This window comes from Pseudomonas sp. BN417, from assembly GCF_029871205.1.
GTDB lineage: Bacteria > Pseudomonadota > Gammaproteobacteria > Pseudomonadales > Pseudomonadaceae > Metapseudomonas.
The window spans coordinates 1-55,525 of record NZ_SSOJ01000026.1; the positions used below are offsets into that span (position 1 = coordinate 1).

A 55,525-nucleotide genomic window follows, 5' to 3' on the forward strand; every position below is an offset into this window, starting at 1 on the left:
AGGTCTGAAAGGCCCGTATTAGACGCTTCTATTCGGTGCTGCAACAGCTAACGCAGACATAGCCAATGAATTCGCTCCTACCGGTAGGTTGTGGCTGAGCTACGCGAAGCCCAACGGTGTCGGGTGGGTTCCCCTGTTGGGCTTCGTGCCTCAGCGCCAACCTACCGGCTGGACTGCGTCCTGCCTGGCGAATGAATTCACCCCTACAGGGTTAGTCACCCGCCAGTTCGCGCATTTTCTTGAGGACAGCGTTGAGGCCATTGCTGCGCGATGGCGACAACTGCCGTCCCAGGCCGAGCTGGTTGAACCAGTCCGCCAGGTCGACTCTGGCCAGTTCCGTGCCATCCAGGCCGTCGACCCGGGCCAGCAGCACGGCCAGCAGGCCACGGATCAGCCGGGCGTCGCTATTGGCGCGGAAGTGCCAGTGGTCGCCCTGACGTTCGCCCACCAGCCAGACCTGGCTTTCACAGCCATGCACTCGGTTGGCGTCGCTGCGCTGCGCATCATCCAGGGCTTCAAGCCTTTCGCCCCACTGCATCAGCAGGCGTGCGCGCTGCTCCCAGCTACCCGCGGCGGTGAAGGCGTCCAGCGCTTCCCGGGCCTTGTCCGGCAGGCTCATCGCAGCAGCTCCAGGGCCTTGTCCAGCGCGCCGAAGAAGCGCTCCAGGTCATCGCCGTCGTTGTAGAGGCCAAGGGAGACGCGGATGGCGCCTTGCAGTCCGAGGCTCTGCATCAGCGGCATGGCGCAGTGATGGCCGGCGCGCACGGCGATGCCCTGCTCGGTAAGCAGGTGCGCCAGGTCGGCGTTGTGCACGCCATCGACGCTGAAACTGGCCAGGGCCAGCTGGGGTTCGCCGAGCAGGCGTACGCCGTCCCGCGCGGTGAGCCCGGCCAGCAGCTTGGCGTGGAGGGCCGCTTCATGGCCGGCGATGGCGGCAGCTTCGAGGCTGGCGAGGTAGTCCAGTGCGGCGCCCAGGCCGATCACCGAGGCGATGGCCGGGGTGCCGGCCTCGAAGCCGAGCGGCGCGCCGTGGAAGTCGGCCGTCTGGTAGGTGGCGGTGTGGACCATCTCGCCGCCGAACTGCCAGTGCGTAAGAAGTGCCAGGGCCTCGCTACGGCCGTAGAGCACGCCGATGCCGTCCGGGCCGTAGAGCTTGTGGCTGGAGAACGCGTAGAAGTCGCAACCCAGGGCCTGTACATCATGGCGGCCATGCACCGCGCCCTGGGCGCCGTCGACCACGGTCAGCGCGCCCTGGGCCCTGGCCAGCGGCAGCAGCTCGGTCAGTGGCTGCCAGCGGCCGAGGACATTGGACAGCTGGCTCACGGCCAGCAGTCGGGTGCGCGGGCCGATCAACTGCCGCGCCTGTTCCAGGTCGATCTGGCCGCGATCGTCGAGCGGCAGTACCACCAGTTTCAGTTGCCTGCGCAGGGCTAGTTGCTGCCATGGCAACAGGTTGGCGTGGTGTTCCAGGGCGCTGATGACGATCTCGTCACCGGTCTGGAACAGGTGTTCCAGGCCGTAGGCCAACAGGTTGATGGCTTCGGTGGTGCCGCGGGTGAAGAGGATTTCCGCGGGGCTGGCGGCATTCAGCCAGTGCGCCGCCTGGGTGCGGCTGCCTTCGAAGGTGCGGGTGGCGCGCTCGCCAGGCAGGTGCTGGGCGCGATGCACATTGGCTGCGCCGCTGGCGTAATAGCCGAGCAGGGCATCCAGAACGGCCTGGGGTTTCTGCGAAGTGGCGGCGCTGTCGAGGTAGATCTGTCCCTCGGCCGCGAGGGCCGATAGGGCAGGGAAGTCGGAGCGCCAGGGGGAAATCAGCATAGACATAGGCCTCAAGCTGCAAGCTTCAAGCGACTCTTCTTGCAGCTTAAGGCTTGCAGCTTGCGGCTGCTCCTATCAGTTATGCGCGTGCAGGGCTTCGTTGAGCTCGATCGCGGTCTTGTTGGTCTTGCACTCGACGGCGCCGTTCTGCGAGTTGCGGCGGAACAGCAGGTCGGGCTGGCCAGCCAGGTCGCGGGCCTTGAGCACTTTCACCAGCTGGTTCTTTTCGTCCAGCAGGGCGACCTTGGTGCCGGCGGTGATGTAGAGGCCGGCTTCGACGATGTTGCGGTCGCCCAGCGGGATGCCGATGCCGGCATTGGCGCCGATCAGGCAGCCTTCGCCCACGGAGATGACGATATTGCCGCCGCCGGACAGGGTGCCCATGGTGGAGCAGCCGCCGCCCAGGTCCGAGCCCTTGCCGACGAAGACGCCCGCGGAGACGCGGCCTTCGATCATGCCCGGGCCTTCGGTGCCGCCGTTGAAGTTGATGAAGCCTTCGTGCATCACGGTGGTGCCTTCACCCACATAGGCGCCCAGGCGCACGCGGGCGGTGTCGGCGATGCGCACGCCGGCCGGTACGACGTAGTCGGTCATCTTCGGGAACTTGTCCACCGAGAAGACTTCCAGCAGCTCGCCTTTCAGGCGGGCTTCCAGCTGGCGCTCGGCCAGTTCGGCCAGGTCGACGGCGCCCTGGCTGGTCCAGGCCACGTTGGGCAGCAGCGGGAAGATGCCGGTCAGGTTCAGGCCGTGGGGCTTGGCCAGGCGGTGGGAGAGCAGGTGCAGCTTGAGGTAGGCCTCGGGGGTGGAGGTCAGGGCGGCATCTTCGGCCAGCAGGGTGGCGACCAGCGGCTTCTGGCTCTCGGCCAGGCGGGTCAGCAGGGCGGCCTGGGCGCTGTCGATGTCTTTCAGGGCGCTGGCCAGTTCGGCGGCCTGGGCCTTGCTCAGGGCGATGGCCTGGTTGCCGGCGCTGTAGCCGAGAACGGGGGCGACGGCGGCGACCAGTTGCTCGGAGGGCTTGAGCAGGGGCTGGGCGTAGAAGACTTCGAGCCAGTTGCCCTGGCGGTTCTGGGTGCCGACGCCGAAGGCGATGCTGAAGAGTGCGTTGGACATGGGGATTCCTCTTGCTGAAGGGTGTTGGTCAGGTGCCGCGCGTCGGGACCGGAAGGCGCGCACCTGGTCGTTGATCGGGATTACTTGAGCGCCAATGCGTAGGCGTCGGGCTTGAAACCGACCAGGGTGCGGCCACCCAGGTCCAGCACCGGACGCTTGATCATCAAGGGCTGGGCCAGCATCAGGGCGATGGCCTTGTCCTTGTCGAGATCAGCCTTCTGCGCATCGCCCAGCTTGCGGAAGGTGGTGCCGGCACGGTTCAGGACGGTTTCCCAGCCGTGCTCGGCGCACCATTTCTCCAGGCTGACGCGGTCGATGGCCGACGCCTTGTAGTCATGGAAGCTGTAGCTCACGCCCTGCTCCTCGAGCCAGGTGCGGGCCTTCTTCATGGTGTCGCAAGCCTTGATGCCGTAGAGGGTGATGCTCATCTTCGCTGTCCTTTGGAATTCACAGGCCTTTGACGAAGGCGCGGATACGTTCGCCAGCTTCGACGCATTCAGCCAGCGGGGCCACCAGGGCCATGCGCACGCGGCCGGCGCCGGGGTTGAAACCGTCGACGGCGCGCGACAGGTAGGAGCCGGGAACCACGGTGACGTGTTCGCGGGCGAACAGCTCGCGGGTGAAGGTTTCATCGTCCACCGGGGTCTTCGGCCAGAGGTAGAAGCCGCCATCCGGGCGCTGCACGTCCAGCACGTCGCCAAGGATATCCAGCATGGCGTCGAATTTCTCGCGATACAGCGCGCGGTTGGCGCGCACATGGACCTCGTCGTTCCAGGCGGCGACGCTGGCCAGCTGGGTCTGCACCGGCATGGCGCAGCCGTGGTAGGTACGGTACAGCAGGAAGGATTTCAGGATCGCGGCGTCGCCGGCGACGAAGCCGGAGCGCAGGCCCGGCAGGTTGGAGCGCTTGGACAGGCTGTGGAAGACCACGCAGCGGGCGAAGTCGGAGCGGCCCAGCTCAGCGCAGGCGGTCAGCAGGCCTGCGGGAGGGTTCTGTTCGTCGAAGTAGAGTTCGCTGTAGCACTCGTCGGCAGCGATCACGAAATCGTGCTCATCGGCCAGGGCGATCAGCTTCTTCAGGGTGTCCAGCGGGATCAGCGCGCCGGTGGGGTTGCCCGGCGAGCAGAGGAAGAGGACCTGGCAACGCTGCCAGACCTCGGCCGGCACGGCATCGAAATCCGGGTTGAAGCCGTTCTCCGCCAGGCAGGGCAGGTAGTGCGGCTCGGCGCCGGCCAGCAGGGCCGCACCTTCGTAGATCTGATAGAAGGGATTGGGGCTGACCACCAGGCCGTTATCGGCACGGTTGACCACGGCCTGGGTGAAGGCGAACAGCGCCTCACGGGTACCGTTCACCGGCAGTACGTTACGGGCGGCGTCGAGCCAGCCGGCCGGCACCTTGAAGCGGCGCTCGCACCAGTGGGCAATGGCTTCGCGCAGGGCCGGGATGCCGAGGGTGGTGGGGTAGACAGCCAACTGTTCGAGATTGGCCGCCAGGGCCTCGGCGACGAAGGCCGGGGAGCGGTGCTTGGGCTCGCCGATGGACAGGGCGATGGCCTTCTTCTCCGTCGGTGGCTGGGCGCCGGCCAGCAGGGCGCGGAGTTTCTCGAAGGGGTAGGGCTGCAGGTGGTTCAGGGCTTCGTTCATGGTTGTAGGGCGTCAACAGGGAGGTCGTGGGTGAAACGGTGCAATCCGGCCTGCGGCCTTATTGCACCCTACGGGTTCAGATGCTTATCCGGGTCGGGTCCAGGCCCTGTCCGTTGGCCTGGGACAGCTGGGAGACTATGGCCTCCTGCAGCCTTTGGCAGAGCTCGGGGTCGGACAGCGGCTGGTTGTTGGCGTCGGTGACGAAGAATACGTCTTCCACGCGCTCGCCCAGGGTGGCGATCTTGGCGTTCTGCAGCGACAGGTCGAACTCCAGGAAGATGCGTCCGATGCGCGCCAGCAGGCCGGGGCGGTCGGGGGCGATCAGTTCCAGGATGGTTACCGGGCGCTGGGCGTCGTTGGAGATGGTCACCTGGGGCGGGAAGGCGAAGTGCTTGAGCTGGCGCGGCACCCGGCGCTGGATGATCGCCGGGTACTCGTCCGGATTCTTCAGGGCGTCGATCAGGCCTTCGCGGATCTCGCGGATACGCGCCGGGTTCTCGCCGATCCGCCCGCCGTCGGCGTCGAGCACGATGTAGGTGTCGAGGGTGAACTGGCTGGTGGAGGTGATGATCCGCGCGTCGTGGATGTTCAGGTTGAGCTGGCTCATGGCCGCCACCGTCACGGCGAAGAAGTCGTGCTGGTCCGGGGCGTAGATGAAGATCTGGGTGGCGCCCTCGAACTCGCGCTGGGCGGTTTCCTTGATCAGCACCAGCGGGTCGTTGCCGGCCGGGTGCTGGAGGATGGCCTCGGTGTGCCAGGCCACGTCGTTGGCGGTGTGGCGCAGGAAGTAGTCGTCGCCCAGCTGCGACCAGAGCTGCTCGGCATCGTCCTGGTCGATGCCGTTGCGCACCAGGATGTCGATGGCGGCGGACTGGGTCTGGCGGATCTGCTCTTCGCGGTCCAGCGGGTTTTCCAGGCCGCGGCGCAGGGCGCGCTTGGTCTCGGTGTAGAGCTGGCGCAGCAGGCTGGCGCGCCAGGAGTTCCACAGGCTCGGGTTGGTGGCGTTGATATCGGCCACGGTGAGCACGTAGAGGTAGTCCAGGCGGGTCTGGTCGCCCACCAGGCGGGCGAAGTCGAAGATCACCTGCGGGTCGGAGAGGTCCTTGCGCTGGGCGGTGGTGGACATCACCAGGTGGTGCTGCACCAGCCAGGCTACCAGGCGCGAATCCCACACCGGCAACTGGTGGCGCGCGCAGAAGGCTTCGGCATCCACCGCACCCAGTTCCGAGTGGTCGCCGCCACGTCCCTTGCCGATGTCGTGGTAGAGACCGGCGATATAGATCAGCTCGGGTTTGGGCAGCTTGTCGATGAGCTTGCTGGCCAGGGGGAATTTCTCCGCCAACTCGGGCCACTTCAGCTTGCGCAGGTGCTTGATCAGGTTGAGGGTGTGGGCGTCCACCGTATAGATGTGGAACAGGTCGTGCTGCATCTGCCCGATGATCTGGCCGAACTCCGGCAGATACAGGCCGAGGATGCCGTAGCGGTTCATCCGCCGCAGGTTGCGGTGGATGCCCTGGCTCGACTTGAACAGCTCGATGAACAGGCTGGTGTTGCGGATGTCCTTGCGGAAGTCGTCGTCGATCAGGTGGCGGCTGTCGCTCAGCAGGCGGATGGTGTCCGCGCGCACGCCCTTGATCTCCGGGTGCTGGGCCATCAGCACGAAGATTTCCAGCAGGGCGAAGGGGGTGCGCTTGAAGACGTTGGGGTGGGTCACTTCGATGTAGCCGTCGCGCAGCTGGAAGCGGCTGTTCAGCGGTTGCGCCTGGCCGGTTTCGCCGGCGCGCAGGATGACTTCCTCGAAATGCTGGTTGATCAGGTCGCTGAGTTCGGAGACGCCCATCACCACCCGGTAGTACTTCTGCATGAAGCGCTCGATGCCGAGCTTGCCGTCACCGTCCTCGAAGCCGAGTAGGCTGGCGATCTTGCGCTGGTGGTCGAACAGCAGGCGGTCTTCGGCGCGGCCGGCGAGCATGTGCAGGGCGTAGCGCACCTTCCAGAGGAACTCCTGGCTGGAGGCCAGCATGCTGCACTCGCTTTCCACCAGGAAACCCTGCTGCACCAGGCCATGCAGGTTGAGGCTGCCGAATTGGCGGCGGGCGACCCATAGGATGGTCTGGATATCGCGCAGGCCGCCTGGCGAGCCCTTCACGTTGGGCTCCAGGTTGTATTCGGTGTCGTTGTACTTGGCGTGTCGGGCCTTCTGTTCCTGGCGCTTGGCGAGGAAGAAGTGCTTGCTCGGCCACATCTGTTCCGGGCTGGTGACCGCGAGCATGCGCTGGCGCAGGTGCTCGGGGCCGGCGATGGTCCGGCTTTCCATCAGGTTGGTGACCACCGTCAGGTCGGCGCGGGCCTCGTCGGCGCATTCGGCGACCGAGCGCACGCTCTGGCCGACTTCCAGGCCGATGTCCCAGAGCAGGGTGAGAAAGCCCTCGATGGGCTCGCGGAAGACTTCGTGGTCGGCGCTGTCCAGCAGGATCAGCAGGTCGATATCGGAGTAGGGGTGCAACTCGCCGCGGCCATAGCCGCCCACCGCCAGCAGGGCGATGTCGGCGTCGTCGCTCCAGCCGAAGCGTTCCCAGGCCGCCCGCAGGATCTGGTCGACGAACCAGGCGCGGTCTTCCACCAGGCGACGGATGTCGCGGCCGTTGGCGAAACGGTTGTCGAGCACCTCGCGGGCCTGGCGTATGGCTTTCTTGAAGGCAGCGATGGGGCTGGACTTCAAGGCCAGTTCCGCCTGGAACTGCCCGCGGTCGAACAACTCGGGATCCACCTGCGGCATGGGGCGGCCTTCCTTATATGGGTCCGTGATCAGGGCGCGGTGCGCGGCAGGGTGTCATCGCTGCGCAGGGTGAAGATTTCGTAGCCGTCGGCGGTCACCAGCACCGTGTGCTCCCACTGGGCGGAGAGCTTGCGGTCCTTGGTGATGGCGGTCCAGCCATCGCCGAGCAGGCGGGTTTCCGGGCGGCCCTGGTTGATCATCGGCTCGATGGTGAAGGTCATGCCTTCCTTGAGCTCCATGCCGGAGCCGGCACGGCCGTAGTGCAGGACCTGGGGCTCCTCGTGGAACACGGCGCCGATGCCATGGCCGCAGTATTCACGGACCACCGAGTAGCCCAGCTTCTCGGCGTGTTTCTGGATCACTTCGCCGATGTCGCCCAGGCGCGCCCCCGGCCGGACCAGCTGGATGCCCTTGTACATGCATTCCTGGGTCACGCGGCAGAGCTTGTCGGCCCATTCCGGGATCTTGCCCACGGCGAACATCTTGCTGGTGTCGCCGTGGTAGCCGTCCTTGATCACCGTCACGTCGATGTTGAGGATGTCGCCATCCTTGAGCGGCTTGTCATTGGGGATGCCATGGCAGACCACGTGGTTGATCGAGGTGCAGATCGACTTGGGGAAGCCCTTGTAATTGAGGGGCGCGGGAATGGCCTGCTGCACGTTGACGATGTAGTCGTGGCAGATGCGATCCAGTTCCTCGGTGGTCACGCCGGGTTTGACATGCTCGCCGATCATCTCCAGCACTTCGGCGGCCAGGCGGCCGGCAATGCGCATTTTCTCGATTTCGGCGGGCGTCTTGATGGTGACGGTCATATAGGGTCTCAGGCGCAAACGGAAAAGGCTTGATATTAACAGCTTCAAGCTGCAAGCCATAAGCCGCAAGCAGACGGCGGCTGATGTCCTGTTGCTTGAAGCTTGTAGCTTGGGGCTGCTTTTTATGCTATAAAACGCGCCGCTTTCAGGGCAGCTGTGCCCGGGAGCTCAAACCCACACACGTATCGACACGATATCCTGGGTGCCCGAAAGGGTTGGATATTGGGATGCGTGGAGGCATAACCCGACTTATCGAGGAATAGAAATGTCCCAAGTCAACATGCGCGATATGCTGAAGGCCGGTGTGCACTTCGGTCACCAGACCCGTTACTGGAACCCGAAAATGGGCAAGTACATTTTCGGCGCGCGCAACAAGATCCACATCATCAACCTTGAAAAAACCCTGCCGATGTTCAACGACGCCCTGAGCTTCGTTGAGAAGCTGGCTGCGGGCAAGAACAAGGTTCTGTTCGTCGGCACCAAGCGTTCCGCTGGCAAGATCGTTCGCGAAGAAGCTGCTCGTTGCGGCTCCCCGTACGTCGATCACCGCTGGCTGGGCGGCATGCTGACCAACTACAAGACCATCCGTCAGTCGATCAAGCGCCTGCGCGAGCTGGAAACCCAGTCCCAGGACGGCACCTTCGCCAAGCTGACCAAGAAAGAAGCCCTGATGCGCACCCGCGACCTCGAGAAGCTCGAGCGCAGCCTGGGCGGCATCAAGGACATGGGCGGCCTGCCGGACGCGCTGTTCGTGATCGACGTGGACCACGAGCGCATCGCCATCAGCGAAGCCAACAAGCTGGGCATCCCGGTCATCGGCGTTGTCGATACCAACAGCAGCCCTGAAGGCGTTGACTACGTCATTCCGGGTAACGACGACGCCATCCGCGCCGTTCAGCTGTACCTTGCCAGCGTTGCTGATGCTGTAATCCGCGGCCGTCAGAATGCCGTTGGCGGTCCTGACGAGTTCGTCGAAGAAGCTGCCTCCGAGGCCGCTGAAGGCTGAGTTGACAGCCGTCTAGCGTTACCCGGTGCGCAAGAAGGGGGCTAAGCCCCCTTTTTGCCACCTCCGAATTGTGAATGCCCGGACTCCGGGCTGAATGGTTGAAAACCTATTCAAGAGGATTGCGACATGGCAGAGATTACTGCAGCCCTGGTCAAAGAACTGCGCGAGCGTACCGGCCTCGGCATGATGGATTGCAAGAAGGCCCTGACCGCCGCCGACGGCGACATCGAGAAGGCCATCGACGACATGCGCGCCGCTGGTGCCATCAAGGCCGCCAAGAAGTCCGGCAACATCGCCGCTGAAGGCGCCATTGCCGTCAAGGTCGCTGCCGACAACAAGGCCGCCGTCATCATCGAAGTCAACTCCCAGACCGACTTCCTGGCTCTGCAGGACGACTTCAAAGGCTTCGTCGCCGCTTCCCTGGAGCAGGCTTTCAACGACAAGCTGACCGACGCCGCCCCGCTGGTCGAGGCTCGTGAAGAAGCCCGCCTGGCCCTGGTCTCCAAGACCGGTGAGAACGTCAACATTCGCCGCCTGACCCGCGTGGAAGGTGACGTGGTTGGCGCCTACCTGCACGGTCACCGCATCGGTGTGGTTGTCTGCCTGAACGGCGGCAACGCCGAGCTGGCCAAGGACATCGCCATGCACGTGGCTGCCAGCAACCCGCAGTTCCTGAACGCTTCCCAGGTCTCCGAAGAAGCCATCGCCAAGGAAAAGGAAATCTTCCTGGCCCTGAACGCCGACAAGATCGCCGGCAAGCCGGAAAACATCGTCGAGAACATGGTCAAGGGCCGTATCGCCAAGTTCCTCGCCGAAGCCAGCCTGGTCGAGCAGCCGTTCGTCAAGGATCCGGAAGTCAAGGTCGGTGACCTGGCCAAGAAAGCCGGCGCCGAAATCGTTTCCTTCGTTCGTTACGAAGTAGGCGAAGGCATCGAGAAGGTCGAAGTCGACTTCGCTGCCGAAGTAGCTGCACAAGTCGCCGCTACCAAGCAATAAGACGGCCTCGGCTGTCGCCCCGCAAGAGGCTGCCCGCTAACGCGTGCGGCCTCTTCGTCAAACTGGGGAACCGATTCGGGGCGGTTTCCGCGGCAGGTCTGGTCCTCGGGCACCAACTGCCGTATGCGCAGTCTCAGGACTCGCCAGTACTTCGGGCCGCTAGGCCCACGAATTCACATCGCGCCGCAGGAGAGATACGCAATGGCTCAGCAGGTGAGTGGCCGCCAACCTCGCTACAAACGCATTCTGCTCAAACTCAGCGGTGAGGCCCTGATGGGCTCCGAGGAGTTCGGCATCGATCCGAAAGTCCTCGATCGCATGGCGCTGGAAATCGGCCAGCTGGTCGGCATCGGCGTGCAGGTCGGCCTGGTGATCGGCGGCGGCAACCTGTTCCGTGGTGCGGCGCTGAGCGCTGCCGGCATGGATCGCGTGACCGGCGACCACATGGGCATGCTGGCCACCGTGATGAACGCCTTGGCCATGCGCGATGCGCTGGAGCGCTCGAACATCCCCGCACTGGTCATGTCCGCCATCTCCATGGTCGGCGTCACCGATCACTACGACCGCCGCAAGGCCGTGCGCCACCTGAGTTCCGGCGAAGTGGTGATCTTCTCCGCCGGCACCGGCAACCCCTTCTTCACCACCGACTCGGCCGCCTGCCTGCGCGCCATCGAGGTGGATGCCGACCTGGTACTGAAAGCCACCAAGGTCGATGGCGTGTACACTGCCGACCCGTTCAAGGACCCCAATGCCGAGAAGTTCGAGCGCCTTACCTATGATGAGGTGCTGGATCGCAAGCTGGGCGTCATGGACCTCACGGCCATCTGTCTGTGCCGTGACCAGAAGATGCCGCTACGGGTCTTCAATATGAATAAACCGGGTGCCCTGCTGAACATCGTGGTCGGCGGCGCCGAAGGAACCCTGATCGAGGAGGGCGAAAAATGATCAACGAGATCAAGCAAGACGCGCAGGAGCGCATGAAGAAAACCCTGGAATCGCTGGATCACGCCTTCGCCAAGATCCGCACCGGGCGCGCGCATCCGAGCATCCTGGACAGCGTGATGGTGTCCTACTACGGCGCCGACACTCCGCTGCGCCAGGTGGCCAACGTGATCGCCGAGGACTCCCGTACCCTGGCCCTGACCGTGTTCGACAAGAGCATGATCCAGGCTGTGGAAAAGGCCATCATGACCTCCGACCTGGGCCTGAACCCGGCTACCGCCGGCACCACCATCCGTGTGCCGATGCCTGCCCTGACCGAGGAAACCCGCAAGGGTTACACCAAGCAGGCGCGCGGCGAGGCCGAGAACGCCCGTGTTGCCGTGCGCAACATCCGTCGTGACGCCCTGGCCCAGCTGAAGGACCTGGTCAAGGAAAAGGAAATCAGCGAAGACGAGGAACGTCGTGCTGCCGATGACGTCCAGAAGCTGACGGACAAGTTCGTGGCCGAGGTCGACAAGGCTCTGGAAGCCAAAGAAAACGACTTGATGGCTGTCTGACGTCCGGAGTCGTCATGGACAAATCCCAGCAAGGCGTCAATCCGGCGGTGCCACGGCATGTGGCGATCATCATGGACGGTAACAACCGTTGGGCGAAGAAGCGCCTGCTGCCCGGCGTCGCTGGCCACAAGGCCGGCGTCGACGCGGTCCGAGCGGTGATCGAGGTGTGCGCCGACGCCGGTGTCGAGGTGCTCACCCTGTTCGCCTTTTCCAGTGAGAACTGGCAGCGCCCGGCCGAGGAGGTCGGCGCGCTGATGGAGCTGTTCCTCGGGGCCTTGCGCCGCGAGGCACGGCGCCTGAACGACAATGATATCCGCCTGCGCATCATCGGCGATCGCTCGCGCTTCCATCCGGAACTGCAGGCCGCCATGCGCGAGGTCGAGCAACTGACCGCCGGCCGCCAGAAGTTCATCCTCCAGGTCGCCGCCAACTATGGTGGCCAGTGGGACATCACCCAGGCCGCCCAGCGCCTGGCGCGCGAGGTCCAGGCCGGTCACCTGCAGGTCGAGGACATTTCCCCGCAGTTGCTGCAAAGCTGCCTGGTCACCGGCGACATGCCGCTGCCCGACCTGTGCATCCGCACCGGTGGCGAACATCGCATCAGCAACTTCCTGCTCTGGCAGATTGCCTATGCCGAGCTGTATTTTTCCGATCTCTTCTGGCCTGACTTCAAGCACGAAGCCATGCGCAAGGCGCTGGCTGACTATGCCAGGCGACAGCGCCGCTTCGGCAAGACCAGCGAGCAGCTAGAAGCCGAGGCCCGAGCCAAATGCTGAAGCAACGCGTCATCACCGCCCTGGTGTTGCTGCCCATCGCCCTTGCGGGCTTCTTCTTGCTGGATGGCGGTGCCTTCGCCCTGTTCATCGGGGGCGTCGTCAGCCTCGGTGGGTGGGAATGGGCGCGCCTGGCGGGCTTTTCGGCCCAGCCGCAACGCATTGCCTATGGCCTGCTGGTTGCTGCGCTGCTCTATGGGCTCTACCTCGTGCCCGTCCTGGCACCGCTGGTTCTGGTGCTGGGTGTGCTCTGGTGGGGGGCGGCGACCGTCCTCGTGCTGGGCTATCCCGAAACCAGCCGCTACTGGGGCGGTACCCCCGGCAAGCTGGTGATCGGCTTGCTGATTCTGCTGCCTGCCTGGCAGGGACTGGTGCTGTTCAAGCAATGGCCGCTGGCCAACTGGCTGATCCTCGCGGTGATGGTGCTGGTCTGGGCGGCCGACATCGGCGCCTATTTCTCCGGCAAGGCCTTCGGCAAGCGCAAGCTGGCGCCCCAGGTCAGCCCCGGCAAGAGCTGGGAAGGCCTGGTGGGTGGCCTGCTGGCCAGCCTGCTGATCACTGTCGGCGTTGGCCTCTACCGCGGCTGGATTGGTTCCGAGCTGGTTCTGGCGCTGGCCGGCGCTGCCCTGGTGGTGCTGGTCTCGGTGGTGGGTGACCTGACCGAGAGCATGTTCAAGCGCCAGTCGGGCATCAAGGACAGCAGCAACCTGCTGCCGGGCCATGGCGGCGTACTCGATCGAATCGACAGCCTGACCGCGGCCATTCCGCTGTTCGCGGCGCTGCTCTGGGCCGCCGGCTGGGGTGCTCTGTGAGTCAACCGCAACGCATTACCGTGCTGGGGGCGACCGGTTCCATCGGTCTCAGCACCCTGGACGTCATCGCCCGTCATCCCGATCGTTACCGGGTCTTTGCCCTCAGTGGTTTCAGTCGCCTGAGCGAGCTGGAGGCCTTGTGCCTGCGCCATCGGCCGGAATTCGCCGTGGTCCCCGACGCGGACGCCGCACGGCACTTGCAGGGCGGCCTCCTCGCGGCCGGCCTGCGCACCCGTGTGCTGGTCGGGGTGCCGGGGCTCTGCGAGGTCGCCGCGCATCCGGAGGTGGATGCCGTGATGGCGGCCATAGTCGGCGCCGCCGGCCTGGAGCCGACCCTGGCAGCGGTTGAGGCGGGCAAGCGCGTGCTGCTGGCCAACAAGGAAGCGCTGGTGATGTCCGGCGCCCTGTTCATGCAGGCGGTGCGGCGCAGTGGTGCCGTGCTGTTACCCATCGACAGCGAGCACAATGCGATCTTCCAGTGCCTGCCTGGCGACTATTCGCGTGGCCTGGAGTCTGTAGGAGTGCGGCGGATCCTGCTGACGGCCTCTGGCGGGCCTTTCCGTGAGATGCCTTTGCAGCAATTGCCGGACGTTTCGCCCGAGCAGGCCTGTGCTCATCCGAACTGGTCCATGGGCCGGAAAATCTCCGTGGACTCGGCGAGCATGATGAACAAGGGCCTGGAGCTGATCGAGGCCTGCTGGCTGTTCGATGCCCGGCCTGCCCAGGTCGAGGTGGTGATCCATCCGCAGAGCGTGATCCATTCCCTGGTCGACTACGTGGACGGCTCCGTGCTGGCGCAGCTCGGCAATCCGGACATGCGCACGCCCATCAGCCATGCGCTGTCCTGGCCGGAGCGCATCGATAGCGGCGTTTCGCCGCTGGATCTGTTCGCCGTGGCCCGCCTGGATTTCCAGGCGCCGGACGAACAGCGCTTCCCCTGCCTGCGCCTGGCGCGACTGGCGGCGGAGGAGGGCGGCAGCGCTCCGGCCATGCTGAATGCCGCCAACGAGGTGGCGGTCGCGGCCTTCCTGGATCGACGCATCCGCTTCACCGAGATCGCGAGTATCATCGATGAGGTGCTGAACCGCGAAGCCGCCACGGCGGTCGAAACGCTGGACACCGTACTGCAGGCCGATGCCCGTGCCCGGGCGGCGGCGCAGCAATGGCTGGTCCGTCAGGGGCGGTAGCCCCGGAGGAAACCGATGAGCGCGCTATACATGATTCTCGGGACCCTGGTTGCTCTCGGGGTGCTGGTGACCTTCCACGAGTTCGGCCATTTCTGGGTTGCGCGGCGCTGCGGGGTCAAGGTCCTGCGTTTCTCCGTGGGCTTCGGCACGCCGCTGCTGCGCTGGCATGATCGCCATGGCACGGAGTTCGTCGTGGCCGCCATTCCGCTCGGCGGCTACGTGAAAATGCTCGACGAACGCGAGGCCGAAGTGCCCGCCGAACTGCTCGGGCAATCCTTCAACCGCAAACCGGTCGGTCAACGCATCGCCATAGTGGCGGCCGGTCCGATCGCCAACTTCCTGCTCGCGCTGCTGTTCTTCTGGGTGCTGGCCATGCTCGGCAGCCAGCAGGTGCGCCCGGTCATCGGCACTGTGGCGGCGGACAGCATCGCCGCCCAGGCGGGGCTCGAGTCCGGCCAGGAAATCGTTTCGGTGGACGGAGAGGCCGTCAGTGGCTGGAACCAGGTCAACCTGCAGCTGGTTCGTCGCCTGGGTGAAAGCGGCACCTTGCTGGTGGGCGTGCGCGAAGAGGGCGCCAGCACCGAGCAACCCCGCGAACTGCAGCTCAATGATTGGCTCAAGGGCGTCGATGAGCCCGATCCCATCGGCGCTCTCGGCATCACGCCCTGGCGTCCGGCCATTGCCCCCGTACTCGCCGAGCTGGATCCGAAAGGCCCGGCCCAGGCCGCCGGTCTCAAGCCTGGCGACCGCCTGCTGGCCATCGATGGCCAGGCCCTGGACGATTGGCAGCAACTGGTCGAGCGGGTGCGCAAGCGCCCCGCCGAACGCATCACCCTCAGCGTTGAAAGCCAGGGTCAGGTGCGTGATGTCCAGCTGATCCTGGCCGCCCGTGGCGAGGGTGAGGCCCGTAGCGGTTACCTCGGCGCCGGGGTGAAAGGTGTCGAGTGGCCGGCGGAAATGCTTCGTGAAGTCCACTTCGGACCGCTCGATGCGGTGACCGAGGCAGCGGCCCGGACATGGTCCATGAGCCTGCTAACTCTGGATTCCCTAAAGAAAATGTTGCTTGGCGAGCTCTCGGTAAAAAACTTGAGCGGGCCGATAACCATTGCTAAAGTGGCGGGCGCTTCGGCCCAGTCCGGGGTGGGGGACTTCCTGAACTTCCTCGCCTATCTGAGCATAAGCCTGGGGGTTCTCAATCTGTTGCCGATCCCTGTCCTGGACGGGGGGCACCTGCTCTTCTATCTGATCGAATTGGCGCGTGGACGCCCATTGTCAGAGCGGGTGCAGGCTTGGGGGGTGCAGATCGGTATCAGTCTGGTCGTGGGGGTCATGTTGCTCGCCCTGGTAAACGATCTGAGCCGTCTGTAACGAATCACTGAATGCCGAGTCTGCCGCCTTGCGCGGCAGATTCTTTATTACCGGTTGGAATAAAAAAAGGACTTCATGAAACGCCTGCTGCTACCTGCGGTGCTTGCCGCACTCATGATCGCCGAGGTTCACGCCGAGTCCTTCACCATCTCCGACATCCGCGTCAACGGCTTGCAGCGGGTTTCCGCAGGCAGCGTCTTCGGGGCCCTGCCGCTCAATGTGGGCGAACCGGCGGACGACCGTCGCCTGGTCGAGGCGACCCGCGCGCTGTTCAAGACTGGTTTCTTCCAGGACATCCAGCTCGGCCGCGACGGCGACGTGCTGGTGATCACTGTAGTCGAACGCCCGTCGATCTCCAGCATCGAGATCGAAGGCAACAAGGCCATCAGCACCGAAGACCTGCTCAAGGGCCTGAAACAGTCCGGCCTGGCAGAGGGAGAAATCTTCCAGCGCGCCACCCTTGAAGGCGTGCGTAACGAGCTGCAGCGCCAGTACGTGGCCCAGGGCCGTTATTCCGCAGAGATCGAAGCCGAAGTGATCCCGCAGCCGCGCAACCGTGTGGCGCTGAAGATCAACATCAACGAAGGTTCGGTTGCGGCCATCCAGCACATCAACGTGGTGGGCAACACCGTCTTCCCCGACGAAGACCTGATCGAGCTGTTCGAGCTCAAGACCACCAACTGGCTGTCCTTCTTCAAGAACGACGACAAGTACGCCCGCGAGAAGCTCTCCGGTGACCTGGAGCGTCTGCGCTCCTACTACCTGGACCGCGGCTACATCAACATGGATATCTCTTCCACCCAGGTATCCATCACTCCGGACAAGAAGCACGTCTACATTACCGTCAACGTGGATGAAGGCGAGAAGTACACCGTCCGTGAAGTGAAACTCTCCGGTGACCTCAAGGTGCCCGAGGAGGACGTGAAGTCCCTGCTGCTGGTACAGCAAGGACAGGTCTTCTCGCGCAAGGTGATGACCACCACCTCCGAGCTGATCACCCGTCGCCTGGGCAACGAGGGCTACACCTTCGCCAACGTCAACGGCGTGCCGGAAGCCCATGACGAGGACAACACCGTTTCCATCACCTTCGTGGTCGACCCGGGCAAGCGCGCCTACGTCAACCGCATCAACTTCCGCGGTAACACCAAGACCGAAGACGAAGTGCTGCGCCGCGAAATGCGCCAGATGGAAGGTGGCTGGGCCTCGACCTACCTGATCGACCAGTCCAAGACCCGCCTGGAACGCCTCGGCTTCTTCAAGGAAGTCAACGTCGAAACCCCGCAGGTGCCCGGCACCGACGACCAGGTGGACGTCAACTACAGCGTCGAGGAGCAACCATCCGGCTCCATCACCGCCAGCGTCGGCTTCGCCCAGAGCGCCGGCCTGATCCTCGGCGGCTCCATCAGCCAGAACAACTTCCTCGGTACCGGTAACAAGGTCAGCATCGGCCTGACCCGTTCCGAGTACCAGACCCGTTACAACTTCGGCTTCGTCGACCCCTACTGGACGCCGGACGGCGTCAGCCTGGGCTACAACGCCTTCTACCGCAGCACCGACTACGACGACCTCGACGTCGACGTGTCCAGCTACGCGGTGGATAGCCTGGGCGCCGGCGTCAGCATCGGCTACCCGATCAGCGAGACCTCGCGCCTGACCTACGGCCTGACTCTGCAACAGGACAAGATCAACACCGGCATCTACACCGTCGACGAGATCTTCGACTTCATCGAAAACGAAGGCGACAACTACACCAACCTCAAGGCGTCCGTCGGCTGGTCCGATTCGACCCTGAACAAGGGCGTGCTGGCGACTCGCGGTCACTCCCAGAGCCTGGTGCTGGAAAGCACCTTGCCGGGCAGCGACCTGTCGTTCTTCAAGCTCGACTACCGCGGCCAGCTGTTCACTCCGCTGACGCAGAACACCGCGCTGCGCTTCCACACCGAGCTGGGCTATGGCGACAGCTACGGCTCCACCTCCGAGCTGCCGTTCTACGAGCACTACTTCGCGGGCGGCTTCAACTCCGTACGCGGCTTCGAGGACAGCAGCCTCGGCCCGCGCAGTACGCCTAGTGTCGCGCGCGCTGCCGACGGCTCCGCGTTGCCGGCCGGCACCTGCGATGAAACCGGCCGCTGCACCGACCCGGACCAGGATCCGCTACCCTTCGGTGGCAACGTGTTGATCCAGGGCGGCGTCGAGCTGTTGTTCCCGCTGCCCTTCGTCAAGGACCAGCGCCAGCTGCGTACCGTGCTGTTCTGGGATGTGGGTAACGTATTCGATACCAGCTGCGCCTCGTCGTCCCCGGACTGCAGCAGCATCAACGCCGGCGAACTGGCCAGCTCCGTGGGTGTGGGCCTGACCTGGATCACCGCACTCGGGCCGTTGAGCTTCAGCCTGGGCATGCCGGTGAAGAAGCCGGACAATGCCGATACCCAGGTGTTCCAGTTCTCCCTGGGCCAGACTTTCTAATTGTTCATCAAGACAACAGTATTTGTTGCAGGAGTTGCATCGTGCGTAAGTTGACTCAATTCGTTCTGGTTGCCGCTGCCATGCTGGCGACTCCGGCCTTCGCGGAAATGAAGATTGCGGTACTGAACTACCAGATGGCCCTGCTGGAATCCGACGCTGCCAAGAAGTACGCGGTCGACGCCGAGAAGAAGTTCGGTCCGCAGCTGAACAAGCTGAAGACCCTTGAAAGCGACGCCAAGCGCATCCAGGACCGCCTGGTCAAGGAAGGCGAGCGTATGCAGCAGGCCGAGCGTGAACGCCTGGAGCTCGAGTTCAAGCAGAAGGCCCGCGACTTCCAGTTCCAGTCCAAGGAACTCAACGAAGCCAAGGCCGTTGCCGACCGCGACATGCTCAAGCAGCTCAAGCCGAAGCTGGACAAGGCGGTCGAGGAAGTCCTGAAGAAAGGTAGCTATGACCTGGTGCTGGAGCGTGGTGCGGTGGTAGACGTTAAGCCGCAGTACGACATCACCCGCCAGGTCATCGAGCGCATGAACCAGCAGCGTTGATGATGACTGCCCCGGTCTTCACCCTCGGCCAACTGGCCGAACGCCTCGGTGCCACCCTGCGTGGCGCCGAGGACAAGGTTATCAGCGGCCTGGCCACCCTGCAGGAGGCCGGTCCCGGCCAGCTCAGCTTCCTGGCCAATCCGCAGTACCGCAAGTTCCTCGCCGACACCCAGGCCGCCGCCGTGCTGCTGACCCCGGCCGATGCCGAGGGCTATACCGGCGACGCCCTGGTGGTGGCCAATCCCTACCTGGCCTACGCCGAACTTTCCCACCTGTTCGATCGCAAGCCCAAGGCCCGGCCGGGCATTCATCAGACCGCCGTAGTCGCGGCCGACGCCAAGGTCGACCCGAGCGCCAGTGTCGGTGCCTATGTGGTGATCGAATCGGGCGCGCAGATCGGTCCCGGCGTGACCCTGGGTGCCCACTGCGTCGTCGGTGCGCGCACCTCGATCGGTGAAGGTGGCTGGCTGGCGCCCCGCGTGACCCTCTATCACGACGTGACGATCGGCAAGCGGGTGGTGATCCAGTCCGGCGCGGTAATCGGTGGCGAAGGCTTCGGCTTCGCCAACGAGAAGGGCGTCTGGCAGAAGATCGCGCAGATCGGTGGCGTGACCCTGGGTGACGATGTCGAGGTGGGAGCCAATACCACCATCGACCGTGGCGCCCTGGCCGACACCCTGATCGGCAACGGCGTGAAGCTGGACAACCAGATCATGATCGCGCACAACGTGCAGGTCGGCGACAACACCGCCATGGCCGGCTGCGTAGGCATTTCCGGCAGCACCAGGATCGGCCGCAACTGCATGATCGCAGGCGGCGTGGGCATGGTTGGCCATATCGATGTGTGCGACAACGTGTTCGTCACCGGCATGACCATGGTGACCCGAAATATCACCGAGCCGGGCGCGTATTCCTCCGGCACCGCGATGCAGCCTGCCGCGGAATGGAAGAAAAGCGCCGCCCGGATCCGCCAGTTGGACGACATGGCGCGTCGTCTGCAGCAACTTGAAAAGCGCCTGGCGGCAGTGACCCCGGGCGGGGATGCTTCATCTGATGCGTGATCCACGCAGCGCCGTGCATCCCAAATCCTCTCAATAGGCTCCAGGAACATGATGGACATCAACGAGATTCGCGAATATCTGCCGCACCGCTACCCTTTCCTCCTGGTGGATCGCGTGGTGGACCTGGATGTTGAAGGCAAGCGCATTCGCGCCTACAAGAATGTCAGCATCAACGAGCCATTCTTCAACGGCCACTTCCCGCAGCATCCGATCATGCCGGGCGTGCTGATCATCGAAGCCATGGCCCAGGCGGCCGGCATCCTCGGCTTCAAGATGCTCGACGTGAAACCTGCTGACGGCACCCTCTACTACTTCGTGGGTTCCGACAAGCTGCGCTTCCGCCAGCCGGTACTGCCGGGCGACCAGCTGATCCTCAGTGCGCAGTTCCTCAGCGTCAAACGCGGTATCTGGAAGTTCGACTGCCACGCCAGCGTCGATGGCAAGGAAGTCTGCTCGGCCGAGATCATCTGTGCGGAACGCAAACTATGAGTTTGATTGACCCTCGCGCCATTATCGATCCGTCGGCAAAGCTGGCGGATGGTGTTCAGGTCGGCCCCTGGTCGATCATCGGACCCGATGTGGAAATTGGCGAGGGGAGCGTGGTCGGACCCCATGTGGTCATCAAGGGACCGACCCGTATCGGCAAGCACAACCGCATCTACCAGTTCTCTTCGGTGGGCGAGGACACGCCCGACCTGAAGTACAAGGGTGAGCCCACCCGCCTGGTGATCGGCGACCACAATGTGATCCGCGAAGGCGTGACCATTCACCGTGGCACCGTGCAGGACCGCTCCGAGACCACCATCGGCGATCACAACCTGCTGATGGCCTACGTGCACATCGGCCATGACAGCGTGATCGCCAATCATTGCATCCTGGTGAACAACACCGCGCTGGCCGGCCATGTCCACGTCGACGATTGGGCCATCCTGTCCGGCTACACCCTGGTGCACCAGTTCTGCCGAATCGGCGCCCACAGTTTCTCCGGCATGGGCACCGCCATCGGCAAGGACGTACCGGCCTATGTCACCGTCTTCGGCAACCCGGCCGAGGCCCGCAGCATGAACTTCGAAGGCATGCGCCGTCGCGGCTTCAGCGCCGAGGCCATCTCTGCCCTGCGGCGCGCCTACAAGGTGGTCTACCGCCAGGGGCTGACCGTCGAGCAGGCCCTTGCCGATCTCGCCGAGTCCGCGGACCAGTTCCCGGAAGTGGCGGTTTTCCGCGACTCCATCCAGTCCTCGACCCGCGGCATTACTCGCTGATCCCCATGAATCGTCCTTTGCGCATCGCGCTGGTCGCCGGCGAGGCGTCCGGCGATATCCTCGGCTCCACCCTGATGCAGGCGCTCAAGGTGCGGCATCCCGACGCCGAATTCATCGGCGTCGGCGGGCCGCGCATGCAGGCCGAAGGGCTGGACCCCTACTTCCCCATGGAACGCCTGGCGGTCATGGGCCTGGTCGAAGTGCTGGGCCGTCTCCCCGAGCTGCTGGCCCGCCGCAAACGCCTGATCCAGACCCTTATCGCCGCGCGTCCGGATGTCTTCATCGGCATCGACGCGCCGGACTTCAACCTGGGCGTCGAACTCAAGCTCCGCCGTGCCGGGATCAAGACCGTGCATTACGTCAGCCCCTCGGTCTGGGCCTGGCGGCAGAAGCGCGTGCTGAAGATTCGCGAAGGTTGCGACCTGATGCTGACGCTCTTCCCGTTCGAAGCGCGCTTCTACGAAGAGCAGGGCGTGCCGGTGCGCTTCGTCGGTCATCCGCTGGCCGATGCCATCCCGCTCGAGGCGAGCCGAGCGGGCGCCCGCGCGGCGCTGGACCTGCCGCTCGATTCGCCTGTGGTGGCACTGCTGCCGGGCAGCCGCGGCGGCGAAGTGGGCAAGTTGGGTGCGCTGTTCCTCGACGCTGCCGAACGCCTGCGCTCGGTGCGCCCCGGTATTCGCTTCGTCCTGCCCTGCGCCAGCCCGGAGCGACGGGGCCAGCTGGAGGCCATGCTGGCCGGCCGCGACCTGCCGCTGAAACTGCTCGATGGCCGCTCCCACGACGCCCTGGCAGCCTGCGATGCGGTGCTGATCGCCTCCGGCACCGCCACCCTGGAGGCCTTGCTCTACAAGCGGCCGATGGTGGTGGCCTATAAGGTGGCGCCGCTTACCTATCGGATTCTCAAGCGTCTGGTGAAAAGTCCGTACGTGTCCCTGCCCAATCTGCTGGCCCAGCGCCTGCTGGTACCCGAGCTGCTGCAGGACGCCGCCACGCCCGATGCCCTGGCCCACGCCGTGGCGCCCTTGCTGGACGATGGCGAGATCCAGACCCACGGCTTCGACGTCATTCACCGCGCCTTGCGCCAGGACGCATCCGGCCAGGCGGCCGACGCCATCCTGCAACTGATCGGAGCACCCTGATGCAACTCGGCCTGGATTTCAGCCTGGTAGAAGAACTGGTGGCCGGCGTGGACGAAGTCGGCCGTGGCCCGCTTTGCGGCCCGGTGGTCACCGCCGCGGTGATTCTCGACCCGTCGCGGCCGATCCTCGGGCTGAACGACTCGAAGAAGCTCTCCGAAGCGCGCCGCGATGCGCTGTACGAGGAAATCCGCGAGAAGGCCTTGGCCTGGTGCATCGCTCGCGCCGACGTGCATGAGATCGACAGCCTCAATATCCTCCACGCCACCATGCTGGCCATGCAGCGCGCGGTGGAAGGGCTCAGCGTACAGCCCAGGCTGGCGCTGATCGACGGCAACCGCTGCCCCAAGCTCAAGGTGCCCTGCGCTCCCGTGGTCAAGGGCGACAGCCAGGTGCCGGCCATCGCCGCCGCCTCCATCCTGGCCAAGGTCTGCCGCGACCGCGAGATGGTCGAACTCGATGCCGCCTATCCCGGCTACGGCATCGCCGGGCACAAGGGCTATCCCACCCCGGTGCACCTGGAAGCCCTGCGGCGTCTGGGGCCCACTCCCATCCATCGGCGCTCCTTCGGGCCGGTTCGGGCGCTTCTCGATAATTCTCGCTGAGGCGGCCGCCGAGTAATGGGCGGCTGCAGGCGCAGTCGGTTCTCCTGCCCGTTGGCGCTGCCTTCAGCCTGTAGCTTTGCACGAGGGCCCGGTACAATCCGGGCCTTGTCGTTTTCGCGTTTTGCATAGGACTTCCATGACCGCTTCTTTCGTCCATCTGCGTCTGCACACCGAATATTCCCTGGTAGACGGCCTGGTGCGGGTCAAGCCGCTGGTCAAGGCCGTAACCGGGGCGGGTATGCCGGCAGTGGCGGTCACCGACCAGAGCAACATGTGCTCGCTGGTGAAGTTCTACAAGACCGCCATGGGTGCAGGCATCAAGCCCCTCTGCGGCGCCGATGTCTGGTTGTCCAGTCGCGATGAGGATGGCCCGCTGAGCCGCATGACCCTGCTGGCAATGAATGCCAAGGGCTACCGCAACCTCACCGAGCTGGTCTCCCGTGGCTGGTCCGAAGGTCAGAGCAACGACCTGGTGATCATCCAGCGTGACTGGGTGAAGCACGCCGCTGAAGGCCTGATCGCCCTGTCCGGCGCCAAGGAGGGCGAGATCGGCATGGCCCTGCTGAACGGCGACCAGGCCTCCGCCGAAGCGCTGCTGGCCGAGTGGCAGGCCGTGTTCCCCGACCGCTTCTACCTGGAGCTGCAGCGCACCGCCCGGGCCAACGACGAAGAGCACGTGCATGCCGCGGTCGCCCTGGCCGACCGTTGCGGCGCGCCGCTGGTGGCCACCAACGACGTGCGCTTCATCAAGCAGGGCGATTTTGAAGCCCACGAGACCCGCGTCTGCATCGGCGAGGGGCGTGTCCTCGATGACCCACGCCGGCCGCGCACCTTTTCCGACCAGCAGTACCTCAAGTCCCCCGAGGAAATGGCGGAGCTGTTCAGCGACATTCCCGAGGCGCTGGAGAACACGGTCGAGATCGCCAAGCGTTGCAACATCGACGTGCAGCTGGGCAAGTACTTCCTCCCGGACTTCCCGACGCCCAATGGCATGGGCATCGACGACTACCTGCGCCACGTTTCCCACGAGGGTCTCGAAGAGCGCCTGGCGGTGCTCTGGCCGAAGGAGTCCACGCCGGACTACGAGGAAAAGCGCCAGGTCTATCTGGACCGCTTGAAGTTCGAGCTGGATATCATCATCCAGATGGGTTTCCCCGGTTACTTCCTCATCGTGATGGACTTCATCAAGTGGGCGAAGAACAACGGCGTGCCGGTGGGCCCCGGCCGTGGATCGGGTGCCGGCTCGCTGGTCGCCTACGTGCTGAAGATCACCGACCTCGACCCGCTGGCCTATGACCTGCTGTTCGAGCGCTTCCTCAACCCCGAGCGGATCTCCATGCCCGACTTCGACGTCGACTTCTGCATGGACGGCCGCGACCGCGTCATCGACTACGTGGCCGACAAGTACGGGCGTAATGCAGTGAGCCAGATCATCACCTTCGGCTCCATGGCCGCCAAGGCGGTGGTGCGCGACGTGGCGCGGGTGCAGGGCAAGTCGTACGGCCTGGCCGATCGCCTGTCGAAGATGATCCCCTTCGAAGTGGGTATGACCCTGGAGAAGGCCTTCGAGCAGGAGGAAATGCTCCGCGACTTCCTCAAGGTCGACGAAGAGGCGGCGGAAATCTGGGACATGGCCCTCAAGCTCGAGGGCATCACCCGCGGTACCGGCAAACACGCTGGCGGCGTGGTGATCGCGCCGACCAAGCTCACCGACTTCTCGCCCATCGCGTGCGACGAGGAGGGCGGCGGCCTCGTCACCCAATTCGACAAGGACGACGTGGAAGCCGCCGGCCTGGTGAAGTTCGACTTCCTCGGCCTGCGTACGCTCACCATCATCAAGTGGGCGATGGAGACCATCAACCGTGAGCAGGCCAAGAAGGGCCTGCCCGACCTGAACATCGACTTCATCCCGCTGGACGACAAGAAGACCTACGACCTGCTGCAGAAGGCCGAGACCACTGCGGTATTCCAGCTGGAATCCCGCGGCATGAAGGAGCTGATCAAGAAGCTCAAGCCCGACTGCCTGGAAGACCTCATCGCACTGGTGGCGCTGTTCCGTCCCGGCCCGCTGCAATCGGGCATGGTGGACGACTTCATCAACCGCAAGCACGGCCGTGCCGAGCTGTCCTACCCGCACCCCGATTACCAGTACGCCGGCCTCGAGCCCGTGCTCAAGCCCACCTACGGCATCATCCTGTACCAGGAACAGGTGATGCAGATCGCCCAGGTCATGGCCGGCTACACCCTCGGCGGCGCCGACATGCTGCGTCGTGCCATGGGCAAGAAGAAGCCCGAGGAAATGGCCAAGCAGCGTGGTGGCTTCATCGAGGGCTGCGCCAACAACAATATCGATGGGAACCTCGCGGGCAACATCTTCGACCTGGTGGAAAAGTTCGCCGGCTACGGCTTCAACAAATCCCACTCGGCCGCCTATGGCCTGGTCTCCTACCAGACCGCCTGGCTCAAGACCCACTATCCGTCGCCCTTCATGGCCGCGGTGCTCTCGGCGGATATGCACAACACCGAGAAGGTCGTGACCCTGATCGAAGAGTGCCGCAGCATGAAGCTGCGCATCCTGGCCCCCGATGTGAACAACTCCGAGTTCATGTTCACCGTCGACGACGATGGCCGCATCGTCTACGGCCTGGGCGCCATCAAGGGCGTCGGCGAAGGCCCGGTCGAAGCCATCGTCGAATGCCGTGCCGAAGGCGGTCCCTTCAAGGACCTGTTCGACTTCTGCAACCGCGTCGACCTCAAGCGCATCAACAAACGCACCCTGGAGGCCCTGATCCGCGGTGGCGCCCTGGACCGCCTCGGCCCCTTCTTCAGCGACGAGGTCAAGGCCTACCAGGCTGGCGTCGATCGCAACCGAGCGGTGCTGCTGGCGGCCATGGAGGAAGCCATCCAGGCGGCCGAGCAGACCGCGCGCAGCCATGACAGCGGCCACATGGACCTCTTTGGCGGCCTGTTCGCCGAGCCCGAGGCGGACCTGTACGCGAACCATCGCAACGCCAAGGAAATGTCCCTCAAGGAACGCCTGAAGGGCGAAAAGGACACCCTGGGCCTCTACCTCACCGGTCACCCCATTGACGAGTACGAAGGCGAGGTCCGCCGCTTCGCCCGTCAGCGCATCGTCGAACTGAAGCCTGCGCGGGACACCCAGATCATCGCCGGCCTGATCGTCAACCTGCGGGTGATGAAGAACAAGAAGGGCGACAAGATGGGCTTCATCACCCTGGACGACCGCTCCGGGCGCATCGAAGCCTCGCTTTTCGCCGATGCCTTCAACGCCGCACATGGCCTGCTGCAGACCGACACCCTGGTGGTGGTGGAAGGGGAGGTCAGCCACGACGACTTTTCCGGCGGCCTGCGTCTGCGTGCCAAGCGCGTGCTGAGCCTGGAGGAAGCCCGCACCGGCCTGGCGGAAAGCCTGCGCATGAAGGTCGATCACACGGCCCTGCAGGGCGACCGGCTACGCTGGCTGGCCGAACTCTGCGGCCGCCACCGCGGCTCCTGCCCCCTGACCCTGGACTACAGCGGCAACGATGCGAAGGCCGTGCTGCAGTTCGGCGAACAGTGGCGAATCGCCCCGGCCGATGCATTGATTCAAGCATTGCGTGACCAGTTCGGGCGCGACAACGTCTTTCTGCACTACCGCTGATGCGAGCGTGATTTGGTAATTCGCATCGGCCCGACTCGTTTTGATCTCGACCCGAACGCGCCCGATCCCTTAAGGTAGGGCGCCAAATGGAACCAGCCGCCTGGCCCCAAGCGCACGACGGAAGCCTATGAACCCGAACTTTCTGGATTTCGAACAGCCCATCGCCGATCTGCAAGCCAAGATCGAGGAGCTGCGTCTGGTCGGTAACGACAACGCCCTGAACATCACCGACGAGATTTCTCGCCTGCAGGAGAAGAGCAGCGCGCTCACCGAGAGCATCTTCGGCAACCTCTCCAGCTGGCAGATCGCTCAAATGGCTCGCCATCCGCGCCGGCCCTACACCCTCGACTACATCGAGCACATCTTCACCGAGTTCGACGAGCTGCATGGCGATCGCCACTTCTCCGACGACGCGGCCATCGTCGGTGGCGTCGCCCGCCTGAACGATGCACCGGTGATGGTCATCGGCCACCAGAAGGGCCGTGAGGTGCGCGAGAAGGTACGCCGCAACTTCGGCATGCCGCGCCCCGAGGGCTATCGCAAGGCCTGCCGTTTGATGGAGATGGCCGAGCGCTTCAAGATGCCGATCCTCACCTTCATCGACACCCCCGGCGCCTACCCGGGCATCGATGCCGAGGAGCGTGGCCAGAGCGAGGCAATCGCCTGGAACCTGCGTGTCATGGCGCGGCTGAAGACCCCGATCATCGCCACCGTGATCGGCGAAGGCGGTTCCGGCGGCGCGCTGGCCATCGGCGTCTGCGATCGCCTGAACATGCTGCAGTACTCCACCTACGCGGTGATTTCGCCGGAAGGTTGCGCGTCCATCCTGTGGAAAACCGCCGAGAAGGCTCCGGATGCGGCCGAGGCCATGGGCATCACCGCCGAGCGCCTGAAGGGGCTGGGTATCGTCGACAAGGTGATCGCCGAGCCGCTGGGTGGCGCTCACCGCGACCCGGCGACTGCCGCCGAGTCCATCCGCAAGGAGCTCTCCGAGCAGCTGAAGTCGCTGCAGAAGCTCGGCACCGAGGACCTGCTGGCGCGCCGTTACGAGCGCCTGATGGGCTACGGCGTAGCCTGATCCTCCGCTCCAGGCTGCAGGCTTCGGGCCCCGGCTTTATGCTTGGGGTCCGAGCCAGCCGCCGAGCCCCCTCCATGTCCCTCGAAGCACGCCTGCTATCTGCCCTGGCCCCCTGGCGCCAAGCACCGGCCTGGCATGTCGCTTTCTCCGGCGGGCTCGACTCCACCGTCCTGCTCCATCTGCTGGCTCGCCTCGCTCGTCGCGAAGCCCTGCCGCCTCTCTTCGCTATCCACGTTCACCACGGCCTGCAGGCCGCGGCCGATGCCTGGCCGGCCCACTGCCAGAAGGTTTGTGGCGAGTTGGGAATTCCGCTGCGGGTGCTGCGGGTGAAGGTCGACTCCGGGCCCAGCCTCGAGCGGGCCGCTCGGGATGCGCGCTATGCCGCCTTCATCAGCCAGATGGCTGCCGGGGACGCGCTGTTCAGTGCCCAGCATCGTGACGACCAGGCCGAGACCCTGCTGTTCCGCTTGCTCCGCGGGGCTGGCGTGCGTGGGCTGACGGGCATGCCGGCAAGCCGGGCCTTGGGGCCGGGCACCCTGGTTCGGCCGCTGTTGCAGATGTCGCGCGCCGAACTGGAAGCCTATGGCCGCGCCGAAGGGCTCTGCTGGGTGGAAGACCCGAGCAATGCCGACACTGCGCTGGCGCGCAATTTCCTGCGCCGCGACATATTGCCGGCCCTGCATTCACGCTGGCCGCGGGCGGCAGAGAGCATGGCGCGCAGCGCCGCGCACCTGGCAGAGGCGGACGCCCTGCTGGGCGAGCTGGCCCAGGGCGACCTCCAGGACGCCAGGCGCTGCGACGAATTTCCCTGGCTGCCGCTTCCCTCGCTGGATATGCACGCGCTCGGTGCCCTGAGCCCAGCCCGGCAGCGAAATGCCCTGCGCCACTGGCTGGCGCCGCTGACGTCGTTGCCGGACAGCGACCACTGGGCTGGATGGGACGACCTGCGCGATGCGGCGGTCGATGCGAAACCGGTCTGGCGCCTGGCCAATGGCGAGCTGCATCGCGCCGACGGACGGTTGTGGTGGCTGGCCGGTGACTGGCTCGTCGCACCCGCATCGAGCCCTGCGTGGGCCGATCCGGGCCAGCCGCTTGAACTGCCCGGCAATGGTCGGCTCGAACTGCTGGGTACTCCCCCGGGTGGCAGGCTCGAAGTCCGCTACCGGCAGGGCGGGGAAGTGCTGGAAGTGGCGGGGCGCGGCCACCGTGACCTCAAGCGCTTGTTCAATGAGGTGCGCCTGCCGGCTTTCGTCCGCGGCCGATTGCCGCTTCTCGTGATCGACGGCAGGCTGTCGGCCCTGGCCAACCTGCCGGGGCTCGACGGCTCGCGGCAGGGCAGCTGGCGGCTGCGCTGGACACCTCCGACGAATGACCAAGGTTTGAGCTGATAGGGTCTTTCCGGTAGACTACGCTCCCGTCTTACATAGCTTCCGCTGATTCCTTCGGAATCGGCGGTTGTTGCTTTTGAAGCAGCGCCCTTGGCGCTCCATGGTTGAAGGCCTTTGCCCTTCATCGCTTTCCCCGGCGGCTTTCCGCCTAAACGCAGACTTCTAGGGTTTTTCATGACGCGCTACATCTTCGTCACGGGCGGTGTTGTTTCTTCATTGGGGAAAGGCATCGCCTCGGCATCCTTGGCCGCCATTCTGGAAGCGCGGGGACTGAAGGTCACCATGCTCAAGCTCGATCCGTACATCAACGTCGATCCGGGCACCATGAGTCCCTTCCAGCACGGTGAAGTCTTCGTGACCGAGGACGGCGCCGAAACCGACCTTGACCTGGGCCACTACGAGCGCTTCGTGCGCACCACCATGACCCAGAACAACAACTTCACCACCGGCCGCGTCTACGCCGATGTGCTGCGCAAGGAGCGCCGTGGTGACTATCTCGGCGCCACCATCCAGGTGATCCCGCACATCACCGACGAGATCAAGCACCGCATCATCAAGGGTTCCACCGGCGCGGACGTGGCCCTGGTGGAAATCGGCGGCACCGTCGGTGACATCGAGTCCCAGCCCTTCCTCGAGGCTATCCGCCAGCTGCGCGTGGAAGTGGGCGCCAAGCGCGCCATGCTGATGCACCTGACCCTGGTGCCCTACATCGCCACTGCCGGCGAAACCAAGACCAAGCCGACCCAGCACTCGGTGAAGGAGCTGCGCTCCATCGGCCTGCAACCGGACGTGCTGATCTGCCGTTCCGACCATGAAGTCGACCTGTCCTCGCGCCGCAAGATCGCCCTCTTTACCAACGTGGAAGAGCGTGCGGTCATCGCCCTGCAAGACGTCGACACCATCTACAAGATCCCGTCCGTCCTGCACGCCCAGGGCCTGGACGACTTCGTCGTCGAGCGCTTCGGCCTGCAATGCGGCGGCGCCGATCTTTCCGAGTGGGACCGCGTGGTCGATGCCAAGCTGAACCCCACCGGCGAAGTCACCATCGCCATGGTCGGCAAGTACATGGAACTGCTGGATGCCTACAAGTCGCTGATCGAAGCGATGAGCCACGCCGGCATCCAGAACCGCACCAAGGTCAACCTGCGCTACATCGATTCCGAAGACATCGAGACCCAGGGCACCGGCCTGCTGGAAGGCGTCGACGCCATCCTGGTTCCCGGCGGCTTCGGCCTGCGTGGCGTGGAAGGCAAGATTTCCACCGTGCGCTATGCCCGTGAGAACAAGATCCCCTACCTCGGCATCTGCCTCGGCATGCAGGTGGCGGTGATCGAGTACGCCCGTAACGTGCTGGGCTGGAGCGACGCGAACTCCACCGAATTCGACAAGTCCAGCGGCCACCCCGTCGTGGGCCTGATCACCGAGTGGCAGGACTCCACCGGCGCCACCGAGCTGCGCACCGAAGCCTCCGACCTCGGCGGCACCATGCGCCTCGGCGCCCAGGCCTGCCAGCTTGAAGCCGGCTCGCTGGTCCGCGGCTGCTATGGCAAGGACGAGATCGTCGAGCGCCATCGCCACCGCTACGAAGTGAACAACAACCTGCTGCCGCAACTGCAGGAAGCCGGCCTGAAGATCACCGGCCGCTCCGGCGACGGCGCCCTGGTTGAAGTGGTGGAAGCCCCGGACCATCCCTGGTTCGTCGCCTGCCAGTTCCACCCGGAGTTCACCTCCACTCCGCGTGACGGACACCCGCTGTTCAGCGGCTTCGTCACTGCCGCCCTGGCGCAGAAAGCGAAGAAGGCCTGACCCATGGCGCAGAAGATCATCCGCGTCGGCAATATCGAGATCGCCAACGACAAGCCCTTCGTGCTGTTCGGCGGCATGAATGTGCTGGAATCCCGCGACCTGGCCCTGAAGGTTTGCGAAGAGTACGTGCGGGTGACCGAGAAGCTCGGCATCCCCTACGTGTTCAAGGCCAGCTTCGACAAGGCCAACCGCTCCTCGATCAACTCCTTCCGCGGCCCGGGCCTGGAAGAGGGCATGAAGATCTTCGAGGAGGTGAAGAAGACCTTCGGCGTACCGGTGATCACCGACGTCCACGAGCCGCACCAGGCGGCTCCCGTGGCCGAGGTCTGCGACATCATCCAGCTGCCGGCCTTCCTCTCGCGCCAGACCGACCTGGTGGTGGCGATGGCGAAGACCGGTGCGGTGATCAACATCAAGAAGGCCCAGTTCCTCGCACCCCAGGAGATGAAGCACATCCTCGCCAAGTGCGAAGAGGCCGGCAACGACCAGCTGATCCTCTGTGAGCGCGGTTCGAGCTTCGGCTACAACAACCTGGTGGTGGACATGCTTGGCTTCGGCATCATGAAGCAGTTCCAGTACCCGGTGTTCTTCGACGTCACCCACGCCCTGCAGATGCCGGGCGGGCGTGCCGACTCCGCCGGCGGCCGCCGCGCCCAGGTCACCGACCTGGCCAAGGCCGGCATGAGCCAGGGCCTGGCGGGCCTGTTCCTCGAGGCCCATCCGGACCCGGACAACGCCAAATGCGATGGCCCCTGCGCCCTGCGCCTGAACAAACTCGAGCCCTTCCTGTCCCAGCTCAAGCAGCTGGACGACCTGGTCAAGAGTTTTCCGCCAATCGAGACTGCCTGAATCGATCGTTCTCCGGTAAAGTGCCGCGTGGGCACAATCTGACTGATCGGTCAGGACATTCGCCGGGTCAGCCGACCCAGAGACCCGGTGAGCCGCCTCACCTTCCGCTGCAGCGTTTTCGTCAACTTTTGGAGTGCTAACAACAATGGCAAAGATCGTCGACATCAAGGGCCGCGAGGTTCTGGACTCCCGTGGCAACCCCACCGTCGAAGCCGATGTGATCCTCGAGAACGGCATTATCGGCAGCGCTTGCGCGCCGTCCGGTGCATCCACCGGTTCCCGCGAGGCACTGGAGCTGCGTGATGGCGACAAGAGCCGTTACCTGGGCAAGGGCGTGCTGAAAGCCGTGGCCAACATCAATGGCCCGATCCGCGACCTGCTGCTGGGCAAAGATGCTGCCGACCAGAAAGCCCTCGACCGCGCGATGATCGAGCTGGACGGTACCGAGAACAAAGGCAAGCTGGGCGCCAACGCCATTCTCGCCGTGTCCCTGGCCGCCGCCAAGGCCGCTGCCCAGGCCAAGGGCATCCCGCTGTACGCCCACATCGCCGAACTGAACGGCACTCCGGGCCAGTACTCCATGCCGGTACCGATGATGAACATCATCAACGGTGGCGAGCACGCCGATAACAACGTCGATATCCAGGAGTTCATGGTGCAGCCGGTTGGCGCCAAGAACTTCGCCGACGCCCTTCGCATGGGCGCCGAGATCTTCCATCACCTCAAGGCCGTACTGAAGGCCCGTGGCCTGAACACCGCAGTGGGTGACGAAGGTGGCTTCGCGCCGAACCTGGCTTCCAACGAAGACGCCCTGGCCGCCATCGCCGAAGCCGTAGCCAACGCCGGCTACAAGCTGGGCGACGACATCACCCTGGCCCTGGACTGCGCTTCTTCCGAGTTCTTCAAGGATGGCCAGTACAGCCTGTCCGGCGAAGGCAAGACCTTCGACGCCGCCGGTTTCGCCGACTACCTGGCCGGCCTGACCCAGCGCTACCCGATCATCTCCATCGAAGACGGCATGGACGAGTCCGACTGGGCTGGCTGGAAAGGCCTGACCGAGAAAATCGGCGCCAAGGTCCAGCTGGTGGGCGACGACCTGTTCGTCACCAACACCAAGATCCTCAAGGAAGGCATCGAGAAGAGCATCGGCAACTCGATCCTGATCAAGTTCAATCAGATCGGCTCGCTGACCGAGACTCTGGAAGCCATCCAGATGGCCAAGGCCGCCGGCTACACCGCGGTGATCTCCCACCGCTCCGGTGAAACCGAGGACAGCACCATCGCCGACCTGGCCGTAGGCACCGCTGCCGGCCAGATCAAGACCGGTTCCCTGTGCCGTTCCGACCGCGTGTCCAAGTACAACCAGCTGCTGCGTATCGAAGAGCAACTGGGCGGGAAGGCGCCGTACCGCGGCCGTGCCGAGTTCCGCGGCTGATCGGAGGCGGTGGTCCATGTTGAAATCAGGCGCTGAATGCATCTTTACTTCATGTAAACTTCGCACCTTCACCTGATTTCACCCGACCGGTCGTCACCCGCCGCACGGCAGCGACGCAATCCGGTCAGGAGTGGTAAAAGGGCAGCGCAAGCTGCCCTTTTCGCATGGATACTCCCTGGCAAAATGACTCGCCCTAACACGTACTGGTTGTTCGTCGTCCTCATCCTGCTGCTGGCTGGCCTGCAGTATCGTCTCTGGGTGGGTGACGGCAGCCTGGCGCAGGTCACCGAACTGCAGCAGCAGATCGCCGAGCAGAAAGGCGAGAACGAACGCCTGCTGGAGCGCAACCGCATCCTCGAGGCGGAAGTGCTGGAGCTGAAAAAAGGCATGGAAACCGTCGAAGAGCGTGCCCGCCACGAGTTGGGCATGGTCAAGGAAGGCGAAACCCTCTACCAGATTGCCGAATGAACCACGCCGATACCCCCTTCTTCTGGGCGGTGATTCCCGCCGCCGGCGTCGGTGCCCGCATGCGCGCCGACCGCCCCAAGCAGTACCTCGAACTGGCCGGTCGCAGCATCCTCGAGCACAGCCTCGACTGCTTCCTCGACCACCCGCAACTGAAGCGGCTGGTGATCAGCCTGTCGGTGGATGATCCCTACTGGCCGGCACTGCCCTGTGCTGGCGACGAGCGCATCATCCGCGCCGATGGCGGCAAGGAGCGCGCCGACTCGGTGCTGAGTTCGCTGCTGCGCCTTGCCGAGCATGGCGCGCGGCCCAACGACTGGGTGCTTGTCCATGACGCGGCGCGGCCGAACCTGTCGCGCTTCGATCTCGACCTGCTGCTGGCCGAACTGGCGGATGATCCGGTAGGCGGCCTGCTCGCCGTGCCGGCCCGGGACACCTTGAAGCGCGTCGGTGCCGACGGCCGAGTCGCGGAAACCGTCGACCGGAGCCTGATCTGGCAGGCCTACACGCCGCAGATGTTCCGCTTCGGCGCCCTGCACCGGGCACTGGCCGACGCCCTGGTGGCGGGCGTCGCCATCACCGACGAAGCTTCCGCCATGGAGTGGGCCGGCTATGCGCCCAAGCTCGTGGAAGGCCGCGCCGACAACCTCAAGATCACCCGCCCCGAAGACCTCGACTGGCTGCGTCAGCGCTGGTCGGCGCGCGGCTGAGCCTCGGCGTACTCCGGGCGCCCGGCCAGGCCTTCCTTCAGCAGGTCCACCAGCTGCCGTACCTTCGGCGAGAGATGTCGCTGCTGTGGATAAAGCGCCCAGACTGCGGTATTCGGCGGCCTGTGCTGTTCCAGCAGGGAAACCAGGGCGCCGCTGCGCAGGTGTTCGAGCACGTAGTAATCGGGCAGCTGGCACAGGCCGAAGCCACGGAGCGCCGCATCCAGCACCGCCTGGCCGCTGTTGCAGCGCCAGTTGCCCTGGACCCGGATGGCATGCTCGCGCCCCTGCTCCAGAAAGTCCCAATGGTCCGAGCTGCCGATCAGGCAGTTGTGTCGCGCCAGCTCCGACAGGCTGTGGGGCCGGCCATAGCGTTCCAGGTAGCTGGGCGCCGCGCACAGGTACATGACCCGTGGCGCCAGGCGGGTGGCCACCAGCCGCGAATCCTGCAGGCGGCCCAGGCGGATCGCCAGGTCCAACCCTTCGTGCACCAGGTCCAGGGCGCGGTTGCTGAGTTCGACATCCACCCGCAGCTGTGGATGGCGCGCCATGAATTCATTGACCAGCGGCACGATGAAGCGCTCGCCGTAGGCCACGGCGCAGGTCATGCGCAGCAACCCCTTGGGCTCGCTGGTCAGGTCGCTCACCGCGCGCAAGGCTTCTTCGCGGGCGTCGAGCAGTCGCTGGCAATGCTGCAGGAAGGTCTGACCGGCCTCGGTCAGGGCCACCTTGCGCGTGCTTCGGTAGAACAGGCGGGTTTGCAGGCGCTCTTCGAGCCGGGCGACCTGGCGGCTGACATGGGAGGACGAAACGCCGAGACGCTCGGCGGCGGCGGTGAACTGGCCCGATTCGGCGACGGCGACGAATTCGTCCAGGCCTTCCCAGCGACTCATGGATTATCCCTCAACAGCAATAAACATTTGCATTGGAGCGGATTATTTACCATAGACAGGTCAACTACACTCTCGGCCACTTAAATCCGCTGGAGAGTCACCATGATCAAGTCCCGTGCAGCGGTCGCCTTCGCGGCCAACCAACCCTTGGAAATCGTCGAAGTGGACGTGGCGCCGCCCAAGGCCGGCGAAGTCCTGGTGCGGATCGTGGCGACCGGCGTCTGCCATACCGATGCCTACACCCTGTCCGGCGCGGATTCCGAAGGCGTGTTCCCGTGCATCCTCGGCCACGAGGGCGGCGGCATCGTCGAGGCGGTGGGCGAGGGCGTCACCTCGGTGGCGGTGGGCGACCACGTGATTCCGCTCTATACCCCCGAATGCGGCGAGTGCAAGTTCTGCAAGTCCGGCAAGACCAACCTCTGCCAGAAGATCCGCGCCACCCAGGGCAAGGGCCTGATGCCCGACGGCACCACCCGTTTCTCCTACAAGGGCCAGCCGATCTACCACTACATGGGCACCTCGACCTTCTCCGAGTACACCGTGCTGCCGGAAATCTCCCTGGCCAAGGTGCCCAAGGAGGCGCCGCTGGAGAAGGTCTGCCTGCTCGGTTGCGGCGTGACCACCGGCATCGGCGCCGTGCTCAATACCGCCAAGGTGGAGGAGGGCGCCACCGTCGCCATCTTCGGCCTCGGCGGCATCGGCCTGGCGGCGATCATCGGCGCCAAGATGGCCAAGGCCAGCCGCATCATCGCCATCGACATCAACCCGGCCAAGTTCGATATCGCCAAGCAACTGGGCGCCACCGACTTCGTCAATCCCAAGGACCACAGCAAGCCGATCCAGGAAGTCATCGTCGAGCTGACCGATGGCGGTGTGGACTATTCCTTCGAGTGCGTCGGCAATGTCCAGCTGATGCGGGCAGCCCTGGAATGCGCGCATAAAGGGTGGGGCGAGTCGGTGATCATCGGCGTCGCCGGTGCCGGCCAGGAGATCAGCACCCGTCCGTTCCAGCTGGTGACCGGCCGCGTCTGGCGCGGCTCGGCCTTCGGTGGCGTCAAGGGCCGCAGCGAGCTGCCGAGCTATGTGGACAAGGCGCAGAAGGGCGAAATCCCACTGGATACCTTCATCACCCACACCATGGGGCTGGATGAGATCAACAAGGCCTTCGACCTGATGCACGAAGGCAAGAGCATCCGTTCGGTCATCCACTACTGAGGCGAAACCGGATGGCAGTGATGCCATCCGGTTGTTTACGGAGATTGCTCCATGACCCTTGAGAACATTTCCTGCCAGAAGAGCTTCGGCGGCTGGCACAAGCGTTACCGGCACCGTTCCACCAGCCTCAACTGCGACATGGTGTTCGCCGTCTACCTGCCGCCCCAGGCCGAGCAGGGCGAGAAGCTGCCGGTGCTCTACTGGCTGTCGGGGCTGACCTGCACCGACGAGAACTTCATGCAGAAGGCCGGCGCGCATCGCCTGGCGGCGGAGCTCGGGCTGATCATCGTTGCCCCGGACACCAGCCCGCGTGGCCCCGAGGTGCCGGGCGACCCGGATGGTGCCTGGGACTTCGGCCTGGGCGCCGGCTTCTACCTGAATGCCACCCAGGAGCCCTATGCCCGGCACTACCGAATGCACGACTACGTGGTGCATGAGTTGCCGGCGTTGGTCGAGGCAAACTTCCCGGTGTCGCATAAACGCGGTATCAGCGGCCACTCCATGGGCGGCCACGGCGCGCTGGTCTGCGCGCTGCGCAATCCGGGTCGCTACCAGTCTCTGTCGGCCTTTGCGCCCATCAGCAATCCCATGGCCTGCCCCTGGGGAGAGAAGGCGCTCGGCCGCTATCTCGGGGAAGACCGTTCGCGCTGGCGCGAGTGGGATGCCAGTGTGCTGATGGCCGATGCCAGCGAGCGCCTGCCGATTCTCGTGGACCAGGGCGACCGCGACGACTTCCTCAGCAACCAGCTCAAGCCGGAAGCGCTGCAAGCGGCCGCGAAGGCTGCGGGCCATCCGCTGACCCTGCGCCTGCAGCCGGGTTACGACCACAGCTACTACTTCATCGCCAGCTTCATCGACGATCACCTGAGGCATCACGCCGAGGCCTTGAAAGCCTAAGCACGAGCAAAGCGGGTAGAATCACGCCCTGACTTTTCAGGGCGTTCTTCTGATCATGCGAATTGGCCACGGTTACGACGTACACCGCTTCGGCGAGGGCGATTTCATCACCCTGGGCGGCGTGCGCATCTCCCACAAGTTCGGGCTCGTCGCCCATTCCGACGGTGACGTGCTGCTGCACGCGCTCGCCGACGCGCTGCTCGGCGCAGCTGCGTTGGGCGATATCGGCAAGCACTTCCCGGATACCGATCCGCAGTTCAAGGGGGCGGACAGCCGTGTCCTGCTGCGCCACGTGCTGGCCCAGGTGAAGGCCAAGGGCTGGAAGGTCGGCAATGTCGACGGGACCATAGTCGCCCAGGCACCGAAGATGGCTCCGCACATCGAGGCGATGCGCGCCCATATCGCTGCGGATCTCGAGGTCGAGCTGGACCAGGTCAATGTAAAGGCCACCACTACCGAGAAGCTCGGCTTCACCGGTCGCGAGGAGGGCATCGCCGTGCATGCGGTCGCCCTGTTGCTGCCCGCATGAACGAACTCGAACTGCTCGGTCCACGCGCCCATGGCGAGCCCCTTGGCAAGGCGCAACTGAAAGCCACTGCCGAAGATTTCCAGGTCGATGAAGTGCTGGATATCCCTCTCGCCGGCGAGGGCGAGCACCTCTGGCTCTGGGTGGAGAAGCGCGAGCTGAACACCGAGGAAGCGGCGCGGCGCATCGCCCGGGCCGCAGGCGTGCCACTGCGGGTGGTCAGCTATGCCGGCCTCAAGGATCGCCAGGCCCTGACCCGCCAGTGGTTCAGCCTGCACTTGCCGGGCAAGGCCGATCCGGATCTCGCTGCCGCGGAGAATGCCAACTTGCGCATCCTCCGGCGCGAGCGCCACAAGCGCAAACTGCAGCGCGGCGCCCATTCGGCCAATGGATTCACCTTGCGCCTTACCCGCCTGCAGGCCGACCGGGCTGCCCTGGAGCAGCGCCTCCAGTGCCTGGTGGAGGCCGGCGTGCCCAACTATTTCGGCCTGCAGCGTTTCGGTCATGGCGGCGGCAATGTGCAGGATGCCCGCGCCTTCGCCGAGCGCAAGGAATTGCCGGTGCAGCGCAATGTGCGTTCGCGTTTGCTGTCGGCGGGCCGCAGCTTCCTGTTCAACCGGGTGCTGGCCGAGCGGGTCGCCTCCGGCACCTGGAACCAGGCCCAGGTCGGCGACCTGCTGGCCTTCACCGACAGTCGCAGTTTCTTCGCCGCGGGCCCGGCGGAATGCAGCGATCCGCGCCTGGCGCAACTCGACCTGCATCCCACCGGTCCACTCTGGGGGGCGGGCGAATCACCCGCCGCAGGCCACAGCCAAACGCTGGAACAGGGCGTTGTCGATGCCGATCCGGCCCTGCGCGACTGGCTCGCCGAAGCGGGACTGGCGCACGAACGGCGCATCCTGCGCCTCCCCATCGGCGGCCTGACGTGGCATTATCCCGAGCCTGACGTTCTGCAACTGGAATTCGTCCTGCCGGCTGGATGCTTCGCCACCGCAGTGGTGCGTGAGCTCGTCGATCTGCTGCCGGCAGGGCAGACGGAAAACCCATGCGCATTCTGATTTCCAACGACGACGGGGTGACTGCCCCCGGGCTCGCCGCTCTGCATGGTGCGCTCAAGGATTACGCCGACTGCGTAGTCATCGCACCGGACCAGGACAAAAGTGGCGCCAGCAGTTCTTTGACCCTGGACCGCCCGCTTCACCCCTGCACGCTGGACAACGGCTTCATCAGCCTCAACGGCACGCCGACCGATTGCGTCCACCTGGGCCTCAATGGCTTGCTGGAGCAGCTTCCGGACCTGGTGGTCTCGGGCATCAACCTGGGCGCCAATCTGGGTGATGACGTGCTCTATTCCGGTACGGTGGCCGCGGCCCTGGAAGGACGATTCCTCGCCCTGCCGGCGTTCGCCTTCTCGTTGCTGTCGCGTCAGGTGGACAACCTGCCGACCGCCGCCCATATCGCTCGGCGACTCGTGGCCGCCCACGACAGGCTCGACCTGCCGCCGCGCACCGTGCTCAACGTGAACATCCCCAACCTGCCGCTGGATCAGATCCGCGGGATCCGGCTCACCCGGCTCGGCCATCGTGCCCGGGCCGCGGCACCGGTGAAGGTAGTCAATCCACGGGGCAAGGAGGGATACTGGATATCCGCAGCCGGCGACGCCGAGGACGGCGGGCCGGGGACGGACTTCCATGCGGTGATGCAGGGCTATGTGTCCATCACGCCCCTGCAGCTCGATCGCACCTTCAACGAGGCATTCAACTGCCTCGGAAGCTGGCTGGAGGACCTGCTCTGATGTCCCGGGAACAGGATGACCTGATGCGCCGCGGGATCGGCATGACGTCCCAGAGAACCCGCGAGCGCCTTATCCAGCGCCTCTACGAGGAAGGGCTGTCCAACGCCCATGTACTCGAGGCGATTCGCCGGACGCCGCGTCACCTGTTCGTCGACGAGGCCCTGGCCCATCGGGCCTATGAAGACACCGCGTTACCCATCGGCCACAACCAGACCATCTCCCAGCCTTATATGGTTGCCCGAATGACCGAGTTGCTGCTGGCCGCCGGCCCGCTGGACAAGGTGCTCGAGATCGGCACCGGCTCCGGCTACCAGACTGCGATCCTCGCCCAACTGGTGGAGCGGGTGTTCTCCGTGGAGCGCATCCAGGTGCTGCAGGACAAGGCCAAGGAGCGCCTGGCGGTGCTCAACCTGCGCAATGTGGTGTTCCGCTGGGGGGATGGCTGGGAGGGTTGGTCCGCGCTGGCGCCCTACAACGGCATCATTGTGACCGCGGCGGCGGCGGATGTCCCGCCGGCCTTGCTCGACCAACTGGCGCCCGGCGGGCGCCTGGTGATTCCGGTCGGAGCCGGCGACGTCCAGCAACTGATGCTGATCGTTCGCGAAGAACAGGGCTTCACCCGCCACGTGCTCGATGCGGTGCGCTTCGTCCCTCTGCTCAGTGGCCCGCTGGCCTGAGACCGGACCAAGGGAACCTGCGTCGCGGGCAACTTTCTGATGCACCGCCAAGCTGTCGTCCTGCTGTACTTTGTGCGGCAGGCGGCTGGCTCGTTCGGATATTTCCGGCACAATAACTACGATCTTGGAACGTTGGGAAAAGGGGACAAGAGTGAGCCTGATGGCCATTCGGCAGAGGATTCGCATTGGGAAGGGGCTCGCCTGGTTGCCCGCTATCGCCGTTGGCATCTTGCTGGCCGGCTGCTCCAGCACCCAGCGCGATGGTGTCAGCGTCGTCGACCGCAATCACCAGGGAGCGGCATCCTCCACGAAACGGCAACCCGTCACCAGCGGCCAGTACCGGGTCCAGCGCGGTGACACCCTCTATTCCATCGCCTTCCGCTTCGGCTGGGACTGGAAAGCCCTGGCCGCGCGCAACGGTATTCCGGCGCCCTATGTAATCCGCCCTGGTCAGATAATTCGCTTCGACGTTCAGCCCGGTCAGACACGCCCGAAGGCGGTTGCCACGGCCCCTGTAGTCACCAAACCTAGGACTGGCAGCAGTGTTTCCAGCCAGCCGTCCGTGCCGGCCACGCAACCGGCTGTCCGTCCCCAACCGCCGTCGCCGGCACCGGTGGCGACCGCCCCCGCGAGCGCGCCGAGCGCGTCTAGCGCGCGGTCTGCAGCCGGTTGGTCCTGGCCCGCGAACGGCCCTCTGATCGGCCGTTTTTCCTCAAACGGCAGTTTGAATAAAGGGATTGATATCGCTGGGGAATTAGGCCAGCCTGTCTTGGCTGCGTCAGATGGTTCAGTTGTTTATGCCGGAAGTGGATTACGGGGCTACGGCGAACTGGTCATCATCAAACACAGCGATACCTACGTAAGCGCCTATGGTCATAACCGCAGGCTGTTGGTGCGGGAGGGACAGCAGGTCAAAGTCGGGCAGACAATTGCCGAGATGGGCTCAACGGGGACTGACCGGGTGAAGCTTCATTTTGAGATTCGCCGTCAAGGAAAGCCTGTAGACCCGCTGCAATACCTGCCACGTCGTTGACCCGTTTTTCAGCCCGTTCCACCACGTGGTAAGGACGGGCTCGGGCGGCGCCAGGGAAGAAGGCATCGCCAGGGCTTGTTGTCGAACTCAGCAAGGGACAACAACAATGGCACTCAATAAAGAAGCGCCGGAGTTTGACGTCGATGACGAACTGCTCCTTCTGGAGCCGGGCGTCATAATGGACGATGCGTTGAGCGAGGAGAACGACGCGCCTCTACCCACCGCCAAATCCAGACACTCAACCTCACCCAAGCAACACAAGTACATCGACTACACCCGCGCGCTCGATGCGACCCAGCTGTATCTTAACGAGATCGGCTTTTCCCCCCTGCTAACCCCGGAAGAAGAAGTGCACTTCGCGCGCCTTGCTCAGCGCGGAGATCCTGCCGGGCGCAAACGCATGATCGAAAGCAACCTCCGACTCGTGGTGAAGATCGCGCGACGTTACGTCAATCGCGGGCTTTCGCTGCTCGACCTGATCGAAGAGGGCAACCTCGGCCTGATCAGGGCGGTGGAGAAGTTCGATCCGGAACGGGGCTTCCGCTTCTCCACCTATGCGACCTGGTGGATCCGTCAGACCATCGAACGGGCCATCATGAACCAGACCCGGACCATCCGCCTGCCCATCCATGTGGTCAAGGAGCTCAACGTCTACCTGCGGGCGGCGCGTGAGCTGACCCACAAGCTCGACCACGAGCCTTCACCGGAAGAAATCGCCAACCTGCTGGAAAAGCCGGTTGACGAGGTCAAGCGCATGCTCGGCCTCAATGAGCGGGTGACTTCGGTGGACGTTTCCCTGGGGCCGGACTCCGACAAGACTCTGCTGGACACACTGACCGATGACCGTCCGACCGATCCCTGCGAACTGCTGCAGGATGACGACCTCTCGCAAAGCATCGATCAGTGGCTTTCCGAACTGACCGACAAGCAACGCGAAGTGGTCGTGCGACGCTTTGGCCTGCGTGGTCACGAAAGCTGCACCCTCGAGGAGGTGGGCCAGGAGATCGGCCTGACCCGTGAGCGGGTGCGGCAGATCCAGGTCGAAGCGCTAAAGCGTCTTCGGGAAATCCTGGAGAAGAACGGGCTGTCCAGCGATGCGCTATTCCAGTAGCGCGTCGGCGGACTGAAAGAACCCGGCTCCGGCCGGGTTTTTTTATGCGCTGCAATGTAGGTGATTGCTTACACGCGTTGTACGTGATCGCTGGAAGTTCCTGCTCGTGAACGGCGGTATTCGGTCGCCGTAAATTTGTAATGAATTGATATTAAAGGATTTTATTTTAAAAGTACGACGCGCTTTGCTCTTCGTTCGGCTAATTCACCCGCTTGCCCGGCGCTCCTGGATCGCTAATATCACACCTGCGTACAGGATGTATGCGGGCTGATAAGGATGTTGGCCAGGACATCGCCGGAGGCGATTCATCAGGACGATGAGCAAGGACTACAGGGAATAGGGACAAAAGAGTGGGCGGGTAATCCCCGCCCCTTTTTTTGTCCGTAGAAAAGCAAAAGGCCCGCAGATATGCGGGCCTTTTTGCATTGGGTGCGAAAACTCAGCGCTCCAGATGCTCCAGCTTGCCTTTGACACCGTCCCACTCTTCGGCGTCGGGCAGAGAGTCCTTCTTCTCGGTGATGTTTGGCCAGACCTCGGCCAGATCACGGTTCAGCTCGGTGAACTCCTGCATGTCCTCAGGCACTTCATCCTCGGAGAAGATGGCTTGCGCCGGGCATTCAGGCTCGCAGAGCGCGCAGTCGATGCACTCGTCCGGGTGAATGACCAGGAAGTTCGGGCCTTCGTAGAAGCAGTCCACCGGACAGACTTCCACACAGTCGGTGTATTTGCATTTGATGCAGTTGTCGGTGACGACGAAGGTCATTTCAATTCTTCTCCTCAAGCGGCGGCTCGGAAGCCTTCTATGCCAGGCTTCTCGGCTCGGGAACTCACGGCGTCGGGCAGGCTGTTTCCCGGCTGCATTCCAGAGCGCGCGGGATTCTAGCAGCTTGTGCGCCTCAGGCGTTAGATGCGTGACTTCAGTGTATATAACAGCTCCAGTGCGAGCCGGGGCGTCAGATCATCCGGGTTGATCCTCGCCAATTCATCCAGCACCGGGTGCGGCAGGCTGGCGAACAGGTCGCTCTGCATGGGCGCACTTGGCTGGCCGGGAGCCGGGCGGGGTATCTCGTGGGGCAGGCTGGTGGTTTCCAGTCGCGCCAGGTGTTCGCGGGCGCGCTGGATCACGCCACCCGGGACCCCAGCCAGTTGCGCCACGGCCAGGCCATAGCTCTGGCTGGCCGGACCTGGCAGCACGTGGTGCAGGAAGACGATGCGCTCGTTGTGCTCGGTGGCGTTCAGGTGGACGTTGGCCACCACCGGTTCGCTTTCCGGTAGTACGGTCAGCTCGAAGTAGTGGGTGGCGAACAGGGTGAAGGCGCGTAGGCGGGCCAGGTGCTCGGCGGCTGCCCAGGCCAGCGAGAGGCCGTCGAAGGTGCTGGTGCCGCGGCCCACTTCATCCATCAGCACCAGGCTGCTGGCGCTGGCGTTGTGCAGGATGTTGGCGGTCTCGCTCATCTCCACCATGAAGGTGGAACGGCCGCCGGCCAGGTCGTCGCTGGAGCCTATGCGGGTGAAGATGCGGTCCACCAGCGACAGTTCGCAGCTCGCCGCCGGCACGAAGCAGCCGATGTGGGCGAGCAGGACGATCAATGCGGTCTGGCGCATGTAAGTCGACTTACCGCCCATGTTCGGGCCGGTGATGATCAGCATGCGGGTGGCGTCGTCCAGGGCCAGGTCGTTGGCCACGAAGGGCGTGTCCAGCACCTGCTCCACGACCGGGTGGCGGCCCTGGTCGATGCGCATGCAGGGCTCGTCGACGAAGCGTGGGCGATTCAGGTCGAGGTTCAGCGCGCGCTCGGCGAAGTTGCTCAGCACGTCCAGTTCAGCCAGGGCGGCGGCGGTGTCCTGCAGTGGTGCCAGTTGCTCGATCAGCAGCTCCAGCAGTTCGTCGTAGAGGAGCTTCTCCCGCGCCAGGGCGCGGCTCTTGGCCGACAGTGCCTTGTCTTCGAAGGCCTTCAGCTCCGGGGTGATGAAGCGCTCGGCGCCCTTGAGCGTTTGGCGGCGGATGTAGTCCGCCGGCGCTTGCTCGGCCTGCACGCGGGGCAGTTCGATGTAGTAACCGTGGATGCGGTTGTAGCCGACCTTGAGGTTGGGCAGGCCGGTGCGGGCCTTTTCCCGGGCTTCCAGGTCCATCAGGTACTGGCCGGCGTTCTCGCTCAGGGCCTGCAGCTCATCCAGCTCGGCGTCGTAGCCGGTCTTGATCACCCCGCCGTCACGGATCACCGCAGGTGGGTTGTCGATGATGGCGCGGGCGAGCAGGTCGGCCAGTTCCGGATAGGTGCGGATGTTTCCGGACAGGGCCTGCAGATGCGGTGCCTCCAGTTCGGTCATGGCGCCCTGGAGTTGGGGCAGGGCGGCGAGCGCATCGCGCAGGCGCGCCAGGTCGCGCGGCCGCGCATTACGCAGACCGATACGCGCGAGGATGCGCTCCACGTCGCCGATTTCCTTCAGCTGCGGTTGCAGGGACTCGAAGCGGTAGCGGTCCAGCAGACAGTCGATGGCGTCCTGGCGCGCTTCCAGTACGGCACGGTCGCGCAGTGGGCGGTTCAGCCAGCGGCTCAGCAAGCGACTGCCCATGGCGGTCTGGCAGCGGTCGATGACCGATTGCAGGGTGTTGTCGCGGCCGCCGGAGAGATTGACGTCCAGCTCCAGGTTGCGGCGGCTGGCGGCATCGAGGATCACCGTATCGTCGATGCGCTCATGGCGCAGGCTGCGCAGGTGGGGCAGGGCGGTGCGCTGGGTCTCCTTGGCATAGCCCAACAGGCAGCCGGCGGAACCTATGGCCAGGGTCAGGGATTCGCAGCCGAAGCCCTTGAGGTCCTGCACGCCGAACTGTTGGCACAGGCTCTTCTTCGCCGAGTCCCGGTCGAAGTCCCAGGGCGCGCGGCGGCGCACGCCCCGACGCTTTTCGGCGGGCAGGCCCTGGGGCCAGTCGTCCGGGATCAGCAGCTCGGCGGGGTTGAGGCGTTCCAGTTCGGCCAGGAGGTTCTCCCAGCCCTTGATCTCCTGCACGCTGAAGCGGCCGCTGGTGATGTCCAGCACTGCCAGGCCGAACAGGCGCTCGTCGCCCAGCACGGCCGCCAGCAGGTTGTCGCGGCGCTCGTCGAGCAGCGCTTCGTCGCTGATGGTGCCGGGCGTGATGATGCGCACCACCTGGCGCTCCACCGGCCCCTTGCTGGTGGCCGGGTCGCCGATCTGTTCGCAGATCACCACCGACTCACCCAGCTTGACCAGCTTGGCCAGGTAGCCCTCCACCGCGTGGAAGGGGATGCCGGCCATGGGAATGGCCTTGCCCGCCGATTGACCCCGAGAGGTCAGGGTGATGTCGAGAAGCTTGGCGGCCTTCTTGGCGTCCTCGTAGAAGATCTCGTAGAAGTCGCCCATGCGATAGAACATCAGCTGGTCCGGGTGCTGGTTCTTCAGCCTCCAGTACTGGGCCATCATGGGTGTGTGTTCGCTGAGATCGCTCATTGCCTGGCCTTGCGTGCAAAAGGCGCTAGTGTACGGTATCCCGTTGGCCCGCTTTAACCCCGGAGTACACATGTCCGTTACCGAAGATGAGCTGACGCTGCTGGCCGCCCGGCTCGGCGAGAAACTGAAGGCGCGCGGTGAGCTGGTGAGCACCGCGGAGTCCTGCACCGGTGGCGGTATCGCCGAAGCCATCACGCGGATTCCCGGCAGCTCGGCCTGGTTCGAGGCCGGCTATATCACCTATTCCAATCAGCAGAAGACCGAGCAGCTGGCTGTGCCCGCGGAGCTGTTCCCGCAGGTGGGGGCGGTCAGTCGCGAGGTGGTCGAGGCCATGGTGCGTGGCGCCCAGCAGCGCAGTGGTGCGCGTTTCGCCGTGGCGGTCAGTGGTGTGGCTGGTCCCGATGGCGGCTCCCCGCAGAAACCGGTGGGCACTGTCTGGCTGGCCTGGGGCGATGGCGCCGAGATCGAGGCCGTGCGCCGCCAGTTCCCGGGCGATCGCCTGGCGGTTCGTCGGCAAGCGGTGGCCGATGCCCTACAGGGTTTGATCCGACTAGCTGCAGGAGAAAAAGCCGGGCAGGGGTAGGCGAGTGACTTGCCCTATGGAATAATACTGTCTACTTATACAGTTATTGGTGGCCGCCAGGCCCTCTTGATTTTAGTGAGGACTTCAATGGACGAGAACAAGAAGCGCGCCTTGGCTGCTGCCCTGGGCCAGATCGAAAAGCAGTTCGGCAAGGGGGCGGTAATGCGCATGGGCGACCATGACCGCCAGGCCATCCCGGCCATTTCCACCGGTTCCCTGGGCCTGGACATCGCCCTCGGCATCGGCGGCCTGCCGAAAGGCCGTATCGTCGAGATCTACGGTCCCGAATCCTCCGGTAAGACCACCCTGACCCTTTCCGTCATCGCCGAAGCCCAGAAGATGGGCGCCACCTGCGCCTTCGTCGACGCCGAACACGCCCTGGATCCGGACTACGCCGGCAAGCTCGGGGTGAACGTCGACGACCTGCTGGTTTCCCAGCCGGACACCGGCGAGCAGGCCCTGGAAATCACCGACATGCTGGTGCGCTCCAACGCCGTCGACGTGATCATCGTCGACTCGGTAGCGGCCCTGGTGCCCAAGGCCGAGATCGAAGGCGAGATGGGCGACTCCCACGTCGGCCTGCAGGCGCGCCTGATGTCCCAGGCCCTGCGCAAGATCACCGGCAACATCAAGAACGCCAACTGCCTGGTCATCTTCATCAACCAGATCCGCATGAAGATCGGCGTGATGTTCGGCAACCCGGAAACCACCACCGGTGGTAACGCCCTGAAGTTCTACGCGTCCGTGCGCCTCGACATCCGCCGTACCGGCGCGGTGAAGGACGGCGAGGAAGTGGTGGGCAGCGAAACCCGCGTCAAGGTGGTGAAGAACAAGGTGGCCCCGCCCTTCCGCCAGGCCGAGTTCCAGATCATGTACGGCAAGGGCATCTACCGCACCGGCGAGATCATCGACCTGGGCGTGCAGCAGGGCCTGGTGGAGAAATCCGGCGCCTGGTACAGCTACCAGGGCAACAAGATCGGCCAGGGCAAGGCCAACGCCGCCAAGTACCTGGAAGACAACCCCGAAGTCGGCAGCGCCATCGAGAAGATCATTCGCGAGCGGCTGCTGGTCGATTCGACTGCCAGCAAGTCGGCCGCCACCGCTGACGACCTGGCCGACGTAGACCTCTGATCCTCCCATGCCCGTCGTGCTCGACAGCCCCGCCGCGGTACGGCGGGCCGCCATGGACCTGCTGGCGCAGCGCGAACACGGGCGAGTCGAGCTGACGCGCAAGCTGCGTCAGCGCGGCGCCCCTTCCGAGTTGATCGACAGTGCCCTCGACCGCCTGGCGGAAGAGGGGCTGCTCTGTGAATCCCGCTATCTGGAAAGCTTCATCGCCAGTCGCGCCCGTGGCGGCTATGGGCCGCAGCGAATCCGTGAGGAACTGGCGCAACGCGGACTGCCGCGTGGCGACATCGATCAGGCCCTGCGCGAGGCCGACGTCGACTGGAGCGAACAATTGCGCGATGTCTGGCGGCGAAAGTTCAGCGGCCGACTGCCCCAGGATGCCCGCGAACGCGCACAGCAGGGCCGCTTCCTGGCCTACCGCGGCTACTCCATGGAGATGATCGGCCGTCTCCTGCGCGGCAACCCCGACGACTGAAACTCCGGGCAGCCTTAAGCCATGCGCTGATGCGCATGGCTGGTTGCTCTGGGGAAGTTGCGTCGGGCGAGCCGGGTCAGGCCTTGGCGGCCCAATGTTGCGGAAGGTTGATGAAATCGATGAGTTCACGCAGGCGGCCATGGTCGCGGCCGTTGAAGCGGAATGCCAGGCGGATCAGCTCGCTGAACTCCGGCTCGTCCTTCTCCGATTCCGAATAGGCCTGCTGGCTGAAATCACCTTCCAGGCAGAGGTCGGCGAACTGCTCCTGGATCTGGCCCAGCGCCTTTTCGTTGAGAGAATGGTTCATCCGAATCACGAAGCTGTTCTTCAGCCAGCGGCTGGAGTGGTAGTTGCGATAGAACTGGGCGATCTCGGCGGCTGCCTCGTCGGCGCTGCGCACCAGGCGCATCAGGTTCATGTCGCTGGGCAGGATGTAGCGGTTGCGTTCCAGCTGTTCGTGGAGGAAGCCGACGGCGTCTTCCCAGTAGCTGCCGTCCGGTTCGTCCAGCAGCACCACGGGCACCACCGGGCTCTTGCCGGTCTGGATCAGGGTCAGGACTTCAAGGGCTTCGTCCAGGGTGCCGAAGCCGCCCGGGCAGAGAACCAGCGCGTCGGCTTCCTTGACGAAGAACAGCTTGCGCACGAAGAAGAAGTGGAACGACAGCAAGTGTTCGGTGTTGTCCACTGTGGTGTTGGCGTGCTGCTCGAAGGGCAGGGTGATGTTCAGGCCAAGGCTGTTCTCCAGCCCCGCGCCTTCGTGGGCCGCGGCCATGATGCCGCCACCGGCACCGGTGATCACCATCAGGTCGCGCTTGGCCAACTCGGCGCCCAGTTGCCGGGCCAGCGTGTAGATGGGGTGACCCTCCGGGGTGCGGGCCGAACCGAAGACCGTCACCTTGCGGCGCCGCTTGAACTGTTCCAGGACGCTGAAGGCGTGCTCCATTTCGCGTAGCGTCTGCAGCATGATCTTGGCGTCCCAGCGGTTGCGGTCGGCTTGGGACATGCGCACCACGGTGATCAGCATTTCACGGTAAAGCGCGAGGTTGGGACTGCCGCTCGGAACCGTGAGGTTGATCAGTTCGTCGACTTTCTGGGTGAGGTCGATGCCACTGGTTTGAAAGTGCCGGGAGAGATAGTCGTCCGGGTCATAGGGCATAGCGTTCTCCTTGCTCATCAACAACTCAGAGCGTGCTCTGCTGGCCGGGTCCGGAATCCGGGCGACCCAGTCGAGCCGCTTAGCTACAGCTTGCGGCAGGGACCGGATCTTTTCCAGTTCGCCGGCAAGTAATTGGAACCCGCTGAGGTGTCCGGAATATTGCGTCCGGGATGTCGGCACTGGCCTATGCTGCCGGAAACCGGAAGGACTTGCGCGCGCGCGGAGGTGCAGCAATGCCCAGGCGTGAAGTGGAAATCAACGGGGAGCACTACCGGTTATTGCTTGAGGCGGCGCAAAGAAACGGTCTGTCGCTGGAGGAGGAGTGTCGGCGCCGCCTGGAGGCCGGGTTGCGGCGCTCCTCCTATATGGAAGCGCTGCTCGCCGAATTGCGCGCAGCGGAGGAGCCGCCGCGCTGACGGAATCAGTTGGCTTTGGCTTTCAGGCCGCAGTCCTTGGCGCTGAAGCGTTCGGACGTCACCGGGCGGTTGGTCTTGTACTCACTGAACTCGTAGCGCAGACCGGCGCCGCGGGCCAGCAGTTGGCGGTAGCCGGTGTTGTGGCAGACGCTGGCGCCCAGTTGGGAGCGTACCGCGTCCGGGTTGGCGCGCATTTGCGCGGCGTGGGCCTCGCGCACGCTGAGGTGATTCACCAGGTCGTTGCCATCCACCGTGTAACCCTGGTCGAGGATGTCCTCGTTGATCGCCCGCGGCGTACCGGCGCTGCTTTCCTGGGCGACTTTCTCGAGCATCTTGGTCAGCTCGTAGTCCTTGAGCGAAGCGGCCTGGGCACAGAACGGCAGGGTCGCGCAAAGGGCGAGGGCGGTGAGGCGCAGCATGGGGATCTCCTAACGAAAAGAAGCTGTTTGACCAGCGCCGCAATTGTGCGTTCGCCGGCAAGGCTTGTCGCGTGAAAATTCTGCTCCAGGCGGTCAGCGGCGTCGCTCCACGGCTCTGGTAAAATCGCCCGATCCTTCTTGCCATCACCGAATGGGCCGCCCGCCGCCGACAAGGCAGACGCCGGTACCTCGCTGCCGTACTGGAACCAAGCTCGATGAGTCACGCTGTTTTTCGCCTGCGCGCCGAATGCCTTGCGCGCAGCACCCGCCCCTTCGTCGCCCGTGGATCGCGGTCGCCGCGCTGCCCGGAGTGCCGGGTGGCGTTCGACTATTGCTTCTGCGCTTGGCGCCCCGAGGTTCCCGTACAGTCGGGCGTGTGCCTGCTGATGTACTACTCGGAACCCATGAAACCGAGCAATACCGGCTGGCTGATCGCCGACCTGGTCCCCGACACCTGGGCCTTCGGCTGGTCGCGCACCGAGGTGGACGAGGCGTTGCTGGCCCTGCTGGAAGATCCGCAATGGCAGCCCTACCTGGTGTTCCCCGGCGAGTATGCGGAACCGGCGCGGGTGGTGGACCGGATGGAACGAGTCGAGGGCAAGCGGCCGCTGTTCATCCTGCTGGATGCGACCTGGACCGAAGCGCGCAAGATGTTCCGCAAGAGCCCCTACCTCGACCGGTTCCCCGTGCTCAGCCTGACTCCCGAACAGATCTCCCGTTACCGCTTGCGCCGCTCGACCCGTGAGGAACACCTGTGCACGGCCGAGGTGGCCGCCCTGTGCCTGGATCTGGCCGGCGATGAGCAGGCGGGAGGTGCACTGAATGCCTACCTGGACGTCTTCACCGAGCGCTACATAGGCGCCAAGCGGGCCCTGCCCCTGGACGAGGCGAGCCCGGCGCACCAGGCGCTGCGCGAATTCCTCTGATCAGGCCTCGGCTTCCTTGCCGGTGGCCGCCGGCGCTGCGTGCTTTTGCGGCCAGAGTTGGGCGATCAGCATGCCGGCGAACATCAGGGCGCAGCCGATATAGCCGCGCGCATGCAGGGATTCGTCCAGCAGCAGAGCACCGGCGATGGCGGCGAATACTGCTTCCAGGGACAGGATGATGGCCGCGTGGGAGGCAATGGCGTGTCGCTGCGCTACCACCTGCAGCGTGTAGCCGATGGCCACGGCGATGACCCCGCCATAGAGGATCGCCGGGCCGGCCTGGAGAATCGCGCTCGGATTTATATCCTCGAACACCAGGGCCAGGATCAGGCTGAACACCGCGCACACGGCGAATTGCAGGACGGCCAGGCGGATCGGGTCATAGCGGCTGGCGAAGAAACCCACCAACAGCACATGCACGCCCCAGACGCAGGCGCCGGCCAGTTGCAGCCAGTCGCCGGAGGCGACCTGGAAGCCCTCGCCGACGCTGAGCAGGAACATCCCCAGCACCGCCAGGCAAGCGCCCATCCAGGTGCCGAGGCCGGTGCGGTGACCGATGAAGAGGCCCAGCAACGGCACTATGATGACGTACAGGCCGGTGATGAAGCCGGAGTTGGTGACGCTGGTGAACAGCAGGCCCACTTGCTGCAAGTTGATCCCCACCGTCAAGGCCAGGCCCATCAGCAGGCCGCCCAGCAGCAGCCCGCGGTTGAGCGGTTGCTTGACCGCGGGCTTGGGCAGTACCAGCAGCAGGGGCAGGAGGATGAGGGCGCCGAGGGCGAAGCGCAGGCCGGTATAGAGGAAGGGGCCGATCGCATCCATACCCAGGCGCTGGGCGACGAAGGCCGCACCCCAGATGGCGGCGGTGATCAGCATCAGGATATCGGCGCGCAGTGCTTGGCTTCGCATGGTGGTTCTCGACGGGAAAAGCCTGGAACTTTGCCGCAAAGCGATTGACTTGACCACCCCGCCCCGGCTCGGCATGCTGAGCGCCGCTTTACGGCCTGCCCGTATCGACTTTGGGCCTGGCCGGCGTACCCCGTCGTGCCGAAGCGCCTCTCTCACCCCTGGGAGGCGTGTCTGGGCCCATTACAAAAAGGACATGCCCATGGCCTCATATGAAATCCTCATTGCCGATGACCACCCGCTGTTCCGCAGCGCCTTGCACCAGGCCCTGACACTGGGCCTGGGCCCCGACGTGCGCCTGGTGGAAGCGGCGAGCATCGCCGAGCTGGAGTCTCGTCTCGCCGAGCGCGCCGACTGGGACCTGGTCCTGCTCGACCTGAATATGCCCGGCGCCTATGGCTTCTCCGGCCTGGTGCTGCTGCGTGGCCAGTATCCGCAGATTCCGGTGGTGATGATCTCGGCGCAGGAAGAAGCGGCGGTGGTTGCCCGCTCCCGCGAGTTCGGCGCCAGCGGTTTCATTCCCAAGTCCAGCCCGCTGGAGGTCATCCAGGACGCGGTGCGTGCGGTGCTCGACGGCGATACCTGGTGGCCGCCGCAGGTGGAGGAAGCCCAGGCCCTGTCCGCGGAGGCCAAGGCTGCCAGCGAAGGCCTGGCCAGCCTCACGCCCCAGCAGTTCCGGGTACTGACCATGGTCTGCGAAGGTCTGCTGAACAAGCAGATCGCCTTCGAACTGCATGTTTCCGAAGCCACGGTAAAGGCCCATGTGACCGCCATCTTCCGCAAGCTCAACGTGCGCACGCGCACCCAGGCCGCGCTGCTGTTGCAACAGATGGAATCGATTCCCTCGGCCTGAACGCGGTCATTTCACGCAAATTTGAAGCGCGTTGCGTTAGGCTGCGCGCTCCTTTCATCAGTCCCTTCCGATATGTCGCCATTCAAAGGCCAGACCGGCCTCAAACGGGTCCTCAATGCCGCCGGTTATTCGCTCGACGGCCTGCGTGCCGCCTTCACCGGCGAAGCCGCCTTCCGCCAACTGGTACTGCTCAATGCGGTGCTGATCCCGCTGTCATTCTTCCTCGACGTCAGCCGCGGCGAACGCGCGTTGATGATTGGCGCCTGCCTGCTGGCGCTGATTGTCGAACTGCTGAACTCCGCGGTGGAGGCGGCCATCGACCGCATCTCCCTCGAACGCCATCCGCTGTCGAAGAACGCCAAGGACATGGGCAGCGCCGCGCAGTTCACCGCGCTGACCCTGATAACTGCGGTATGGGCCGTGATCCTGCTGGGTTGAGCGAAATCCTCAGGCGATCGGCGGCAGCACGATCTCGTCGCTCCGGGCGACTCCGGCGGTCAATGCCCGGCACTGGTCGAGGAACTCGCGCATGGCGGCGGTCTGGTACTTCTGCCGGTGCCAGATGAAGTAGAACTGCCGGCGCAGGTCGATCCCCGGGGTTTCCAGCGGCACCAGGCTGCCGCGGCGGAAGGCGTCGCGCAGCGCCAGGCGCGAGATGCAGCTGATGCCCAGGCCCGACTCCACCGCACGCTTGATCGCCTCGGTGTGCTCCAGTTCCAGGCGGATGTTCAGCGGGGTAGGGTGGTGGCGCATGGCCTGGTCGAAGGTCAGCCGCGTGCCCGAGCCGCGCTCGCGGAGGATCCAGGCTTCCCGGCTCAATTCTTCCAGGCTGGCCTGGCCGAGTGACGCCAAGGGATGCTGAGGCGCGCAGAACACCACCAATTCGTCTTCCACCCAGGGCAGGACCTCTATATCCGGGTGTTGGCAATCGCCTTCGATTAGACCCAGATCAAGTTCGTGGAGGGCGATCTGCTGGACGATATTCGCCGTGTTCTGGACATGCAGGCTGACCCGGCATTCGGGGTGGCGCTGCATGAAGGAGCCGATCAGCAAGGTGGCGAGGTAGTTGCCCACGGTCAGGGTGGCGCCGACGTCCAGCGAGCCGAAGCCGGTCTTGCCATTGAGCAGGTCTTCGATCGCGCGGGCCTGGTCCAGCAGGGCCACGGCCTGGGGCAGCAGTTGCCGGGCCAGGGCGTTGAGGCTCAGGCGCTTGCCGGCGCGGTCGAACAACTGGCAGCCGGACTGTCGCTCCAGTTCGGTCAGCGAAGTGCTGGTCGCCGACTGCGACAGGGACAGCTGTTCGGCGGCACGGGACACGCTTTCCTGCTGGGCGACGGCAACGAATACCTGGAGCTGACGGAGAGTAAATCGCATATCTATATAACCGATAACCTATATCTTGATAATTCAGTTAACAGATATTGTGGCTGTCACTACAATGGCGCGCAATTGCGCCCATTGGCGCTGGCGAATTCCAAACTTTCGGAGCCCCCGTAAATGAGCAACCTCAACTCCGAACGCATCCTCAGCGTTCATCACTGGAACGACACGCTGTTCAGCTTCAAGTGCACCCGCGACCCGGGCCTGCGCTTCGAAAACGGCCAGTTCGTGATGATCGGTCTTCAGCAGGATAGCGGCCGCCCGCTGATGCGCGCCTACTCCATCGCCAGCCCGAACTGGGAAGAGCACCTGGAATTCTTCAGCATCAAGGTGCCGGACGGTCCGCTGACCTCCCAGCTGCAGCACCTCAAGGAAGGCGACGAGATCATCATCAGCAAGAAGCCCACCGGCACCCTGGTCCTCGATGACCTGAACCCGGGCAAGCACCTCTACCTGCTGAGCACCGGCACCGGCCTCGCGCCCTTCATGAGCGTGATCCAGGACCCGGAAACCTACGAACGCTTCGAGAAGATCATCCTGGTCCATGGCGTGCGTTACGTGAACGAAGTGGCCTACCGCGAGTTCATCACCGAGCATCTGCCGAAGAACGAATTCTTTGGTGAGGCGGTCAAGGACAAGCTGATCTACTACCCCACCGTGACCCGCGAGCCGTTCGAGAACCAAGGCCGCCTGACCGACCTGATGCGCAGCGGCAAGCTGTTCGAGGATATCGGCCTGCCGCCGATCAACCCGCAGGACGACCGCGCCATGATCTGCGGCAGCCCGAGCATGCTCGACGAGACCAGCGAAGTCCTCGACAGCTTCGGCCTGAAGATCTCCCCGCGCATGCGCGAGCCGGGCGACTACCTGATCGAGCGCGCCTTCGTCGAAAAGTAAGCGCCGAAAGCTCCAAAGCAAAGCCCGCCAATTGGCGGGCTTTGTCGTTTCAGACCGGAGAGCTGAAGCGCTGCCCGGAAATGGCCGGATGATAGATCGGCTGGATCTTGTTACCGGCCGGGTCGAGCACGTGGAAGCTGTGGGCGCCGTCGCCATGGGCGAAGGGGCGGTCGAGCATGGTCACGCCTTGGGCCTTGAGGTACTGGTACCAGGCTTCCAGCTCTTCCAGGCTGTCCACCACGAATCCGTAATGGTCCACCGCCTGTACGCCACTGCTGGGAGCGAATGCGCGGCCGAGAGACAGATTGTCGTTGCCGCAGGTCAGGTAAACCAGGTCTTCGTTGGCCCGGTTGAGCAGTTCCATGCCCAGGACATCCACATAGAAACGTTCGCACTCTTCCATGTTGGGCACGAGGATAGCGATATGGCGCAGGCCATTGAGGCGGCCGGGACGGCTGGGCATTTCCTGAACTCCAGTTTTGTATACAATTTGCGTGAAA

54 protein-coding genes are annotated in these 55,525 nt (G+C 64.5%); 39 read left to right on the plus strand and 15 right to left on the minus strand.

The window, feature by feature from the left end; genetic code table 11:
* Window positions 1–211 precede the first annotated feature (211 nt).
* From E8F11_RS01595 to map, 7 genes are all read right to left on the minus strand, one after another.
* Window positions 212–619 carry a SufE family protein gene (locus E8F11_RS01595; RefSeq protein ID WP_280287054.1) on the minus strand — a complete coding sequence of 136 codons (408 nt, stop codon included), beginning with the start codon at window positions 617–619 and terminating at the stop codon, window positions 212–214.
* Window positions 616–1,818 (minus strand): cysteine desulfurase, encoded by a 1,203-nt coding sequence (locus E8F11_RS01600; protein ID WP_280287055.1) that lies wholly within the window; start codon window positions 1,816–1,818, stop codon window positions 616–618. Before E8F11_RS01600 ends, E8F11_RS01595 begins: the two co-directional genes overlap by 4 nt.
* A 75-nt stretch (window positions 1,819–1,893) precedes the next feature.
* Window positions 1,894–2,928, minus strand: a complete 1,035-nt coding sequence (dapD, locus tag E8F11_RS01605; protein WP_280287056.1) for a 2,3,4,5-tetrahydropyridine-2,6-dicarboxylate N-succinyltransferase — start codon at window positions 2,926–2,928, stop codon at window positions 1,894–1,896.
* An 80-nt stretch (window positions 2,929–3,008) separates the two neighbouring features.
* Window positions 3,009–3,356: an ArsC family reductase gene (locus E8F11_RS01610; RefSeq protein ID WP_280287057.1), complete on the minus strand. Its 348-nt coding sequence runs from the start codon at window positions 3,354–3,356 to the stop codon at window positions 3,009–3,011.
* Between the two features lie 19 nt (window positions 3,357–3,375).
* A complete protein-coding gene (gene dapC, locus E8F11_RS01615; protein ID WP_280287058.1) occupies window positions 3,376–4,572 on the minus strand; it encodes a succinyldiaminopimelate transaminase in 1,197 nt (398 codons plus the stop codon).
* 76 nt (window positions 4,573–4,648) lie between these two features.
* Window positions 4,649–7,351, minus strand: a complete 2,703-nt coding sequence (locus E8F11_RS01620; protein WP_280287060.1) for a [protein-PII] uridylyltransferase — start codon at window positions 7,349–7,351, stop codon at window positions 4,649–4,651.
* 29 nt (window positions 7,352–7,380) lie between these two features.
* On the minus strand, window positions 7,381–8,163 hold the full coding sequence (gene map / locus E8F11_RS01625) for a type I methionyl aminopeptidase (RefSeq protein WP_280287061.1): 783 nt from the start codon (window positions 8,161–8,163) through the stop codon (window positions 7,381–7,383).
* Window positions 8,164–8,428: 265 nt separating this feature from the next.
* On the opposite strand from map, the gene rpsB reads away from it, so the two are divergent.
* The 23 genes from rpsB (at window position 8,429) to ispD (ending at window position 34,271) form a co-directional block, all read left to right on the plus strand.
* Window positions 8,429–9,169 (plus strand): 30S ribosomal protein S2, encoded by a 741-nt coding sequence (rpsB, locus tag E8F11_RS01630; RefSeq protein WP_280287062.1) that lies wholly within the window; start codon window positions 8,429–8,431, stop codon window positions 9,167–9,169.
* Window positions 9,170–9,295: 126 nt separating this feature from the next.
* On the plus strand, window positions 9,296–10,165 hold the full coding sequence (tsf, locus tag E8F11_RS01635) for a translation elongation factor Ts (protein WP_280287063.1): 870 nt from the start codon (window positions 9,296–9,298) through the stop codon (window positions 10,163–10,165).
* A gap of 201 nt (window positions 10,166–10,366) precedes the next feature.
* Window positions 10,367–11,110 (plus strand): UMP kinase, encoded by a 744-nt coding sequence (pyrH, locus tag E8F11_RS01640; RefSeq protein WP_280287064.1) that lies wholly within the window; start codon window positions 10,367–10,369, stop codon window positions 11,108–11,110.
* Window positions 11,107–11,664 carry a ribosome recycling factor gene (gene frr, locus E8F11_RS01645; RefSeq protein WP_280287065.1) on the plus strand — a complete coding sequence of 186 codons (558 nt, stop codon included), beginning with the start codon at window positions 11,107–11,109 and terminating at the stop codon, window positions 11,662–11,664. The genes pyrH and frr overlap by 4 nt, the downstream gene beginning before the upstream one ends.
* 14 nt (window positions 11,665–11,678) lie before the next feature.
* Window positions 11,679–12,440: a polyprenyl diphosphate synthase gene (uppS, locus tag E8F11_RS01650; RefSeq protein WP_280287066.1), complete on the plus strand. Its 762-nt coding sequence runs from the start codon at window positions 11,679–11,681 to the stop codon at window positions 12,438–12,440.
* Window positions 12,434–13,249 (plus strand): phosphatidate cytidylyltransferase, encoded by an 816-nt coding sequence (locus E8F11_RS01655; protein WP_280287067.1) that lies wholly within the window; start codon window positions 12,434–12,436, stop codon window positions 13,247–13,249. Before uppS ends, E8F11_RS01655 begins: the two co-directional genes overlap by 7 nt.
* Complete coding sequence (ispC, locus tag E8F11_RS01660) at window positions 13,246–14,436, plus strand: 1-deoxy-D-xylulose-5-phosphate reductoisomerase (protein ID WP_280287068.1); 1,191 nt, start codon at window positions 13,246–13,248, stop codon at window positions 14,434–14,436. The genes E8F11_RS01655 and ispC overlap by 4 nt, the downstream gene beginning before the upstream one ends.
* Window positions 14,437–14,451: 15 nt before the next feature.
* Entirely contained in the window at window positions 14,452–15,804 is a 1,353-nt protein-coding gene (gene rseP / locus E8F11_RS01665) for a sigma E protease regulator RseP (RefSeq protein ID WP_280287069.1), read from the plus strand.
* Between the two features lie 75 nt (window positions 15,805–15,879).
* Window positions 15,880–18,270, plus strand: a complete 2,391-nt coding sequence (bamA, locus tag E8F11_RS01670; RefSeq protein WP_280287070.1) for an outer membrane protein assembly factor BamA — start codon at window positions 15,880–15,882, stop codon at window positions 18,268–18,270.
* 41 nt (window positions 18,271–18,311) lie between these two features.
* A complete protein-coding gene (locus E8F11_RS01675; protein WP_280287071.1) occupies window positions 18,312–18,815 on the plus strand; it encodes an OmpH family outer membrane protein in 504 nt (167 codons plus the stop codon).
* A complete protein-coding gene (lpxD, locus tag E8F11_RS01680) occupies window positions 18,815–19,876 on the plus strand; it encodes a UDP-3-O-(3-hydroxymyristoyl)glucosamine N-acyltransferase (protein WP_280287072.1) in 1,062 nt (353 codons plus the stop codon). The genes E8F11_RS01675 and lpxD overlap by 1 nt, the downstream gene beginning before the upstream one ends.
* 48 nt (window positions 19,877–19,924) lie before the next feature.
* Window positions 19,925–20,365, plus strand: coding sequence for a 3-hydroxyacyl-ACP dehydratase FabZ (gene fabZ, locus E8F11_RS01685; protein ID WP_280287073.1), 441 nt, complete (start codon window positions 19,925–19,927; stop codon window positions 20,363–20,365).
* Window positions 20,362–21,138, plus strand: coding sequence for an acyl-ACP--UDP-N-acetylglucosamine O-acyltransferase (lpxA, locus tag E8F11_RS01690; protein WP_280287074.1), 777 nt, complete (start codon window positions 20,362–20,364; stop codon window positions 21,136–21,138). The genes fabZ and lpxA overlap by 4 nt, the downstream gene beginning before the upstream one ends.
* Window positions 21,139–21,143: 5 nt before the next feature.
* Complete coding sequence (gene lpxB / locus E8F11_RS01695; RefSeq protein ID WP_280287075.1) at window positions 21,144–22,277, plus strand: lipid-A-disaccharide synthase; 1,134 nt, start codon at window positions 21,144–21,146, stop codon at window positions 22,275–22,277.
* Window positions 22,277–22,879 carry a ribonuclease HII gene (gene rnhB / locus E8F11_RS01700; RefSeq protein WP_280287076.1) on the plus strand — a complete coding sequence of 201 codons (603 nt, stop codon included), beginning with the start codon at window positions 22,277–22,279 and terminating at the stop codon, window positions 22,877–22,879. Before lpxB ends, rnhB begins: the two co-directional genes overlap by 1 nt.
* A gap of 136 nt (window positions 22,880–23,015) precedes the next feature.
* Window positions 23,016–26,540: a DNA polymerase III subunit alpha gene (gene dnaE, locus E8F11_RS01705; RefSeq protein WP_280287077.1), complete on the plus strand. Its 3,525-nt coding sequence runs from the start codon at window positions 23,016–23,018 to the stop codon at window positions 26,538–26,540.
* Window positions 26,541–26,667: 127 nt separating this feature from the next.
* The gene (gene accA / locus E8F11_RS01710) at window positions 26,668–27,618 is read left to right on the plus strand and encodes an acetyl-CoA carboxylase carboxyl transferase subunit alpha (protein ID WP_280287078.1); all 951 of its coding nucleotides are present in this window, start codon (window positions 26,668–26,670) and stop codon (window positions 27,616–27,618) included.
* A 74-nt stretch (window positions 27,619–27,692) separates the two neighbouring features.
* Window positions 27,693–29,006 carry a tRNA lysidine(34) synthetase TilS gene (gene tilS / locus E8F11_RS01715; RefSeq protein ID WP_280287079.1) on the plus strand — a complete coding sequence of 438 codons (1,314 nt, stop codon included), beginning with the start codon at window positions 27,693–27,695 and terminating at the stop codon, window positions 29,004–29,006.
* Window positions 29,007–29,180: 174 nt separating this feature from the next.
* Window positions 29,181–30,812: a CTP synthase gene (locus E8F11_RS01720; RefSeq protein ID WP_280287080.1), complete on the plus strand. Its 1,632-nt coding sequence runs from the start codon at window positions 29,181–29,183 to the stop codon at window positions 30,810–30,812.
* 3 nt (window positions 30,813–30,815) lie between these two features.
* Complete coding sequence (gene kdsA, locus E8F11_RS01725) at window positions 30,816–31,661, plus strand: 3-deoxy-8-phosphooctulonate synthase (protein WP_280287081.1); 846 nt, start codon at window positions 30,816–30,818, stop codon at window positions 31,659–31,661.
* Window positions 31,662–31,806: 145 nt separating this feature from the next.
* Entirely contained in the window at window positions 31,807–33,096 is a 1,290-nt protein-coding gene (gene eno / locus E8F11_RS01730) for a phosphopyruvate hydratase (protein ID WP_280287082.1), read from the plus strand.
* Between the two features lie 183 nt (window positions 33,097–33,279).
* On the plus strand, window positions 33,280–33,564 hold the full coding sequence (ftsB, locus tag E8F11_RS01735) for a cell division protein FtsB (protein WP_280287083.1): 285 nt from the start codon (window positions 33,280–33,282) through the stop codon (window positions 33,562–33,564).
* Window positions 33,561–34,271 carry a 2-C-methyl-D-erythritol 4-phosphate cytidylyltransferase gene (gene ispD, locus E8F11_RS01740; protein WP_280287084.1) on the plus strand — a complete coding sequence of 237 codons (711 nt, stop codon included), beginning with the start codon at window positions 33,561–33,563 and terminating at the stop codon, window positions 34,269–34,271. The genes ftsB and ispD overlap by 4 nt, the downstream gene beginning before the upstream one ends.
* On the opposite strand, the gene E8F11_RS01745 is transcribed toward ispD, so the two are convergent.
* On the minus strand, window positions 34,247–35,161 hold the full coding sequence (locus tag E8F11_RS01745; protein WP_280287085.1) for a LysR substrate-binding domain-containing protein: 915 nt from the start codon (window positions 35,159–35,161) through the stop codon (window positions 34,247–34,249). The two genes, ispD and E8F11_RS01745, sit on opposite strands and share 25 nt — an antisense overlap.
* A gap of 102 nt (window positions 35,162–35,263) precedes the next feature.
* On the opposite strand from E8F11_RS01745, the gene E8F11_RS01750 reads away from it, so the two are divergent.
* From E8F11_RS01750 to rpoS, 8 genes are all read left to right on the plus strand, one after another.
* Window positions 35,264–36,376 (plus strand): S-(hydroxymethyl)glutathione dehydrogenase/class III alcohol dehydrogenase, encoded by a 1,113-nt coding sequence (locus E8F11_RS01750; protein ID WP_280287086.1) that lies wholly within the window; start codon window positions 35,264–35,266, stop codon window positions 36,374–36,376.
* Window positions 36,377–36,427: 51 nt separating this feature from the next.
* Complete coding sequence (gene fghA / locus E8F11_RS01755; protein WP_280287087.1) at window positions 36,428–37,273, plus strand: S-formylglutathione hydrolase; 846 nt, start codon at window positions 36,428–36,430, stop codon at window positions 37,271–37,273.
* A 55-nt stretch (window positions 37,274–37,328) separates the two neighbouring features.
* Window positions 37,329–37,802 (plus strand): 2-C-methyl-D-erythritol 2,4-cyclodiphosphate synthase, encoded by a 474-nt coding sequence (gene ispF / locus E8F11_RS01760; protein ID WP_280287088.1) that lies wholly within the window; start codon window positions 37,329–37,331, stop codon window positions 37,800–37,802.
* Window positions 37,799–38,857 carry a tRNA pseudouridine(13) synthase TruD gene (gene truD / locus E8F11_RS01765; RefSeq protein WP_280287089.1) on the plus strand — a complete coding sequence of 353 codons (1,059 nt, stop codon included), beginning with the start codon at window positions 37,799–37,801 and terminating at the stop codon, window positions 38,855–38,857. The genes ispF and truD overlap by 4 nt, the downstream gene beginning before the upstream one ends.
* Window positions 38,845–39,594: a 5'/3'-nucleotidase SurE gene (gene surE, locus E8F11_RS01770; protein WP_280287090.1), complete on the plus strand. Its 750-nt coding sequence runs from the start codon at window positions 38,845–38,847 to the stop codon at window positions 39,592–39,594. The genes truD and surE overlap by 13 nt, the downstream gene beginning before the upstream one ends.
* 41 nt (window positions 39,595–39,635) lie before the next feature.
* Window positions 39,636–40,271, plus strand: a complete 636-nt coding sequence (locus E8F11_RS01775; protein WP_280287115.1) for a protein-L-isoaspartate(D-aspartate) O-methyltransferase — start codon at window positions 39,636–39,638, stop codon at window positions 40,269–40,271.
* 160 nt (window positions 40,272–40,431) lie between these two features.
* Complete coding sequence (locus tag E8F11_RS01780; RefSeq protein WP_280287116.1) at window positions 40,432–41,304, plus strand: peptidoglycan DD-metalloendopeptidase family protein; 873 nt, start codon at window positions 40,432–40,434, stop codon at window positions 41,302–41,304.
* Window positions 41,305–41,410: 106 nt separating this feature from the next.
* On the plus strand, window positions 41,411–42,415 hold the full coding sequence (gene rpoS, locus E8F11_RS01785) for an RNA polymerase sigma factor RpoS (protein ID WP_280287091.1): 1,005 nt from the start codon (window positions 41,411–41,413) through the stop codon (window positions 42,413–42,415).
* A gap of 439 nt (window positions 42,416–42,854) precedes the next feature.
* On the opposite strand, the gene fdxA is transcribed toward rpoS, so the two are convergent.
* Window positions 42,855–43,178 (minus strand): ferredoxin FdxA, encoded by a 324-nt coding sequence (gene fdxA / locus E8F11_RS01790; protein ID WP_069085297.1) that lies wholly within the window; start codon window positions 43,176–43,178, stop codon window positions 42,855–42,857.
* A gap of 140 nt (window positions 43,179–43,318) precedes the next feature.
* Window positions 43,319–45,886: a DNA mismatch repair protein MutS gene (gene mutS, locus E8F11_RS01795; RefSeq protein ID WP_280287092.1), complete on the minus strand. Its 2,568-nt coding sequence runs from the start codon at window positions 45,884–45,886 to the stop codon at window positions 43,319–43,321.
* Window positions 45,887–45,956: 70 nt separating this feature from the next.
* Here mutS and E8F11_RS01800 point away from each other — a divergent pair, with 70 nt between their 5' ends.
* The 3 genes from E8F11_RS01800 to recX all read left to right on the plus strand — a co-directional run bounded on the left by E8F11_RS01800 (window position 45,957) and on the right by recX (window position 48,072).
* The gene (locus E8F11_RS01800) at window positions 45,957–46,469 is read left to right on the plus strand and encodes a CinA family protein (protein WP_280287093.1); all 513 of its coding nucleotides are present in this window, start codon (window positions 45,957–45,959) and stop codon (window positions 46,467–46,469) included.
* An 87-nt stretch (window positions 46,470–46,556) separates the two neighbouring features.
* Window positions 46,557–47,600, plus strand: coding sequence for a recombinase RecA (recA, locus tag E8F11_RS01805; protein ID WP_280287094.1), 1,044 nt, complete (start codon window positions 46,557–46,559; stop codon window positions 47,598–47,600).
* Between the two features lie 7 nt (window positions 47,601–47,607).
* Window positions 47,608–48,072: a recombination regulator RecX gene (gene recX / locus E8F11_RS01810; RefSeq protein ID WP_280287095.1), complete on the plus strand. Its 465-nt coding sequence runs from the start codon at window positions 47,608–47,610 to the stop codon at window positions 48,070–48,072.
* Between the two features lie 76 nt (window positions 48,073–48,148).
* Here the strand turns inward: recX and E8F11_RS01815 are convergent, their stop codons facing one another.
* Window positions 48,149–49,228, minus strand: coding sequence for an LOG family protein (locus E8F11_RS01815; protein ID WP_280287117.1), 1,080 nt, complete (start codon window positions 49,226–49,228; stop codon window positions 48,149–48,151).
* A gap of 233 nt (window positions 49,229–49,461) precedes the next feature.
* Here E8F11_RS01815 and E8F11_RS01820 point away from each other — a divergent pair, with 233 nt between their 5' ends.
* Complete coding sequence (locus E8F11_RS01820) at window positions 49,462–49,644, plus strand: hypothetical protein (protein ID WP_280287096.1); 183 nt, start codon at window positions 49,462–49,464, stop codon at window positions 49,642–49,644.
* A gap of 5 nt (window positions 49,645–49,649) precedes the next feature.
* On the opposite strand, the gene E8F11_RS01825 is transcribed toward E8F11_RS01820, so the two are convergent.
* Window positions 49,650–50,063, minus strand: a complete 414-nt coding sequence (locus E8F11_RS01825; protein ID WP_280287097.1) for a quorum-sensing-regulated virulence factor family protein — start codon at window positions 50,061–50,063, stop codon at window positions 49,650–49,652.
* Between the two features lie 215 nt (window positions 50,064–50,278).
* Here E8F11_RS01825 and E8F11_RS01830 point away from each other — a divergent pair, with 215 nt between their 5' ends.
* On the plus strand, window positions 50,279–50,989 hold the full coding sequence (locus E8F11_RS01830) for a tRNA-uridine aminocarboxypropyltransferase (protein WP_280287098.1): 711 nt from the start codon (window positions 50,279–50,281) through the stop codon (window positions 50,987–50,989).
* On the opposite strand, the gene E8F11_RS01835 is transcribed toward E8F11_RS01830, so the two are convergent.
* The gene (locus tag E8F11_RS01835) at window positions 50,990–51,898 is read right to left on the minus strand and encodes a DMT family transporter (RefSeq protein ID WP_280287099.1); all 909 of its coding nucleotides are present in this window, start codon (window positions 51,896–51,898) and stop codon (window positions 50,990–50,992) included.
* A gap of 199 nt (window positions 51,899–52,097) precedes the next feature.
* On the opposite strand from E8F11_RS01835, the gene erdR reads away from it, so the two are divergent.
* Window positions 52,098–52,748 carry a response regulator transcription factor ErdR gene (gene erdR / locus E8F11_RS01840; protein WP_280287100.1) on the plus strand — a complete coding sequence of 217 codons (651 nt, stop codon included), beginning with the start codon at window positions 52,098–52,100 and terminating at the stop codon, window positions 52,746–52,748.
* A 72-nt stretch (window positions 52,749–52,820) separates the two neighbouring features.
* Window positions 52,821–53,186, plus strand: a complete 366-nt coding sequence (locus E8F11_RS01845; RefSeq protein WP_280287101.1) for a diacylglycerol kinase — start codon at window positions 52,821–52,823, stop codon at window positions 53,184–53,186.
* Window positions 53,187–53,195: 9 nt separating this feature from the next.
* Here the strand turns inward: E8F11_RS01845 and E8F11_RS01850 are convergent, their stop codons facing one another.
* Window positions 53,196–54,122: a LysR family transcriptional regulator gene (locus tag E8F11_RS01850; RefSeq protein ID WP_280287102.1), complete on the minus strand. Its 927-nt coding sequence runs from the start codon at window positions 54,120–54,122 to the stop codon at window positions 53,196–53,198.
* Between the two features lie 123 nt (window positions 54,123–54,245).
* Between E8F11_RS01850 and fpr the strand changes: the two genes are divergently transcribed.
* Window positions 54,246–55,025: a ferredoxin-NADP reductase gene (gene fpr / locus E8F11_RS01855; protein ID WP_280287103.1), complete on the plus strand. Its 780-nt coding sequence runs from the start codon at window positions 54,246–54,248 to the stop codon at window positions 55,023–55,025.
* 49 nt (window positions 55,026–55,074) lie between these two features.
* On the opposite strand, the gene E8F11_RS01860 is transcribed toward fpr, so the two are convergent.
* A complete protein-coding gene (locus E8F11_RS01860; protein WP_280287104.1) occupies window positions 55,075–55,488 on the minus strand; it encodes a VOC family protein in 414 nt (137 codons plus the stop codon).
* Window positions 55,489–55,525 lie beyond the last annotated feature (37 nt).

Excerpts from the sequence above, each read along its gene's own strand:
- E8F11_RS01595 (WP_280287054.1), bottom strand. The coding sequence starts at position 619 with ATGAGCCTGCCGGACAAGGCCCGGGAAGCGCTGGACGCCTTCACCGCC.
- E8F11_RS01600 (WP_280287055.1), bottom strand. The coding sequence starts at position 1,818 with ATGCTGATTTCCCCCTGGCGCTCCGACTTCCCTGCCCTATCGGCCCTC.
- dapD (WP_280287056.1), bottom strand. The coding sequence starts at position 2,928 with ATGTCCAACGCACTCTTCAGCATCGCCTTCGGCGTCGGCACCCAGAAC.
- E8F11_RS01610 (WP_280287057.1), bottom strand. The coding sequence starts at position 3,356 with ATGAGCATCACCCTCTACGGCATCAAGGCTTGCGACACCATGAAGAAG.
- dapC (WP_280287058.1), bottom strand. The coding sequence starts at position 4,572 with ATGAACGAAGCCCTGAACCACCTGCAGCCCTACCCCTTCGAGAAACTC.
- E8F11_RS01620 (WP_280287060.1), bottom strand. The coding sequence starts at position 7,351 with ATGCCGCAGGTGGATCCCGAGTTGTTCGACCGCGGGCAGTTCCAGGCG.
- map (WP_280287061.1), bottom strand. The coding sequence starts at position 8,163 with ATGACCGTCACCATCAAGACGCCCGCCGAAATCGAGAAAATGCGCATT.
- rpsB (WP_280287062.1), top strand. The coding sequence starts at position 8,429 with ATGTCCCAAGTCAACATGCGCGATATGCTGAAGGCCGGTGTGCACTTC.
- tsf (WP_280287063.1), top strand. The coding sequence starts at position 9,296 with ATGGCAGAGATTACTGCAGCCCTGGTCAAAGAACTGCGCGAGCGTACC.
- pyrH (WP_280287064.1), top strand. The coding sequence starts at position 10,367 with ATGGCTCAGCAGGTGAGTGGCCGCCAACCTCGCTACAAACGCATTCTG.
- frr (WP_280287065.1), top strand. The coding sequence starts at position 11,107 with ATGATCAACGAGATCAAGCAAGACGCGCAGGAGCGCATGAAGAAAACC.
- uppS (WP_280287066.1), top strand. The coding sequence starts at position 11,679 with ATGGACAAATCCCAGCAAGGCGTCAATCCGGCGGTGCCACGGCATGTG.
- E8F11_RS01655 (WP_280287067.1), top strand. The coding sequence starts at position 12,434 with ATGCTGAAGCAACGCGTCATCACCGCCCTGGTGTTGCTGCCCATCGCC.
- rseP (WP_280287069.1), top strand. The coding sequence starts at position 14,452 with ATGAGCGCGCTATACATGATTCTCGGGACCCTGGTTGCTCTCGGGGTG.
- bamA (WP_280287070.1), top strand. The coding sequence starts at position 15,880 with ATGAAACGCCTGCTGCTACCTGCGGTGCTTGCCGCACTCATGATCGCC.
- lpxD (WP_280287072.1), top strand. The coding sequence starts at position 18,815 with ATGATGACTGCCCCGGTCTTCACCCTCGGCCAACTGGCCGAACGCCTC.
- fabZ (WP_280287073.1), top strand. The coding sequence starts at position 19,925 with ATGATGGACATCAACGAGATTCGCGAATATCTGCCGCACCGCTACCCT.
- lpxA (WP_280287074.1), top strand. The coding sequence starts at position 20,362 with ATGAGTTTGATTGACCCTCGCGCCATTATCGATCCGTCGGCAAAGCTG.
- lpxB (WP_280287075.1), top strand. The coding sequence starts at position 21,144 with ATGAATCGTCCTTTGCGCATCGCGCTGGTCGCCGGCGAGGCGTCCGGC.
- rnhB (WP_280287076.1), top strand. The coding sequence starts at position 22,277 with ATGCAACTCGGCCTGGATTTCAGCCTGGTAGAAGAACTGGTGGCCGGC.
- dnaE (WP_280287077.1), top strand. The coding sequence starts at position 23,016 with ATGACCGCTTCTTTCGTCCATCTGCGTCTGCACACCGAATATTCCCTG.
- accA (WP_280287078.1), top strand. The coding sequence starts at position 26,668 with ATGAACCCGAACTTTCTGGATTTCGAACAGCCCATCGCCGATCTGCAA.
- tilS (WP_280287079.1), top strand. The coding sequence starts at position 27,693 with ATGTCCCTCGAAGCACGCCTGCTATCTGCCCTGGCCCCCTGGCGCCAA.
- E8F11_RS01720 (WP_280287080.1), top strand. The coding sequence starts at position 29,181 with ATGACGCGCTACATCTTCGTCACGGGCGGTGTTGTTTCTTCATTGGGG.
- kdsA (WP_280287081.1), top strand. The coding sequence starts at position 30,816 with ATGGCGCAGAAGATCATCCGCGTCGGCAATATCGAGATCGCCAACGAC.
- eno (WP_280287082.1), top strand. The coding sequence starts at position 31,807 with ATGGCAAAGATCGTCGACATCAAGGGCCGCGAGGTTCTGGACTCCCGT.
- ftsB (WP_280287083.1), top strand. The coding sequence starts at position 33,280 with ATGACTCGCCCTAACACGTACTGGTTGTTCGTCGTCCTCATCCTGCTG.
- ispD (WP_280287084.1), top strand. The coding sequence starts at position 33,561 with ATGAACCACGCCGATACCCCCTTCTTCTGGGCGGTGATTCCCGCCGCC.
- E8F11_RS01745 (WP_280287085.1), bottom strand. The coding sequence starts at position 35,161 with ATGAGTCGCTGGGAAGGCCTGGACGAATTCGTCGCCGTCGCCGAATCG.
- E8F11_RS01750 (WP_280287086.1), top strand. The coding sequence starts at position 35,264 with ATGATCAAGTCCCGTGCAGCGGTCGCCTTCGCGGCCAACCAACCCTTG.
- fghA (WP_280287087.1), top strand. The coding sequence starts at position 36,428 with ATGACCCTTGAGAACATTTCCTGCCAGAAGAGCTTCGGCGGCTGGCAC.
- ispF (WP_280287088.1), top strand. The coding sequence starts at position 37,329 with ATGCGAATTGGCCACGGTTACGACGTACACCGCTTCGGCGAGGGCGAT.
- truD (WP_280287089.1), top strand. The coding sequence starts at position 37,799 with ATGAACGAACTCGAACTGCTCGGTCCACGCGCCCATGGCGAGCCCCTT.
- surE (WP_280287090.1), top strand. The coding sequence starts at position 38,845 with ATGCGCATTCTGATTTCCAACGACGACGGGGTGACTGCCCCCGGGCTC.
- E8F11_RS01775 (WP_280287115.1), top strand. The coding sequence starts at position 39,636 with ATGACGTCCCAGAGAACCCGCGAGCGCCTTATCCAGCGCCTCTACGAG.
- E8F11_RS01780 (WP_280287116.1), top strand. The coding sequence starts at position 40,432 with ATGGCCATTCGGCAGAGGATTCGCATTGGGAAGGGGCTCGCCTGGTTG.
- rpoS (WP_280287091.1), top strand. The coding sequence starts at position 41,411 with ATGGCACTCAATAAAGAAGCGCCGGAGTTTGACGTCGATGACGAACTG.
- fdxA (WP_069085297.1), bottom strand. The coding sequence starts at position 43,178 with ATGACCTTCGTCGTCACCGACAACTGCATCAAATGCAAATACACCGAC.
- mutS (WP_280287092.1), bottom strand. The coding sequence starts at position 45,886 with ATGAGCGATCTCAGCGAACACACACCCATGATGGCCCAGTACTGGAGG.
- E8F11_RS01800 (WP_280287093.1), top strand. The coding sequence starts at position 45,957 with ATGTCCGTTACCGAAGATGAGCTGACGCTGCTGGCCGCCCGGCTCGGC.
- recA (WP_280287094.1), top strand. The coding sequence starts at position 46,557 with ATGGACGAGAACAAGAAGCGCGCCTTGGCTGCTGCCCTGGGCCAGATC.
- recX (WP_280287095.1), top strand. The coding sequence starts at position 47,608 with ATGCCCGTCGTGCTCGACAGCCCCGCCGCGGTACGGCGGGCCGCCATG.
- E8F11_RS01815 (WP_280287117.1), bottom strand. The coding sequence starts at position 49,228 with ATGCCCTATGACCCGGACGACTATCTCTCCCGGCACTTTCAAACCAGT.
- E8F11_RS01820 (WP_280287096.1), top strand. The coding sequence starts at position 49,462 with ATGCCCAGGCGTGAAGTGGAAATCAACGGGGAGCACTACCGGTTATTG.
- E8F11_RS01825 (WP_280287097.1), bottom strand. The coding sequence starts at position 50,063 with ATGCTGCGCCTCACCGCCCTCGCCCTTTGCGCGACCCTGCCGTTCTGT.
- E8F11_RS01830 (WP_280287098.1), top strand. The coding sequence starts at position 50,279 with ATGAGTCACGCTGTTTTTCGCCTGCGCGCCGAATGCCTTGCGCGCAGC.
- E8F11_RS01835 (WP_280287099.1), bottom strand. The coding sequence starts at position 51,898 with ATGCGAAGCCAAGCACTGCGCGCCGATATCCTGATGCTGATCACCGCC.
- erdR (WP_280287100.1), top strand. The coding sequence starts at position 52,098 with ATGGCCTCATATGAAATCCTCATTGCCGATGACCACCCGCTGTTCCGC.
- E8F11_RS01845 (WP_280287101.1), top strand. The coding sequence starts at position 52,821 with ATGTCGCCATTCAAAGGCCAGACCGGCCTCAAACGGGTCCTCAATGCC.
- E8F11_RS01850 (WP_280287102.1), bottom strand. The coding sequence starts at position 54,122 with ATGCGATTTACTCTCCGTCAGCTCCAGGTATTCGTTGCCGTCGCCCAG.
- fpr (WP_280287103.1), top strand. The coding sequence starts at position 54,246 with ATGAGCAACCTCAACTCCGAACGCATCCTCAGCGTTCATCACTGGAAC.
- E8F11_RS01860 (WP_280287104.1), bottom strand. The coding sequence starts at position 55,488 with ATGCCCAGCCGTCCCGGCCGCCTCAATGGCCTGCGCCATATCGCTATC.